Genomic DNA, 57,671 nt, shown 5'->3' with positions numbered 1-57,671 from the left:
TTGGCTACCATGGCACAATAGCGGTGAATACATACCTGTACCCTTGGATATCTGCCTCGGATTCCATGCGCGTTGAATTCGGATTAGTAGAAAGAGTACTGTTTATCTTCATCCTGCTTTACACGAATATCTCCTTAGCCGGTGCGTTCATTCATTGGCATGTCGGTTTTGAATTCTGCAAGGAATTATTTCCGCGGCTAAAGAGGAAAACGTTATTTTCCTGGGTGACGCTCGCCGTAATGGGTTTGGCCACCTTCCTGCTCGGCTTGAAATTCAACGACGAATCTTTATTCGACATGGCGACATTTTATTTAGACCTGCGTTTCGCCTCTGAAATCGTCTTGGTCCTGACGATGTTCATTCTCGCTAGGAGGAAAACGATGTGACAAGATTGCTATGTATCTTCATTGTGATCTGCTTATGCGGCGGCTGCGGATTCAAAGATATCGACAGGCGGTTCTTCGTCGTTGCGCTCGGCATTGACAAGTCGAATCAGCCTGATATGAAATACGAAATTACGCTTAAGCTGGCTATCCCGGGGAACAATCTCGATTTGGGATCAGCCAAGTACGAAGTCATCTCGCAAGATGCCAATTCGATCACGGAAGCCGTACGCTTCCTGAAATCAAAGGTCGATAAAGAGCTCGACTTCGGCCATGCCAAAGTGATTATTTTCGGGCAGTCGTTCCTGAAGGAATACGGTATCAATCAAATGGACTGGCTGAACCGGCGCAGGGATATCCAGCTTGTATCCTGGGTAGCGGCCGGGCAGCCTTCGGCCAAAGATGTGCTATCGACCCAAATCTCTCATGAGCGCCTGCCGGGTAACTCCCTGCTTCTAAGCTTCGGCAACACGGGGGTGGAGTCCGGTTACGTGGTATCCGAGTATTTATTTGATTTCTATCGCAAAAAAAAAGAATGGGGTCTCGACCCGATCCTACCCATCGTTCAATCAACGTCCAATCAATATATCATTAACAAAGCGATTGTATTTGATAAAGAGAACGCTAAGCTGACGATAAGCGCCGATGAGTCCCGGCTGTTCAATATTATGAATGCCACGATCAACAAGGTAGAATTGGAATCTGTTGGGGGCGAAGAGAATTTTTTCGTTTCGGTAGATAACATCAAATCCAAATTTCGGGTTTATACCCCTAAGGACGCACCGCCTTACGTGGATATGAACATCAGATTGAGAGGAGTTATTGAGGAATCCGCATTAGGCTCGCTCGATCCCCATCAGGTGGCGACTTACGAGAAAGAAGTCAGTGAATTCACGGAAGCGAAAATCAAGCACCTCTTGGAAAAATTCCAAAAAGCGAATCTCGATCCTATGGGTTTCGGACTGGATTATCGCGCGCATCATTTCGGCTCGGTCGATGAGGAGTGGCGGACATGGCAGGGGCTCTATCCGGAACTCGAATTTCGAGTGAACATTCAGATGAAGCTTGAAGGTGTGGGAATTGTGAAATAGTCAGAGGGGAAGACGGCATAGCCAGACAACGCTGCCATTCGTACGGCGGGATACCAAGTTGATCCAACAGGTGGTGAATATCGATTTCTCTCATAACACCTACACCTCATCCACGGTTTGTCTCTTTAAGTTAAGCTCCTCTTTACTTTATCGGTCTATCTTTCATCTGTAAATAAGTGCATATTGTCGAATCCCCTAAAGAATCAATAAAACCTATTCCCATTAAATTGGCTTTTTCCTGTGCGAATTTCGACAAAATATAAAAAGAGCTGCGATAGCGCAGCTCTTTTTGCTTTTATTGCAATTGTCCATTGGAGGAGGCTTTGGACGATACGAATTCACTGGCCCAATCCACCATGCCATTCATCAAGGTCAGAACCAAGTTGACGGCATCCTTCTCATTCAACGTCCCGTTGCTCGTTTGACTGCTGACGTATTGCGATGTTTTCTGCTCCAGCTTTTCAACGAGATCTTTGATCTTAAGCAGCTCATTCGCCAAATCCGATACTTGCTGCCCGCCTGAGCCGCTTTGACCAGCCGCCTGACCGCTTGGCCCGCTTTGGGACGGACTTTGCCTCTGACCTTGACCCTGGTCTTGGCCTTGCGCTTGGCTTTGTGAATGTGCCTGCGGCTGTTGGTCCTGCGTCTGCTGCTCCTGCTGCGACTGCTGGTTACCGGAATCCTGCTGCTGGCTCTGACCGCCTTGCGCGTGCTGCGAACCCTGAGTGCCGCTTAACAACATTTTCTTGACCTGCTCGAGCTCGATAAGCATCAAATCATTTTGCTTCGTAAGTTCATCCATCTGCAGCTTGAGATCTTGTGTTTTGATCATGTTGTGAAGAATGCTCCTTCCTTTATTTCACGACACCGCATGCAATTCGTTTTCCAGAATTACCGGACGGATCTGTCTTCAGGTCATCCGCTTTCTCATGAATGACCAGAGAAGTGCCTCCCTGTTTATACAACGAATTTATTTTGTCTGGAAGAAGCGTTACCGCTTTGGTGACCGTACTCAGTCGGCCGTTCCCCTGCTCGTCCACGATCAGATTAGGCAAATCGCCGGCATGCGCGCCTTTCGGATTCAGGAAGCCGTGCTCTCTTTTCACAGGATTGAAATGAGCTCCTGCCGTTTCGAAGGTAGGCGCTTCGCACAATGATTTCTCGTGAATATGAAAACCATGGGGGCCTGGAGCCAACCCGCTTACTTGCAGGTCGATCTGTACCCCTTCCTGAACAGAAGTCAATTGTGCTGTTCCGACATTTTGGCCATTGGATCCGATCAAAGTCACCTGAAGTGGTGCCGGAGGTGCAGCTGCTTCCGTCGTTGCCGCGCTTTTCACGCTTTGACAGCCTGTCAGCATGAACACTCCTACACTTACCGTCATTACCATCGCTAAAGATTTCATTAGGTGTAGTCCCCCCATTTACATAATCTACCCTTAGGATGCACAACTGGCCTTCACTGTAACCGCATCATTTCAACAAATTTTTCATGTACGGGACACAAACAGCAAAAAGCCTGCAATCTTCCGATCGCAGACTCTTATCGCGTTCAACCCCTCTTTATAGAATCGTCATCAATTTCGCAATGATTTGCAGATTTTCCAGCTTCCTTTTGTAAAAATGAAATTCAACTTTAGCATGCTCGACGGCGTCTTCCATCCGCAGCACTTGCTGCTGCAATTCTTTCGTATACGGCCACATTTCCGCTTGACGCTGTTGTTCGTTTTTGCCTGTGACCACACCGTCACCAATAACTTCGCATTCTTTGGCTAGCAGTTGATGCTTAGCCCAGCTAAGTTCGGATACCGCATCCACATAAATAGCCTCTGCTTGTTTGAGCAATTCAGGTACGAGCTGCAGCTCCAAAATCACATCCGACCGGTTCATTCGGATTCCTCCTAAGAGTTTCATAAGTCAAACCTGGCAAGCACAAGCTCAGCTGAGCAATCAGGAGCTTTTATGGCTTCGCCTCATGTATATTCATAGAAAAATAAAACATGCTTAGGAGAGAACTCTCGCATGAACCTGTCCTGAAAAAAAATTATTAATTGCATGCATAAATTATCTGAACATTCAAATAATACTGGTGTACCAATAAAAAGGAGATGATTTTGAATGGCTAGAAACAACACTTTAGTCGTGCAACAAGCAAAAGCAGCATTGGATCAACTGAAGTTTGAAGTCGCTCAGGAAATTGGTGTCCCTCTCTCCCCAACTGGTTACAACGGTAACTTGGCAACGCGTGATGCGGGCGCGATCGGCGGCAACATCACGAAGCGATTGGTGCAAATCGCTGAACAGCAACTTTCCAGCTTCAAACGTTAATCCTTTGATGTAGGAGCAAGCTCAAAAAGACTGAGACACTCGATCCTCCTTAGAGTGCGCATCAGTCTTTTTCTTTTCTCAAAATCGTCATCTCGCGTGAAACAAAAAAAGCGCCATTAGCGGTCTGGTAGGATCGCTAATTGGCGCTTTCTTCACTATTTCTTCTTGACCTCTTCGACAAACACATCGCTGGCATCGCGATTGCTTCCCAACTCGAGAATGGTATATTTCTTATCTCCGATCATGATCACATCTTCCACTTCCGGAAGCGGGTCCGCTAAATAGACGGTACCTAAATAGACATTGCTGCTTTTCAAACGTAAATTCCATCGATGCTGTTGTTTCGTCATTGCTCTGATCCTCCCAAACTCATATGACATCAAGTTACCATAAAACCGGATAAGAAGAAAGCCCTATATCCTCTCTGTTGATGATTATGGTATAGTAGGTTCAAGATTGAACGAGAAAGGTTGACGGCTAGCATGATATCCCAAGGTGTAACGAATGAAGAACTCGCCCTGCTGCTAGGCAAAGGGAATGAGGACGCACAATCATCTTCGAGCTTACACGATTTCATCCCCAGATCCAAGAAGAGACGCCGTTCCCCTCATTTTATTTTTAAAATTTTCCGGTTTTGGCGTCAGTAGCTCCACAAAAAGATGGCAAGCATGTGTTGACAAACATAAAAATACTTGGTATATTAAGAAACATCTTCACCAAACGACTTGTTAGCTCAGCTGGGAGAGCACCATCTTGACAGGGTGGGGGTCAGTGGTTCGAGCCCACTACAGGTCATAACACAGAGAAACCCGCAAAGCCTTGTGCTTTGCGGGTTTCTTTATGTTCAACAATACTTATAATAAATACCTCTGTTCAAACTCCATTTGGTAGGACGGTTGAGGATGGAATGGCTTTATTTTCGCTAACCCAAGAGCCAAGTGGTCCCATAGTATTCCTTCAATGCATTCCACCTGACTCTCATGGCAATTGATAATCAGGATGACTTCTGAGTTTTCACCTTTTAAAACTCTTTGCTTCTTTCTATAAACTTTATAAATGTACAAGTCAATTAGAATACCAACGACGAAGCCTGCCCCTATCAGCCCCCAATAGATAGGCCCCCATTCCAGAATAAACCCTCGCCAATTCAATGAAAGTGGAATGCTCAAAAGTCGCGAAGATCTGCACCTAATTCACCTTGTTTCCTTGATCCTAAAGTTCGTTGGTTGATAGTGCTGTCTCAAATAATTTCTTTGCTCATCTTCGTATAGCTTGTTATTTTCTACTGTGTTCGTATAAGCATCATAAACGGCAAAACAATAAAAGGACGGCGTATATAAAAGCCATTGTGCGTCTAATACACTTGTAGATTTGGAAATATCACCCAAAATTAAAATAGTGAACTCCCTCCAATAGATGCGACTGCTGGATAAATATGACGGTCATCACGAGATGAAAAGCAGCCATAATGAATCTGTTCATATACAGTTGTCCCATACTTGGGATCGTCATTGAAGTTAATAAGGCGGTCAGGGGGTTCTTTTTATCCAGGTATTATATTCTAGGGCTCCAATGCTATATGTGTTAAACGGGGCGTTTTCTCTTTTAGCCAGCAGATAAATTTTATTTGTATCCACCGCGGTGCGATAACTATCCAAAATAGCAAAGAGGTAAACAGGAATATATAAATACATTAGCTAATAGTTTAATACGGTTTTAGCTGAATCTATATCCCCATTAAAGGAATAGACCATCGCTTCGTTCAGATGTGTGGTTTGATTAATATAAAGTTCCCATAGAAATAACAGCATTCCCCGAATAAATTTGGACATCAGCAGGTGCCCGAAACCTGGGAAGGCTATTGACCAAAAAGCAACAAGATATGGGCTTTTAAAATGCAACTGAGTTGTTCCGAAAGTACTGACATGTGCTTTGTAGCGTCGATATTTATTATTGTTTGAATAATTATCCATCGATGTCACCTCTATCAACCAATAAAAATATTGTTTCCAAAATTTCCATATCTAACACAACAAATATCCCCATGAAAAAAGAACCCCTTATATATTCATTGGATTAACCAGTCGTTTTTCCAATGTCTATTCTAAGGGGTGCACGCTAACAGTCAGGCCTAGATTTTACTTCACTCTTAACGAACGAACTTTTCAAAAGCTTGTTCAAATTCTTCCTTCGACTGCGCTTGTTTATAAGTAAACACGTGATTCGCCTCTTTTATTTCATTTGCTTCAAGACCAAGGCTCTCATATAGATTCACAATATCCTGCGGCGGACCTTCTACAACGATTTCAACGCCTTTCTGCTTAGGAGAAATCAGATAACCTTTCTTATTCTTGGATGAATAAGCGGCAAACAAAATATAATTCCCTTTGCGCGTTAAATAGTCCAGCTTTTCAGGATAAAAACTTTTGGATCCGCACGGCAGCTTATAAGATGACATCTGAGGCATTAAATAATTCTCCTTACCGATAAATATAGTTTGTTGTTAATCTTCTCACAAAACAGCTATCTTACTATAAGGAATCGGATTACGACTGCTCCTCATCGGCCACCACCGAATCGCGTATTTGCTCAAACGAGATAGGCGTGTAATCCAGTTGCTCGACACTAACATTGTAATAGTGAATCCCTGCATACCGCTGGCCATGAATATGGCCGTGAACGTTGACATAAGGCATCTGTTTGTTCATGTACATCGGCTCATGGGAGAGGATGAAAAATTGGTTGTAAATCAACGGGTATTCGCTGACCTCGTCGAATCCGGCATCCAGCCACCAGGCTCGCGACCTCCCGCGGTCATGATTGCCAAGAATCAGGATTTTATATCCGTTCAGTTGGGATACGATGGCTTGCGTTCGTTCTTTGTTCAAGAAAGAAAAGTCGCCCAGATGGAACACTTTGTCCTCCGGACGAACGACGGCATTCCATTTGGCGATCATCGCAGCCGTCATCTCGTCAGCATCCCCGAACGGCCGGTTCTCAAAGTCAATGATATGCTTATGGCCAAAGTGATGATCCGAAATAAAATAAGTCGTTGCCATGTCAATCGCCCCTTCCCTATAAGATGGCCAAGCAGCTATCCTCGGCCCAACATTTGCTGTATTACACCACGCGTTTCTTGAATCGCTTGCTGAAGCGCCGAAGTTTCACCTTGAAATGGATGCACGACGCCAAAGGTATGATTTCCATCCGGAATTCGAATCCACCGGATATCGGGGTTACGCTGAACCAGTTCGGATGATCCGCGAATAAGCCGTTCTCCGTCCGCCGTCCCTTGAACAAGCGCAATCGGGAACGTTGCTCCGCTGATTCTGTTGACAATATCATAACGCTCTCCGTTATGCTCCATATCTTCAAGAATTTCCAGGTTGAGCGGCATGTTCTGCTTCGTGCGTCCATTCAGCGTGTACGTTCTTCCCGTTCTGCGCATCTCTTCCTTATTCTCTTCCGTCAGCAAATCGACATAAGCAATGCCGTTCCACGAGATGACACCTGCGATTTGTTCCGGATGGTCAAGTGCATGAATGAGACATACGCCCGCTCCCCGGCTGTGACCCAATAGCAATATTGGTTTCTCTGCGCCCGCCTCCCGGTTTCTAATTGCCTGTACGACCGTTTGCAAATCTTCAAGATCCCGGGAATACGTATCACGGGCAAACTTCTCCAGCTCCGTAAATTCGAGCAAATCAGCGCCTACGCCATTATGTGAGAAATTGATCGCTACTACATCGACGCTTTCTGCCAATGAGCGGGCCGCATGCGGGAACATCCCCCAGTTTTTAAACCCTTTGTAGCCATGACACACCACAAGGGTCCCCCGAGCCGGTTGAATGGCGGATTCGTACCAATCACCCCGGATCACTCGGTCATCTCCGATCTTCAGTTCGAATGCTTGGCCTGCACGTTCTCTCATCCCTGTCCCTCCTTCTACTTATCCTGTTATATTTTAACACAATCGTTCTTTGACGGCATGCCTCCGAATACGTTCATAAAATTATCCCAATTAGTACAAACTTGATTATGGTAAGTAAACTAACCCAAGTTGAAATTCATTCAGGAGGAAGCTCGCCTATGCCCTACAATCGATCTACCCGCTTGCTCCTTAAATTGACCGCTATCCTGGTAAGTACCCTGCTGATGACAGGGTTGTCCGCTTCCATAAGCCGATCGGTGAGAGCGGAAGCTTATCAAGAGACGGTTCCGGCAAGCACATTTCAGCTTATTGTCAAAGCCTCCCCGCATGCCGCCTATCTAACGGAAACTGCTTTTGAAGATAAAAAATTGCAGCGTGAGCTGGAGAAAGCTCAAAGAGATTCTCGCTCCGGTTATCCTTATGCCGAGCCGCTGCCGCCGGATACGACGCTGGTGTACCGGCATAAAGACCAAACGCTGCGATATGGCGTTACCGTCAACGGGGAATTGGTCGATCTTATGGCCAAGTCGCTCCTACCGCTTTCAACCGGCATGCAGGAATCGCTGCGCGCGCAAGTTCAAACGATACGAACCAAGCATTACGGTGAAATACTGCCATGGGAGGATGCGAGTCAAGTTATCCCCAAGTACAGTAAATTCACGATCACCGACGTGGAATCCGGCCTTAGCTTCGAAGGCCAGCGCCGCGCAGGCTCCTCACATGCGGATGTGCAGCCGCTGACCAAAGAAGATTCCGCGACGCTCAAAAGCATCTACGGCGGTACCTGGAGCTGGGACCGCAAGGCGGTCCTGGTGAAGATCGGCGACCGCACGCTGGCAGGATCCATGCACGGTATGCCGCATGGCGGAGACGGTATTCCCGGGAATGACTTCAAAGGTCATTTCTGCATCCATTTCCTCGGGAGCGTCACGCACGGCTCCCGCTCGTCCGATCCGGCGCACCAAGTGATGGTGCACCGGGCCGCCGGCTTGCTGATGCCTTACATCAGCAAGCTTTCGCCTTGGGCGCTGATCGACGTTTGGATCAGCGCGGCGAACCAAGGTGACCTGCAGCTGCTGCAGGTCACCACCGGGCAAGAGCAGGCGGTGCATGTGCGAAGCATGCGACGCCTGTCCAAGCTTCCGGAGCGGGACGTATCCCAGCTCCTGGAGCTCGAGACCGCGGTCGACGTGACGTCTACGCCGGCCAAGGTCAAGCGCGTGCTGTTCCGCCTTGAGCGAGCGTCGCTCGATTCACGCTGGTACATCCGCAGCGCGGTACTGCAATGACGAAAGCCCGGCAGCTCAGTGAGATGAGCTGCCGGGCTTTCTTATTGTTCCGGCTGCCCGGAATATTTGCGAAGCTCGTTGGCCAACCGGTGAAATTCCGCCCGGGCCGGAGCCGACGACGTCGCTTCGTAGCCTGCCGCCAGAAACGGAATGATCGCATTGGCATCCTTAGCGGACAATGCATAAGTCGGAGGCTCTGGCGCCGCAAGCGTATTCCACCAGCCTTCACTGCCATACGACTCATCATGATCGATTTGGATGCCGTTGACAGGGACATCATTCAAATATTGATAAAGGTTAAGGAATGTAGATTTTTTACCGCCGCTCCACGCATAGGTTTGCCAGAAGCGCGAGCATGCGCCCGCTTGCTTAACAGCTTCCATCACGGCATACGATCCGTAGACGCCGGTTGTATATTGCGGTGTCGCTTCGCTGGCCGCCTGGATATACGCGATAACGGTCGGCATCTGGGCGCTTGTAGCGTCAAAATCGACAGCGAAATAAATACAGCTGCCTTCCGGCTGGCCGACTTGTTGGGCTACCTGAACGGCCGCCGCCCCGTCCGCCAAGCCTGCGCTCCTTCCGCCCAGCGCCCTGTTCGCTGTCGTTTCGTATACCGAAACGATCTGTAATCCGGCGTTGCTGATCAATTCCGCTTCGCCTTTCGTTAAAGCCTTATACCCGCTTGGAACGAGATATCTGGCCACAAACAAGTAGCCATCCCTGACGAAAGCTGCAGCGGTTTGAGTTGTTAACGGCGTTGAGCAATCAAAACCTTTGGCCACTTTCAATCACCTAATTTCTACTAGTTTCATACATCATATGCTCATAGACAATAGAGCGCTACTGCATCCGATTAATTACTTATGTATAGTAACTAAAAAAGGCGCTTACCTAGGCAGGGAAGCGCCAATCCTCTTACGAATTTTTCTTCTGTACGGTCCCGAATCGTTTGGCGTTTCTTGCGCGCGCACGCTCGATTTCCACTTCCCGGTTGCGCGGCTCCGCATGCGTCACAAGGGAATCCATCAGCTTACTGGCAGCCTGCGTAATTTCTTGAACCGCAAGATCGAATGCTTCCTCGTTTACTTTAGACGGCGCGGTGAAACCTGAAATTTTACGCACGAACTGCAAAGAGGCTGCTTGAATCTCCTCATCGGTGACAACGGGATCGAAATTGAAAAGCGGCTTAATATTTCGGCACATTGCAAGCTCCTTTTTGGACATGTTCCAAATTTACGTTGTTATGATTTATAAGAAATCATAGCACGGAACTGTAATTGCTGGCAAACCGCATACAGTTAATTGACCTTATACACATGCGTATACATAGTATCTTTATATGCAGAGAACACCGCATCCGTCAGAGGTTCGGGGTAGCTCATGATGTTCAGCGGCAAATCCGGCTGACCGGTCTGCAGAGGCGGCTGCACATAATCAAAATGATTCAACTGAAAGCCCAATCGTTTATAAAAGTCCACTCTCCGCTGTGCCAAATCTGTATCTGGCGGCTCTACTTCCAATAGGACAGGCTTCCGCGACTCTTCGAGCAACGCTTTCATTAATTGCCCTCCTAGTCCGCTCCCCCGTACGTCCGGATCAACAGCAATATGCTCCACAAAACGAAACGCAGGAAATTCCCATACAGCCACAAAAGCAATAATCTTGTTGCTGCCGTCTTTTTCAGTAATAAGTCGATAGTAAGGTTCAGATAACAATTCCTTCTGCCCTGTATAGGTTCTACGTTCACTTTCTGGAAACGACGCCTTCATTATAGCGAATACTTGATTAAATTCGCTATCGTCCATCATCTAGTTCCTCCTTAAAACGGGCTGCAACTCATTTGCGTATCCAAATGTAGTGTACCTCGAAGCGAATACATTGAATCCCCCGCTATGGAAATCGCCCCATCATCCGCGAAAAAGCCCCTCAACAGCTCGGAATCACCGAGTCGTTGAGGGGCTTTGTTGGATTGTAAATTAAAAATAAAAAACCCTTACCTATCAAGGGTTTCAACACTATGGGCCCAGAGGGACTCGAACCCCCGACCAATCGGTTATGAGCCGACCGCTCTAACCAACTGAGCTATAGGCCCAAATAAAATTTGGTTGCGGGGGCAGGATTTGAACCTGCGGCCTTCGGGTTATGAGCCCGACGAGCTACCGGACTGCTCCACCCCGCGTCATCATTGCCGCTCAACAGCGACAAAAATAAATATACACTAGAGGCGAGCTGTAAGTCAAGCGTTAATTTTTAGTGCAGCTGCAGCTGCTTACGTGTTGTAACGAACGCCGAAACGGCCTTTTTTGGACTTGAATACTTCCACTTCCTGCGGGCATTCATAACCATAGATCCACCAATCTTCTTCCATCCTTTTCGCCAGACAGCCCGCCTGAAACTTGGAATCATATAATTTCGCCCAATATATCCATTTCACTGCCATCACTCCGTTTATATTGACATCGGTAATCCTATCTTATCCAGAATAGAACCGACTTATGAGTCATGCGCGAAAGCTAAGTAAAGAAGCCGCCTGGCCGTGCTTCTAGGCACGGGTCCAAGCGGCTTCCTTTCTTCATGGATTTATTGTTTGAACGTTGTCAGCAAGCGTTTGACGGTCTCGCCCATCTCGTTCGTGAAAGTCTCGTAGACCTTAATTTGGATCGGGTAATCCAATTGGCCGCTTCTGGCATTAAGATCGATCGTATTCGTGCCGTTGTACAATCGGCCCTCACCGGATAGATCACTCGTCGTTTTGCCGACGGGATTGCCGATGTTGTCGAACAGCTCGAAGGATAGCTTACTGTTGTACTTATCCGCCGTCACCTGCTTATCCGACTTAATATCCAGATCCAGCTTCAGCTTATAATCATAGGTCAGTGTAGCCATGTATATCGCCGAAATCGTCCAATTCTTGATCGTAATCTCATAAGGGTACACATTCAGGGTTTTGGCTGTGAAGTCGTTCGGCTGAACCGGTACTTTCGCTGTTGCCAGCAACGATCTGTACGTTGTATCTCCGCTTGCTTGCTGGCTGTACAGGTTCATTTTCAAGTCTTCTCCGGTCTCCGAAGATGGAAGCGCGTAGGAGTAACTCACGATATAAGAAGCATTGGGAACAACGGTGAGCGCTGTTGACGCCTGTCTTCTGCCTCCATACGCGTAACCGTCTTTGCTCACAAGCTCCGTTGCGATCGCCGGGATCGGGATCGGGCGGTCGCTGTTGTTCGTCAATTTAAATTTCGCAACTGCTGTGTTAAAACCGTCGTCATCGTTATTGGTGACATGCAGCTCGACCAGCGATACATCGACATTCGAAGGTACGAATTTATTCGTCGAATCGAGCTTGACCGGCGTACCCAATGTGTAATCCGGCGCCGGGATGACGCCCTGTGTTGCCGCACCTGCCGGGAGCAGAATGTTAATGCGCCCTACCCGGTAAGTATCCTCAAACAACTTGCCGTCCGGGCCTGCCGCGAAGAAGCTCTCCGGCGTTACCACATTCAAGCTGGAGAATTCCGTCTCGAGGTCGGTTGGGATGACGACATGGATGTACTTCTTCTCGCCCGGATCCAGTACAACCGATGCTTCTGCGCGGCTGCCGGAATATACGGAGCTTGCGGTTTTACCATCGATGCCGAAATTCGGAACCGTTTGACGTTCCTTGGTCGGGTTCACGACCTGAATTTGCACAACGTTGGAAACACCTTTAGCGGTAATTTCCTTGTGGATATCGACTGGAGTGAAGCCTAGTGGGGAATGCAAGGACGGCAAGCTAAATGGCTCGCCCCATTTCAGCAAGGCGGATGAGTTCGTAATTTCACTGTCGCTGCCGCTCCACACCAGTCCGGCGTCAACCGGAACGCTCAACAGCGTCGTTTCTTTCTTGGGATAAACCTCTAAATCCACATCAACGAAGCTTAGATCCGTTAATTCCGCGTCATCGGTGCGCTCAACCGTCGTCATATAGCTCAGCTCCTGCTGGCTTTTGGGCTGGATCGACTTCGGATTTTTGGCGCTTGGCTGCAAGGTGTACTCAATCCCGTCATTCATCCGAACACGCAGTTCATAATCCGGTACTCGCGTCACTTTCCCGCTCGTATTGCGAACGCGGATGACGGCCCCCAGCTTCGTCGTATCGGTTTCATGATCGTTTAGGATGCTTTTGATCTCCACTTCAACATGATTGGTCAACGAATAGCTGGGTATCGCAGCTGTTTCAGTAGAAATAACGGAACTCACATCTTCGGCGGCCCATGCCGGCATAGCGGCAGTCGTCAAAAGTGCAGCGGATAGTACAATAGTAGCCAACGATTTCTTCATCTTCTTATTCACGTCTTACGCCTCCTTGAGCTCGTGTTAGTTGCTCACCTTGATTTTGTCTTGATCTTTCAGCTGGTGCTGTCCGGATATGACGAGCATCTCGCCCTCTTTGACCCCGGAGATGACTTCCTGATTCGTTTCATTTAACCTTCCAAGCTCTACCTTACGCTTCTGAACCGTGTCGCCGTTAACAATATAAACATAGCTGTCTCCGCCTTCGCGAACGATACTAAGACTCGGAATAACCGGAACGATCTGTTCATCGTCTTTCGTAAGTTCAACTTGTGCTTTGGAGCCCGGCTTCAGCTTGCCATCCGGATTCGGTACTTCAAGCTCCAAGTCGTAAGCTTTGGATTGACCGTTGATGACATCCGATAAAAACGTAACTTTCGCGGTAGCTTTGTCCGTCATCCCAGGTATGTAGAACGTTAATTCGCTTTTGCCGCGAACCAGGCTGGCCGAAGCTTCCGTCAATTGCGATTTGATTTTCACAGGATTCGTCTGCTGGACTTCTCCTACTCGGCCGCCTGGTGCCAGCGTCTGGCCGACAGTCACATTCAAGTCGGTCAAAATGCCGGACGCCGGAGCTTTTACTTCCAAATTGCTTAACGTTCGCTCAATATTGCGGGCGCTGACTTGAGCCGACTCCAGACTCGTTTCCAATTGGGCATAAGAGTTTGTTTCCTGCAATGTTTTCAACGATCTCTGTGCACTCGCCAGGTCCTTCTTCTGATTCGTAAGCGCCGTCTCCGCTTGATCCAATTGCGATTTCGTTGCCGTACCCAGATCATACTCGTTACGCACTTTATTGTAGGCTTTCTCCAGATCGTTAACGGCCGTCTCCATTTTGGCAACGCGGTCTTTGGCATCCTCGATGCCGTTGGTCGTATTTTGTTTCGCCGTGCTGAGACCGTTTTGCGCGCCTCGAATGCTCACGTCATTCAAGTCCTTCTGAATCAGTGCGTCCGTCGGATCCAAGCGGAACAAGACGTCGCCCTTCTCTACTTTCTCCCCGCGCTTCTTGACGATTTCGATGACTTCCCCGCCTGTCTTCGGCACGATGTCCAGGAGGACGGACGATACGACATCCCCCACCTGCTCGATAGGCTCACCGATTTTTTGCTTTGCAATTTTCGCTGTTTTCACAACTTTCACGCCCTGCTCAGCGGCCGGTGTCGGCGACGGGCTGGCTGCCGGAGATGCGGTGCATCCGGTGACGATCGCCGCGCTAAGCGCGACGATCCCGATGAATTTGGCACTTTCCTTCATTGTCAACAACTGACGTTTCATATTCGATTTCTCCTTTTCCCCTGTTCAGCTTATTGAATCGCAGATGGCGTTTCCGTTTGGATGGAAGACGACTTGCCTTTTCGCTTGAACCATCGGCCTTCTCTTTTCTTGAATAAGATTTCGTACATGATAGGCACAATTACGAGCGTCAATAGAGTTGAAGTCGTAAGACCGCCGATAACAACGACCGCCAAACCTTTGGAGATAATGGTGCCTTTGGATAAGCCGAGCCCTAATGGCAATAGCGCGATGATCGTTGCGCCTGCCGTCATAATAATCGGTCGTAGACGGGTAATCCCTGCCTCGATTAACGCATCGCGGATCGAATAGTTTTGTTCCCTTAGCTGCTGCACACGGTCTACGAGTACGATCGCATTCGTTACGACGATACCGATCAGCATGAGGAAGCCGATGAGCGAGGTAACGTTGATGGATTCTCCTGTAAGTAGCAAGCCCAGCAAGCCTCCGATTGCGGCAAGCGGCAGGGAGAATAGAATGGCAAGAGGTGCTCTTGCGTTCCCGAAGGCGATAACCATGACGATGTACACGATAAAGATGGAAGCGAAGATAGCGACGAACATTTGCATGAAGCCTCTATTAATATCGTCGGAAACCCCTTTGACTTCGCGGGAAACGCCGGACGGCAATTCCAGCTTCGCCAACTCAGCTGTAACCTTTTGGCTCACGCCGCCTTTATCCGTGCTATCGATTTTGGCCCGGACGCTGACGATTTGCTCCTCGTCCTCTCGGCTGATGCTGTTCGGTGCTTCGATTTGTTGAATGCGGGCAATCTCGTTTAATTGAACGGTTTGACCTGTCGGCGTTTTGATCAGGAAGGTGCCTAATTTATCTACAGAGTTTTTGTAAATAGGGTTCAGCATCACCTTCGTGGCATAGGTCACATTGTTGAATTTCAAATCTCCCAGCTTTTCTTCGGCAATCCAGGAGTTGACGGCCTGCAAAATTTGCGCGGAGGAAAGTGCGTACAAACGCGCCTTATTTTGATCAACGGTAATCTCGACTTCGGTCTTCGAATCGCTCAAGCTGTCTTTGATATCCGTTAATTCAGGGAATTCTTTGAGCTTTTCTTTCACCATCTGCGAGGCTTGCTTCAGATAGAGCTGATCGTCGCCTTTCAAAGAGTAGGAGAAGTCCGCACCCGTTGAAGTCGGAGGTCCGCCGGTGAACAATTGTACGTTGACCTCGGAGCCGGGAGGCATTAATTTCAGCATATCTTCTTTATACGTCTTAACGGCTTCCGTCGCGTTCGTGTCCTCGGTAAGCTCGAAGAACATCATCGCTCTGTACGCGTAACGGTCACTGCTTTGGTTATATCCGACTAACGATTCAATATATTTGAACGCCGGATTTCCTTTATCATCCTTATGGGTTTTCAATTCTCTTTCGAGCTCTTTGGACTTTTCGTTCATCATTTCCAGCGATGTTTCGCGCGGCATCTTGATTTCGATAGCGCCTTGCTTTACGGATTCGCTGTTCGGCATGAACGCGACCGCTAAGTTCGGAACAGTGATAACGATAGATAGAATAAGGGCTACTGCTGCAATAAATAATGTTTTGATGCGGTTGTTTAGAGACCAAATGATCGCTTTTTTGTACCTCTCGCCCATCGGTCCGACATGATTCTCGTCGTGATGAGTTAACTTTTTGCTGGAAAGCACCATCAGCTTCGCCAACATCGGGATTACAGTTAAAGCAACAATCAAGGAGGAAAGCAGGGCAACGACAAGCGTAATGGCAAAAGGACGGAACACTTCGCCTACGACCCCGCTTACGAAACCGATCGGTCCGAATACGCCGACAGTTGTGATCGTGGAGGACGTGATCGCGCTTGAAACTTGCTTTGTCGCCAATTTGATAACCGACTCGTTGCGCTTCTGTGCGACTTGCAGTTGGCTGTATATGTTCTCGATAACGACGATACTATCGTCTACGACCCGGCCGACGGCAATCGCCATACCGCCGAGTGTCATAATGTTCAAGGAGATTCCGAGCGGCCCCATCACCAACAAGGTGACAAGGATGGATAATGGAATGGACACGAGTACGATCAACGTCATACGAATATTACGCAGGAACAGCAGGATCATGACAGATGCCAGAATGGCACCCAAACCGCCTTCTTGCACCATGCCGTGAATCGAATCTTTAATATCGTTCGCGGAATTGTAAATTTTGTGGAATTTGACGCCAGGCATCAACTGCGACCATTCGGCCATTAGCGCATCGGCGCTATCCGCGAATTCAACGGCATTTGCCGCTTTCGTTTTGTACAGCAGGACGCCGATTGCCGGTCTATCGTCCAGCCTTGCAATAAACTTCGACTCGCTGATCGCTTCCACCTTGGCAATTTGCTTGAGAAGCAGCGTGTCGCCCGTTTGTGTCGTAATTTTCAAATTGTCCAAATTATAGATAGTGTCCATTTCGCCTTTTACGCGAACCATTTGCGAGTTGCCGTTGAAATCGACCGTACCCGCAGGACTGGAGACAAGCGCAGCTTTAATCGATTGGGAGACATCGGCCGGCGACATGCCATAATTATTAATCGCAGGCGCATCCAGCTTAATCGTAAGGACTGCATCCTGATTACCTACGGAGTCGACATGGTCAACCCCTTTGAGCCCATTAAATCCCGGCAAAATTGTGTTCTTGTAGGCGTTGTCGAGCTCCGCCTGATTCATGCCTTCATCCCCGTATACGGCCAAATAATAGACCGGCTCGGAAGCGAACCCCGCCGTCAGTACCTTAGGCTTCTCAGAGCCCTGCGGGAGCTTGACGTTAGAGATCAAACTCTCTACGTCTTTCTTCACATCTTCAGGCTTCTTATCCTGCTCGAGCTCCAAAACAATTTGCGAATAGTTATCCTGGGAGCTCGAGCTTAGCGTCTTGAGACCGTCTAGACCGGCTACAGCCTTCTCTAGCGGCTTCGTAATTTCCTCCAGCACATCCTTCGGAGGCGCTACGTATGTAGTACTTACAATGACGACCGGAAAAGTAATATCTGGAAAACTTTCTACCTTGAGCGTCGTTGTGGAATACGTCCCACCCACGACTAACAGCAGCATGAGGATGAAAATTGCTGCCACATTTTTCATTGAAAAATCGGTTAACTTGGACATTCTCACTTCTCCCCTATCACCAGCTTTAATACCTTGTAACTTACTGCCCTCAACCATCATAACTGGAATTTCTTAACAAAACATAAACTAACGTTGAAAATTTTATGTATTTTCTCGGCCCTGATTCATTATATATCGGTCTGTGTATAAAAACAGGTGAATCAAGTCATATTTCAGTCATATTTTGGTCATATCGGCATCTGTTTGGTTATGACTATCTGTGACTTTACTAACAAAAAAAGCGAAGGCAGATGCCTTCGCTCGGATGTGGAATCAATCGGTTGTTATAAACCAGTCGGCCTTCTGGGAAGCAAGCAGCTTCCTCTGCCCTTGGAACTCATCGTAGATGCTTAACGTGTATTTCTCAAGGAATTTGGATTGAAAAATAAGTCCTGAATCCGAAATGGAAATTTTAAAGTTTTCTCGCTGGCCTAGCCGGATTTTCGTATCTTCGTCGGCTGTTGACTCTCCGTTATAGACGTCGAAGTCTTTGAAATCGAACTTTCTCTCGAACCGTTTGATGCCGCCGCCATCTTCGAATACCAGCAGCAAATTATGGCCCTCCGTATTGATTTCGGTCAGCTTCTCTTTGGTAAGCTCGTAGTTGAACTTGAGCGTGAACACGCCGTCCTCAATTTTGGTGCCGATTTTATCGATCGAGATCGTGTAGGGGAACAGCTCCACGTTTTTCAACGTTGTGAGCACGTTCTTGCTTTCGCTCGGCAGCCAGTAGGCGACTGGATTCACATAAGAATCTGCGACCGCCTTGTCACCTTCGGACAGCTTGCCGTCAGTGACCGCTTCGCCCAGGAGCAGATTCAAATTCTCCGTGGAAAACCCCTTCGGTACGGGAGCCCAGACGTTCAACAGCGCCTTGCCTGTCGGACTGATCTTGTTCTTCACCTCTGCAACCGTAGCCGGAAATACCGTTCCGTCTGCAGAACGGAAATTCGCGACAAGCTTGGCGGCATTCGTAAACCGCTTCTCGAGATTCGTTACCTCGACCATGGCCGAGTACATGACGCTTGTTTTGTCCTCATAAGTGGATACGCTGCGAATCGCATACTTGGCTTTACGTCCGACATCCGTGGAGGAATAGGACTGGCCGAGACCGACGAAAGGAACCGATTGGAGCTCAGCCTGTGAGGAGAACTCCAGTACGTCCGTTGCCGTCGTTCCGCTCGTTCCCGTCTCTCCGGTCGTCGGCGTTTCCCCCTCATTTTCCTGAAGGACAAGCTTCACTTCTGAAAATTCGTACGTATAGGGCACTTTGCCCGCGAGCTGCAAATTCACACTCGATCCCGCACCTAATCCGATCACCTTGGCGGTCTGAATTAGCTTGGCATCGATTTTGACCGCATCGTCCAGCAAGAAATAGCCGGACAATTTCGGAATCGGGAGCGACTCGTCACCTTTGTTGCTTAGGACCAAATCAGCGGTCAACAGATCCTGATCCTCCCAAGGCAACCGGTGCAATCCGCCAAGCTGGGCTGTGTATACCCCTGATTTGTTCGTGAAGGAGTATTCCTTCCCGATCGATCCGCCATCCTGTGACGAAACGGCCGGCAGCTGGAAGTTGGCAACAGCGACATTCAGCTTCAGATCGGCGATCGTCTCGGCGATCGCGAGCTGCCAACCATCCGCGGCAACCGCCACCGGAATAGATCCGGAGAGCTGAATCTCCTTGCTCTCCTTCGGATTGATCTTCAAATCCTTCAGCCCCTTAGCTTCCAAGGGATACAGCAATCCTTCCGGTGTTCGTATCGAGAACAAATAGGCCGGTATGGTAACCGTATGATTGCCGGCATTCTCCAGCGTGACGTACACCGTCGGAACGTGATATTTTTCATTTTTGTTGGATACGAATTTCTTAATGGATGCATGGACATCCACCCCGCCTACGGTAATGGCTGCCGCTCCGTTTACCGGCGTGACGTCGGTAAAGTCGTCCGGGACGGCAACTTCACCAAGCACTCTTTCGAAATTCGTTTGGCTGAAGTCCCATTTGATGAACTGTACCACAAGATCCTGCAGCTTCGTGTCGCCATTCAATGTTGCATAGAAGGTCAGATCTGTCGTAGAACCGGGGGCGACCCGGTTCTTGTCTTTGTCGGCAGGAAGCAGGCGTGCCGAGAATTGATTGCCCGACTTGCTTCTCAGTCTGGCCCAATAATCGATGAACTGCAATTCGCTGCTGCCTTCGTTATGAATCGTTATCGTGAACGTTGCGATTTTCCCTGTTTGATCCGGCATGACATGGATGTGCTTCAGTTCGAAATAACTGCTGCTCGTAATCGGCACTTTGCCGATCGCCTGCGTGACAGCGACCGGATTTCCGTCAGCCCAGACCGGGGTTATGGCTCCGAAAGCCAGCGTGGCGGATAAGGCAACGGTTGCTGCATATTTGTTGCGGAACTTGATGTGCATGATCTAGATTGCCTCCTTATCAATGTGACTAGCCTGGAAGTTACTGTTTAACCGGCAGGTACAGCTTCCATCATCGGTTTCGGCGGCTCGCCAGGATTTTCCTTCATTTGTTTCAGCATCGCGTCGCCCTGCGTCTGCCATTGCTTGAGCGCTTCGCGGGCCGTCGTTTTGCCTTGGAGAACATTGTTGAACTGCTGGCGGCCAATTTCTTGAACCTGATAGATGTTCGGCATATCGCGATACAGCTTGAAATTATTTTCCGGTGGTACAGGCGTAACGTTATAGAAGGCTTCCATATGGAATTCCGCGCCGTCTTTCGGCTTCAAATACTTGGACCGTGCAACCAAATTATAAGAGCTGTGTGATTTCAATTTGGCCCAATCGTCACCGTTGATGAATTTGATAAATTTCCATGCGTCTTCCGGGTTCTGCGCTTTGGCATTAATCCCCATTATCCCGTTCATATAAATGGATCCGCCAACGCCTTTGGCCTCGGGATGGGAAGGAATTGTTACGACATCCCAATCGATCGGCGTGTATCCTTTATAGCTGGCTGCGTTCTTGTTCGCGCTCGTAATTTGCTGGATTTGGCCGTAGTTAATAATTCCCATGGCCAAACGGCTGGACATGAAATCGTCATAGGCAAAAGGATTCTCTTGATCGAACTTGCGGTTCATCCCTTTTTGCGGATCGATAAGCTCCGGGAATACATTATCTTTCTGGAGCTGAGCCATCCTCGTCCAAACCTTCTCCCATTGATCCGTATCAACCGTCATCTTCTCGCCGGCATCGTCATACATTTTCAGTTGGAGCGGTGCCGTATACATCTGCATGCCATAGAACAAATCGCCTTGCGCTTGCGTGGAGAACGAGAATCCGTTAATCCGGCTGTCGCCTTCCCCCTTCGTAATCCGTTTCGACAGATCGAAAACTTCATCCCACGTCATGCCGTCCTTCGGGAAATCCACGCCTGCATCCATGAACAATTTCTTATTATAAATAAGTGCAGATGAGCTGAATGTAGGTGCCAGCGCATACAGCTTGCCGCCGCCCGCATTCTTAAGACCGTCGATAACGGCCGGAACGATGCCCGTCGTATCGAATTTATCTTTCGTAATCATGGGATCCAATTGCGTCAGCATGTTGCTTTCAATAATATCCGGCAGCTGCTCGAAACCGACCATGACGACATCCGGCGGGTTATCGCCCTGCATAACCTCTTTCAGCTTCTCCATCGGATCCGGCATCTTCTCGCCCGCCTTCATAGCGCCGTACCGGTATTTGTCATCCATCGTCGGAATCACTTCGATCTTGACGTTCGGATTCGCGAATTCGAAGATTTCCGTGAATTGCTGCCGGAAGTATTCATCGTCTCCGAACCCCATCGTGGTCGCGATCTTCAACACCCGCTCCTGTTTGTCATCCGTGTTCTCGCTTTTCGTACAAGCCACTGCCAGCGGCACAACCATCGCCAGCGTCAGGGATGATGCCAGCATTTTACGTGTGATTAATTTCATTTGGTTTTACCTCCATCAACATGTGAATTCATTTTCATTCCTTCATGCCCAGGCAGAACTTTCGGCGCTCTGATCATGATCGTCTCGCCGTCAAACTCCATCGTAGCTTTGTCTTCGATTTGCAAGGCGTTCAGGTAGGCTTTGGGTACTTGCAAACGGCCGGCCCGATCCAGAACAACGTATTCCTCATGCGCCTCTTGGGCCATTGCGCCGTCGCTGTCACCATCTCCGGCGGCCATCGGGCTTCTGGCGATGAACTCGGAACTTGTCATGCCGTCCCGGATGGCCACCACGCGGCCGACTTTGCCGGCCATCGATAAATCATGCGTAACGATGACGATCGTTACTCCTAATTCCTTGTTCAAGCGTTGGAAAATCGAGAGAATCATATCCGCTGTTTTGGAATCAACCGAACCCGTCGGTTCGTCCGCCAGGAGCAGCCTTGGCCGGTTCGCAAGCGAGATGGCGATCGCCACGCGCTGCTGCTCTCCGCCTGACAGCTCTTGAAGTTTATTATTCAGACGGTGGCCGAGTCCGACCCATTCCAGCAGCTGCTTGGCATAGGCGGGATCGTATTTCCCGCTAAGCATCATCGGCAGTTCCACGTTCTCCAGCGCCGTCAAGTAAGAGACGAGATTGCGGGCGTTATTCTGCCAGATAAAGCCTACGGTATTCCGCTTGTATTCGACCAATTGCTTATCGGTAATTTTCAGCAAATCCCAATCACCGACACGCACCTGTCCTGCGGAGGGACGATCAAGCCCCCCGAGAATATTGAGCAGCGTGGATTTGCCGCTTCCGCTATTCCCGATAATTGCCATCAGCTCACCGGCATCGACCTGAATGTTGAGACCTTGCAGAGCAACAACTTCGACTTCGTCGGATTTATAAATTTTGACCAAACCCTCGCAAGTAATCATTCTATTTCTCCTCTCCGAGCTTCACAGCTTGATGAACGCGCAGCCTTCTAATATGTAGAAAGAGCAGTAAGGCCCCGGTTGCCATCATGAACGCTACGACGAAATAGAGCTGATACGTGTCTTTGGAGTCAAATACGACCCGGAACGGCGGAACCTGCGTTTTCACATTTTGCGAGGTTTGCAGGAAAGGCAGGAAGAAGTAACTCGTCAGCTTCCCGATGACAATACCTAATACGATCGATAAGCCTGCGGTAAAGATTTGCTCCAGCAGCAGCATTCCCGTCAACTGTTTGCGGGACAGCCCCATGGCGCGCAGCACGCCGAACTGGACGACACGGCTGGATAAATTAAAGAACCAATACAGCATGTAGCCGATCAAAGAAACAAGGACCGATACGATAAAGCCCAAGCTAAGAATCCCGAACACCCCGCCCCTTGCCGGGAGCTTCTTCTGGACGATAAGCTCGTTCCGTACGTCTTTCACGGAAGCCAGCTCGATGCCTTTGGCTTGCAGAGCGGTGATGAGCGGTGCCACCTTGGCGTCCGGCTTCATTTTGAGCCATACGTCATAAGGAACCATCGGGGCTTGATCGTACACGTAATCCAGATTCGTAATGAAGAAAGGGATTTGATCGGGATACTGACTCGGCCAGTACGGCAATATGCCGACGATGACGAATTCCACCGGCTGCTGACTGATTGTAATCGACAGCAGATCTCCGGGCTTAAGCGCATACTTGCTGGCATAATTGGCCGGAATAATAACCGCTTGCTCATAGCTGCCCAGCAAATTCAAATATTGATGCGGGTGCGCCGGGAACAGATCCGGCCGGAACCAGGCCACTTGGGCAAAGTCGACATTGTCGATTCCCATCACCATGCCTTGGCCTGTGGATTTGCCGGAAACGACGACATTGCCTTTGGTTTGTAGCACTCTGGCCGCCGCCTGAACGCCTTCCAGCTCGCGGAAAATTTGGAACGGCGGCTCGACGTAGCGGATCTTCGAAGGCGGCTCTTCGCCGGGATTTCCCCCGCCTTGGCCTCCACCTTGACCGCCTTGACCGCCTTGACCGCCTTGACCACTTCCGGTTCCGCCATTCCCCCCTGCTCCGGGATTCCCTCCTCCCTGCGTACCGCCGCCTGCATTCGGATCTTTCGGCAAATCATCCGAGAAGCCCTCCCAGACAGTCTGCATGACGACATCGGTTCCGTATTGGTACAGCGTCCTTTCCGTCGAGTTCAGATCAATCGTGCGTGCGGCCGAGGAATTATAGACGCCGAGTCCGAGAGTGAGAACAAGCAGCAGCATTAAGGGATAATACGCCTTGGACGAGCGAGATAGCTGCACGAGCGTCAAGTAAAGCGGCACAGACAGGAATCTTCGGCCGAGCCACCCGAACAGACGCAGCAGCCAAGGGAAAACGCGCAGAAAAAAGAGTCCGAGCGCGAAAATCGAGAGCGCCGGCACGAAGAACAGCAGCGGATGCACTTGAAGCTGATCCGTTGTCAGACCGGTTTGCACAGACAGAATTTGACGCTGATCGAATAAATAATAGCCGTAGCCGACGATTCCCAGCAGCACAATGTCGAGAAACCACCGCTGCCAAATCGGCGACCGGTCGGAGCGCGCCAGGAGCTGCTTATAGTTAACAATCGACGACTTGGCAAACAGAATCGCCGGGATGACACTTGCCAGTATGGCAATGAGTACGGCTAGCCCGCCGTAGAGCATCGCTTCCGGTGTAAAGCCGACCGGGATCGATTGGCGGTCGACGAAGGTCAGGAAGCCGCTTGACGACCCGATACTTTTCGCCATGAACCAGCCCAAGAGCGGTCCAAGTACGAGCGCGACGATCCCCAGCAACAGACCTTCCAAGAAATAAACCCCAATGATTTGCCTCGTGCTTCCCCCCCTGCTTCGCAGCGTAGCGATGACGCCACGCTGCCGATCGAGCGATTGTCTGGCATTCATGACGATGTAGTAGAACACCATGGCGATCATCGGCGCAGCCAGCGTAAATAACAAAATCTGCATCTGCAAGCTTTGCGCCTTAAATTCCGCCAAAATGGGCTTGAAGGAAACATCGACCTTCGTATTTTTCAACTTCTGGAACAGATTGATATCCAGCCTCTCCAATTGACGGTCAAGCGGCGACAATTGGCTCGTTTGAATGTTGCGCAAATCGAAGGCATAATACCAGTTGGCGAGCTGGAGCGGAATCTTCTTCTCCGTCAACAAGGTTTTCATAAAAACATCATCAGGTACGATAAGGGCATTAATCATCCCTTCGAAGCCTTGAAACCAGTAGGCGTCCGTTTCGTCCTTCGGCTTGAAGGCGCCGACGATCCTGACCTTCAGCAGCTGGCTGCCTCCTGCGCCGGAAACGGAATAGTTGAATACATCCCCGATATGCAAATCGTTGCGGTATAGGGCTTCTTCAAGTACGACTGTATCCACGATGCCGCCTTGCACTTGATTGCCGGCCATTTGGCCGACAGTCCATTCCACATGCTCGTTCAGCCCGCTCCATGTCGTGATGGTCATCTGCCGCCGTTTGCTGGGATCCACCTTGGACGGATCGGCAGGAGACATCTGAGATCCCTTGATCGTATAGCTTTGAGCATAAGTTTGAACGGGAAAGCCGAGTTCCTTGGGAATTTCATCACCTATGTAGACATTGACGTCCTTCAACTCTTCCAACCCTGCGCGTTCGTTCCCCACTGCCTGGTACCTCATGAGCAAGGAGCCTGCCGGCAATCCGCTGCTCTTCTCTTCCAGCGACTTGGCTACGACCCGCTTCAAGGAGCCGTCCGCATACATCGGGATGCTCGTGGTGAAGGCGACCGCCATGATTAAACCAAGCAAAGTGGATAACGTCAGCCAGCGTGTATTCCACATCTTCCGAAATAGAAACCGAAGCATCGGTATTGACATCAGCGACCAACTACTTTCTGCCCGGCGGTAAGCCCCTTCACAATCTCCACATCCGTGGACGTCTGTTGGCCGATCTCCACATCGACTTCCTTCTTAACGCCTTGATTGTCGATGACTTGCACGTAATTTCTGCCGGAGTACGAACGCAGCGCCGCAAGCGGAATGGTCGTCGCATTCTCTTTGCGCTGTGTAATGATCGTCACGCTAAGCGGAGTCCCTCGATTCAGCCCCTTGGGAAACTCATCCAGCTGAACGACCAAATATTGATCGATCGAATCCTGTCTCCCGCCTTGTCCATCCCCCGGGAAACCGCCGTTATTGTTGCCGTCCGCTTGCGGGATAGGCAGCTGCTTGACCTTCCCTTTGTGCTGTCCGGCAGAATTAATATCGACGAGCGCCTCCATCCCGATGGCGACCTTCTTCGCATCGTCGGCGGAAATGCTTGCCGCTACCGTCAATTCGTTCAGGTCGGCTAATGTTGCGACGGATTCGTCCGTCTTCACCGTATCGCCCTTCTTCGCCGTCACGCTGACGATCGTTCCGCTGAACGGGGCGAGAAGCTTCGATTTGCTGACTTGCGTCTCAAGCTTCGTCAGCTCTTCCCGCTTCAGTTCAAAATCAATCTTCGCCTGCTCCACCTGTTCCGGCGTCATTTCGTCAGCTTTGCGCAGCGTCTCAATCATCGTCAGTTCATCCTTGCGCGTCTCCAGCTTCTTGCGCTTCAAATCGCTCTCCAGGTCCGAGACGTCCAGTTCCGCAATAGGCTGCCCCTTCTCAACGGCATCTCCGTTCTTGACCAGAATGGCGCTAATCCGCTTGGAACTCATATCTTCCGAGAAAAACAGCTTCTCTTCCTGCAGCGCCATCAAACGCCCGCTTCCTCTCACTTTCGTTTCCAGCGTTTCCGTTTTGACCGTATATTCGGGCTTCTTGGACAGCTTCGGCGGATTAATCGTCGGAAGCGCCTCCTCCTCCTGCTCCTTGGGCAGCAGTGAACAGCCGGTAGCGAACAATAAAGTTGTACATACTATAAGTGCAGCTGCTGGTTTCAACCAGCTAGGAGACGAATTTACCGTCCACCATTTCATAAACATGATCGGCAACCTCCAAAATTGTAGGGTCATGGGTAGTCATACAGATCGTAACCTGCTCAGTTGCGATCATACTTCGGAACACGGACATGATCTGCGCTCCCATCTGGGAGTCCAGCTCAGCCGTCGGCTCATCGGCCAGGATGAGAGCCGGCTTGTGGGCAATCGCCTTCGCGATCGCTACGCGCTGCTGCTCGCCTCCCGACAGCTCGAAAGGACGGTGATGCATGCGCTTGCTTAAACCCACGAGATCAAGGCAGTACGCGACCCGCTCTTTCCACTGGGATCTTGGAACTCCGGCCATTCGAAGCGCAAGCTCCACATTCTCCCAGGCGGACAATAGCGGCATTAACGCATAAGATTGAAAAATAAACCCGATTTCCTTGCGCCGAACAAGCGTTCTCTCATCATCGCCGTTTAGATGGAACGCATGGTTCAGGAACTGGATCTCTCCTTCGTTCGGTTGATCAAGTCCTCCGATCATATTCAACAGCGTCGTTTTCCCTGAGCCTGAACGCCCTTTGAGCATAACGAGCTGAAGCGGTCTTAGCTCCATGTTGATGCCTTTCAGCACCTCCAGCCGCTCACCGCCAACCTGGAAGGATCGATGTACGCCCTTAACGGTCAGCAGTGGCGAATCCGAGGGAAAGCGCGAAGGAAACTGCTCGGCAGCAGGCGGCTCCTCTTCGATCGTTACGCCTTCGGCAGGGCTTTGTTTGCGAAACCATTTCGCCATATGGCAAGTCTTCCTTTCATTTCCATAATGGAATGTTGTATTAATAAGACGGAGCATCTGCAAAAAAAGTTACAAGAAGCTGAAAATTTGCTGAAAGTTTTTTAGCCAGACATCTCTGCATGAATCTATTAAAATATACTATTAAATGTAAAATAGTGTCATCCAACTTATTACCTAATTTTTCCCAAAAAGAAAAGACCATCCCGGAAGCCGTTTCCGACTTTCCAAGACAGTCCTGTTCTCTTACCCTTACGATTCCATAGCCTCGTTACGAAGCACCATATGAAGGTGATCCTCCCAAACGCCGTTTATTTTCAAATATTTATAGGCCAGCCCTTCCTCGTAGAAGCCCAGCTTCTTCACAACCATAAGCGAGGCGACGTTGCGAGGCATGATGTTGGCTTCGATTCTGTGCAAATTTATGACGTCGAACGCATAGGAGATGACAGCCCTTACCCCTTCCGTCATCAGACCGCGATTCGCGAGCCGCTCGTCCATCCGATAGCCCAGATGGCAGGATTGGAACGCCCCGCGGACAATATTGCTCAGGGCAATGGAGCCGATCAGCGCCCCCTCATATTGCATCCACACCTTGAATAAATGTCCATCCACGATGAGCTTGGATTCTTTGTCCAAAAGATCCGCTTGAAACTCTTCTGTATAATAATCGTCATTCCGCTCCGGTTCCCATGCTTGCAGAAAAGCCCGATTGCGGAGCACATAGTCCAGTACGAGCCCAGCCGAGGACCGGTCGAACTTCAGCAGCGACATACGGTCCGTCTTCATTAACGCCTGCATGATAGCTTCCCTCGCTTCCTTCAATGTTCACATATAGCGTTACATCATCATACCCGCAACTACTCACTCCACGCAAATTGTTAATTTCATTGCAGGAATTTACCGGACTTTGGGGAAATTATGAATGGCAGTTTTTTTAGGATGGCTGCAAAAAAGGAGATTACAGATATGATCGATACCGTCAAAAGCTATTTGGAAAAGCAAAGGAATCAACATATAGAGGAACTCATGCAGTTTCTGCGGATTCCGAGCATTAGCGCTGTCACGCAGCACGTGCCCGATATGGAGCGCTGTGCGGAGTGGGTCGCAGCATCAATGAAAGCGGCAGGTCTGGAAAATATTGAGATCATGCCGACCGGAGGCCACCCTGTCGTCTACGGAGATTGGCTGCATGCGGAAGGAAAGCCGACCGTACTCATCTACGGGCATTATGACGTTCAGCCTCCGGAGCCTCTGGAGCTTTGGGAAACGCCGCCCTTCGAACCGACGATTCGCGACGGCAAGCTGTTCGGTCGAGGAAGCACCGACGACAAAGGGCAAGTGCTGCTTTACGTCAAAGCCGTAGAAGCATTTCTGCGTACACACGGCAGTTTGCCGGTGAATGTCAAGTTCTGCATTGAGGGCGAAGAAGAAATCGCGAGCAAGCACCTCCCCGCTTTCGTCGAGAAATATCAAGACAAGCTGAAAGCGGATGCGGTCACACTGTCCGATACCCAGATGCATGGGCCTGGCAAACCGGCGTTGATGTACGGACTGCGCGGGCTTGCCGCCTTTGAAATTACGATTGACGGAGCGAACAGCGATCTGCATTCGGGTTTGTTCGGAGGCGCTGTTCAGAATCCGATTCATGCCCTATCGAAGCTGCTGAGCTCTTTCCACGACGCCGAAGGCCGCGTTGCGGTCGAAGGCTTTTACGACCGTGTCATTGAGCTTTCCGACAAAGAGCGCGAATCGTTCAAACAGGTTGAGCCGGATGAGCAGAAAGTGCGGGCCGATCTCGACGTGCCGGTCTTATACGGGGAGAAAGGTTTCTCGTTCTATGAGCAGACGACGTCCAGACCGACATTGGAAATTACATCCGTCAGCGGCGGATTTCAAGGGGAAGGCATCAAACCGATCATTCCGAACCGGGCCTCCGCCAAAATCGCCTGCCGCCTCGTCGCAGCGCAGCAGCCCGATGAGATTATGGATGCGATCGAAGCGCATATCCATGCGCAATCGCTGCCGGGCGTCAAAATAACACTGGACCGCCAGCTCCGCGGCAATCCGTTCATTACTCCGATCGACGAGCCGGTGATGGTCGCGGCCGCAAGCGCTTATGAAGACACATATGGAGCTTGGCCCGTCTATACCCGAAGCGGTGGTTCAATCCCGATCGTTGAGGTGTTGGGCCGGGTGCTCGATGCCCCCGTCGTTCTGCTGGGCTTCGGTCTGCCGGGGGAAAACCTCCACGCGCCGAACGAGCATTTCCATCTGGACAACTGGGATAAAGGAACCGAAACGATCTGCCGCTTCTGGCTGAAGCTCGCGGAATCGAATGAACAAGCATAAGGGGATGGATTGAACGCTATGAACACAGATCGGCTCACGCTCCGCGACGCGCGCTTGGAAGACCTCGCGGAAATTGTACGCATTTATAATTCGACGATCGCCGGACGCATGGTTACCGCTGATACGGAGCCGGTGACGGCGGGAAGCCGGGAAAACTGGTTTCACGAGCATTCCGCGGATTTCAGACCGCTATGGGTGCTTGAGAATGAGAACGGAATATGCGGGTGGCTCAGCTTTCAATCGTTCTATGGCCGTCCGGCTTATAATGCCACGGCGGAAGTCAGCATTTATATCGACGAGTCCGTCCGCGGACAGGGCATCGGCCGCTATTTGATGGAGCGAGCTATTGAAGCTTGCCCTAGACTTGGGCTCAAAACGCTGTTAGGATTTATATTCGGACACAATGAACCGAGCCTGGCGTTATTCCGTAAGTTCGGCTTCGAGAGTTGGGCCCATCTGCCAGGTATCGCCGAGCTGGACGGGATCGAACGCGATCTGATCATCCTCGGCAAACGGGTCGGTTAAACTTGTTCACAACAAAAAGCGCTTTCCGCAAGTTGTAGGTCGACGTTTGTCGGCGTCCATGCGGGAAGCGCTTTTTGCTTATGATTCGCTTATCAAAGCCTCAGCCTCAATCTCGATCATCAACCTCGGGTCAATCAAAGCTTTCACCTCGACCATCGTAGCCGCAGGCTGAACCTCCCGGAAAAATTCGCCGTGTGCCCGGCCGAACTCCTCCCATAAGGCAATATCCGTGACATACATGCGCGTGCGGATAACATCCGACATGCCGGCGCCAAGCTCCCGAAGCGCCTGTTCAATCGTCTGCAGAACGAACCGCGCTTGTTCATACGGATTCCCAACCCCGACAACCTCGCCGTCTTTCATAGCTGTCGTACCGGCAACCTCAATGCGGTTCCCTACCCGAATCGCCCTGCAGTAACCGACGAGCGGTTCCCAAGGCGAGCCCGTATATACTCTTGTGCGTGTCATACTTCCTACTTCCCCCTTCTAGACAAAGTCGGCTAACTTCTCGCGTAAGCTTTGCGACACCGGCAGGAGAGGCAGCCGAAGCGCCGCGGATTCGATGACGCCTTGTTGTTCGAGCAGCCATTTCAGCGGAGCCGGATTGGGCTCTTGGAAAAGCAGCCGAACGAGTGGCAGCAATTGTTCAAATAGTTGGCGGCTCTCCTCATACTCACCGGATACAAAATGACGGTACAAGGAGACAAACCGCTCCGTCTCAACGTTGGCGGATGCGCTCATCGCGCCTTTGGCTCCGGATTGCAGCGCAGGATACAGCAGCGAGTCTTCCCCGCAAAGTACAGGTTTGGATCCCAGTCGGGTAAGCTCGGTTACCAAATGTGTGTTAGGCGTGCTGTCTTTCATCCCAATGACGCCGTCAAGCTCCAAGATCGCTCGAACCGTATCCAGCTCCAAGGTTATTCCAGTCCGATGCGGGACCTCATACAGAATAACCGGCACCCCCACACTAGCAACCTGGCGAAAATGCTCGATGACCCCCTGCTGGCTCGGCTTGTTGTAATACGGCACAACCACCAAAGCAGCATCTGCTCCCAGCTTGCCGGCCGCTTCGGTCTTCCGCACCGTCCCGCGCGTCTCATTCGTCCCCGTACCTACGACGAGCGGCACCTGCACATGTGCAGCTTCTCTGGCTGCCTGGGCAGAAGCGAACAGGATGCCTAATTCTTCATTGGATATTGTCGGCGATTCCCCAGTCGTGCCATTCACCACAATTCCATTAACTTCATCTTGAAACAATTGATAGGCATGATTATAAAAGGAAGCGGCATCCACCTCTTCATCCTCATCAAATGGTGTAATAATCGGAATATATATCCCTTGCAAATCTTGCTCTTTTAGCATATGCGCCCACTCCCCGTTAAAAATATGATGTAAACATACTTTAGCATGGAACATCACATCACAGTTAGCTATAATAAATGATAAGTCTCATCAAAAATTTTGATAATGAACGGAGGGGCTCCGGTGGATCTAACCTATTTCCGAACGTTTCGAGAGGTCGCCCGAAGAAAGAGCTTCACCAAAGCCGGCGAAGAACTCGGCTATGCACAATCCAGCGTAACGATGCAGATCCAGAAGCTGGAGCGAGAGTATGGCGTTCCGCTCTTCGAGCGGTATGGGCGCCAGCTGCGGCTGACGGCACCGGGTGAAACGCTGCTGAGGCTTGCTTCCCAAATGCTTGATTTGTATGATCAATCCCATGAAATGCTGACAAGCCAAGCGGCCGGAACATTGACAATCGGGACGATCAATTCGCTCGCAGCATACTTCCTGCCCCCTTTTCTGCAAGCTTTGAAACAAAAGTATCCCCACCTCAACATCCAGCTCTACCCAGATACGGAGTCGTCTCTCATCTCGAAAGTCAAAGAAGGCGATTACGATATCGGGCTGCTCCTTGACCGCTATCCCGCCGATCCCCTGCTGACCTGTACGAAAATCCGCGAGGAACCGCTGGTCCTCGTTGCACCCACGCAGCATCCTTTCGCCCAACTGGACCAAGTCCGCTTAAGTGACCTTCAGCAAACGGAATTTATCGTTACGGAAGAAAGCTGTATTTACCGGGGGATGTTCGAGAAGCTGCTCAAAGAGCACGGCGTGCCGCTGCACATCGGTTTCGAGCTCGGCAACCTGGAAACGATCAAGCATTGCGTGATGAACGGTCTAGGTCTCGCGCTGCTGCCGAGAATTGCCGTGCAAACCGAGCTGGAGCTGGGCAAGCTGGCTTCGCTCTCTTTTACGCATGAGCAATTGTCACTAGACATTCAGCTGCTGCTCCATCCCAAGAAATGGATGTCCCAGCCGTTACAGGCATTTATCGGCTTACTGACGGCAGGGCGTGTCTGAGATTCAGCGGCTCAAGGACAGCGTGAATAGAGCGCCGCGCTGAGGTGAGCCTAGCAGCGGGAGGCAAGAATAGCGTAGGCTTCCGCTGAAAAATAGTTCCCTTTATACGTGTGTTCCCCTTTCCGAAGCTAACAATAGCGGGATGAATTGGCAGTATCACGGAGAGGGTTGGTGCTGGTTGGTGGTGGCTGGTGGTGGTTGGTGGTATATGATGCTACTTGCCGCTACTTGCCGCTAATTGATGCTAAATGGTGATAATTGTGCTAACCAGATGCTACTAATTGGAGCTACTTGTGCTACTTGATGCTAGACGGAACGCTATTGAAACTAGTCGGTATTAGCCGGAGCTGCTTACAATCACACTCGGAACACGATATGCATCCTCCATCTCGCCATTTCCTCATTCGAATGGTTACAACACCGTTGGCAACCGACCTGAGTGATGCAGTGCCGGCTTAGGCGGTACTTTCTCCTATAAGTTGAAGTGTAACTGGAATTTCTCCTGTTATTTGCTGCGCATACGTTGAATTTCTTCGTTGTAACTGGAATTTCTCCTGTTAATTATCATCAAAAACGCTGGCCTGATGGAGAAGAACAGATATTAAAGGGAGTAATTCCCTTTATTTACATATTACCCTCTCCAATGATGAAATTAACGGGATAATTTCCAGTTAAGCTCGTCTGGGATCGGCGGGACATCGGCGGTAGTTATTGACTCGTGGTTGCTTCGTTGTTATTTCGTTGTTGGCCGGCGTAAGGTGTGTCGTCGTATCTTCGACGGGTAGCCATCGGCCGTTTGTTGCATCGTCATGGTTAACCGTGCAGCGGCGAGGCGGCATGTTTAACCACCCCGGAGGGTATTTGCCGGAGCTAGCCGGCAGCCGGCATAAGCACCGCTATGAACCAACCGGTGCACAGCTTGCTTGCGCAGCTGCGCCAAGACGCTGCTGCACAAATAAAAGAAGCCCTCCTTCTCGTAAAGGTAGGGCTTCTTTCTTTTCAACCATCTATATGCGGATGTCGATGTTGCCACCCAAATGCGGCGCCGCTGAAGCGGTAACCAGCTGCTGGGACTTGGTAAAATCCTGTACCATCGTACTGACTGCTGCAGTCTGCATATCGTTCATTTTGCTAAGCAGTTGGATGCCAACAGCTTGCTTCAAGGCATCTCCGCCGCTAATCGCGTTGAAGACGCTGCTGCTGATATTCATTCGCGTGCTCCTCCCCTCATCGTTCGGTAGCTGGCTGGCATACGGCCGAAGCCGGTTAGCCCCTGTAGCTTTGCGTCTGCCGCTTTCGCGCCATTTGCCGGTTCGCAGATGTTAGGTTTGCACCTGGCACAATACCAGTATAGGCTCATACCGCACGATTCGTCAATCTTCGACTACACCAACGAATCGACTGCTCAGTCCTATACGCCGTACTCGGCCGGATTCGCTCTCCAGGAACGAAGCAAGGCCATATCCGCTTCCTGAATAGCCCCCTTCTCCAGCGCCACTTCCAGCAATGTGGAGTAGTTCGAGAGGGTGTGCAGCGGCATGTCCGCCGCTTGAAACGCATCCGTTGCTTTATCCAGCTGATAAGAGAAAATCGCAAGTACGCCAAGCGCAGCGGCGCCGGCTTCTTTGACAGCAAGGGCTGCTTTCAAAGAGCTGCCGCCTGTCGAGATCAGATCTTCGATCACGATAACCTTCTGACCCGGCTTCACAGAGCCTTCGATCAGATTTTCTTTACCGTGGCCTTTCGCTTTGTCGCGAATGTAGATCATCGGCAGACCCAGCTTCTGAGCCACCCAAGCCGCATGAGGAATGCCTGCCGTTGCCGTGCCGGCAACGACTTCAGCATCCGGGAATTTCTCTTGAATCAGGCTGACGAAACCGTCGGCAATCGCCTCGCGGATCGCAGGGTGCGACATCGTCAGACGGTTATCGCAGTAGATCGGAGATTTCAAGCCCGATGTCCAAGTAAAAGGCTGCTGCGGTCTTAACGCAACCGCACCGATATCTAAAAGTGAAGCTGCCACATGCTTCGCAATCGTTTCAAGCTGTTGACTCATGAGACTTCCACCGTTCCTTCCTTTGATAGGTGCTACAAGACGCTACAAGACGGAATCGATAATCGATTCCAACGCCGCTCTAGGATCTGCCGCGCCTCTGATCGGTCTCCCGATCACGACGTAGTCCGTGCCCTGCGCGAACGCCTCGGGAGGCGTCATGATGCGCGACTGGTCGCCTACATCCGCTCCCGCAGGACGGATGCCCGGCGTCACGGTGACGAATGCGCCGCCGCACGCCGCCTTGATCGCCGTCACCTCAAGCGGTGACGCGACGACGCCTTGCAGCCCCGCGGCTTGCGCCAGGCGGGCATAGCGAAGGACGGCCTGCTCGACCGTTCCGGTCAGGCCGATCTCTTCGTTCAGCACCTGCTGCGACGTGCTGGTCAGCTGTGTCACGCCGATAACGATCGGGCGTTCGGCGCCTGAGGCAAGCCCCTTGTCCACACCTTCCAAGGCGGCAGCCATCATGTCCTGGCCACCGGCGGCATGGACATTGAACAGATCCACACCGAGGCGCGTGACGCTCTCCGCCCCGCCCTTGACCGTGTTCGGGATGTCATGCATCTTCACGTCCAGGAACACCTTATAGCCGCGCTCTTTCAGGGAGGAGACGAAGCCGGGACCTGCAGCATAGAACAGCTGCATGCCCACCTTCACGTAGCAAGGAATGCCCTCGAGCTGCTTGAGCAGCCCTTCGGCGCTTGCCGCATTCGCATAGTCCAGCGCGACCATGATACGGCCGGCGACATCCGTACGCGTTAATACTGTCAAGTCCGTCACCTCTTCCTTAGACATGTACTGGCATTGCACGGGAGGAGAAGTTGATCGCTTCGAGCATATTCACAAGCGCTCTTACCGTATCAAGCGATGTCATACATACCACACCGTTTTCCACCGCTTCACGGCGAATACGGAAGCCGTCGCGTTCAGGCGTTTTGCCTTTAGTCAATGTGTTCACGACGAACTGGGCTTCTCCGCTGCGGATCAGATCCAGAATGTTCGGCGAACCTTCGCTCAGCTTGTGCACCGTGGTTACCGGCAGGCCAGCTTCTTGAATCGCTGTCGCCGTACCGCCCGTTGCGATAATTTTGTACCCAAGACGGTAGAAGCCTTTGAGAATCTCAATCGCTTCTTCTTTATCTTTGTCAGCCACAGTCACGACGACGGAACCTGCAGCAGGAATTTTCATGCCTGCACCGATCAAACCTTTGTAGAGCGCCTTGGCGAAATTCGTATCGCGGCCCATAACCTCGCCCGTCGACTTCATTTCCGGTCCAAGCGTCGTATCGACGCGGCGCAGCTTCGCGAAGGAGAATACCGGCACTTTCACCGACACATAGCTGTCTTCCGGCCATAGACCGCTTTGGTAGCCCATGTCGGCAAGCTTTTGCCCCATAATGACGCGAGTCGCCACATTCGCCATCGGAATGTTCGTAACTTTGCTCAAGAACGGCACTGTACGGGAAGAACGCGGGTTAACCTCGATCACGTACACTTGATCGTTATGAATAACGAACTGAATGTTGACCAAGCCCACAACGTTCAGTTCAAGACCGATTTTCGTTGTGATTTCAACGATTTGCGCTTTGATCGCATCGGAGATCGATTGCGGCGGGTAGACGGCGATGGAGTCGCCGGAGTGAACCCCTGCACGCTCAACGTGCTCCATGATGCCCGGAATCAGCACGGTTTCTTTGTCACAGATCGCGTCAACCTCTACCTCTTTGCCCAGCATGTAACGGTCAATGAGGACCGGATGCTCCGGGTTGATTTTGACCGCATACTCCATGTAGCTAAGCAGTTCTTGGTCGGAGTAGACGATTTCCATTGCGCGTCCGCCAAGGACGTACGATGGACGAACGATAACCGGATAGCCGAATTTGGCCGCTGTTCCGACAGCATCGTTCACCGATGTTACCGTTCCGCCCGGTGGTTGAGCGATGGACAGCTTGCTGAGCAGCGCTTCGAATTTCTTGCGATCCTCGGCCGTATCGATGCTCTCCAGATCGGATCCCAGAATGCGAACACCGGCTTTGGCCAGCGGAGCTGCCAGGTTAATCGCCGTTTGTCCGCCGAACTGAACGATAACCCCAATCGGATTCTCGCGTTCGATCACGTTCATCACATCTTCGAAGAAGAGCGGCTCGAAATACAAGCGGTCGGATGTGTTGAAGTCCGTAGATACAGTTTCAGGGTTGTTGTTGATAATAACGGCTTCGTAGCCTGCCGCCTGAATCGCCCATACCGCGTGCACCGTGGAATAGTCGAATTCAATCCCTTGTCCGATCCGGATCGGGCCGGACCCGAGCACGACGACTTTCTCTTTGGTCGTTTCCGTTACTTCATCTTCTTGCTCATACGTGGAGTAGTAGTACGGCGTCGAAGCTTCGAATTCGGCTGCGCAAGTATCAACCATTTTGTAAACCGGCTTAATGTTATGTTTCAAACGGAACGCTCTGACATCCGCTTCATTAATGAAGCTGGAGCATCCGGCAAGTGTGCGGATTTCGGCAACGGCGCGGTCTGTAAAGCCTTTGCGTTTAATCTCGAAGATCAGTTCTGCAGTCAGTTCGCCAGCCGCAATCTCTTTCTCGAACTTGATGAGGCCGTCTAGCTTATTCAGGAACCACCAGTCGATCTTCGTCAAGCTCTGGAGCTGCTCTACCGTATAACCTCTGCGGTACGCTTCAGCCAGCAAGAACAGGCGCTCGTCGTCCGGCTTTTGCAGACGCAGTTCCAATGTCTCTTTATCCAGCTGATCCGTTTCTTTCAGGAAGAGACGGTGAACGCCGATCTCCAACGAACGAACCGCTTTATGAATGGACTCTTCGAACGTACGGCCGATCGCCATGACTTCTCCAGTCGCTTTCATTTGTGTACCAAGCTTGCGGTTAGCCGCTGTAAACTTATCGAACGGCCAGCGCGGAATTTTCGAAACGATATAATCAAGCGCAGGCTCGAAGCATGCATACGTTTGACCGGTTACCGGATTCATGATTTCGTCCAATGTGTAGCCGATGGCAATTTTAGCCGCCATTTTGGCAATCGGATAGCCCGTCGCTTTGGAGGCAAGCGCCGAGGAGCGGCTTACACGCGGGTTAACCTCGATGACATAGTATTGGAAGCTGTGCGGATCAAGCGCATATTGTACGTTACAACCGCCTTCGATGTTCAAGGCGCGAATGATTTTCAAGGAGGCGGAACGCAGCATTTGATACTCGCGGTCCGACAACGTTTGGCTCGGCGCTACAACGATACTGTCGCCCGTATGTACGCCAACCGGGTCAAAGTTCTCCATATTACACACGACGATACAGTTGTCGTTCGCGTCACGCATAACCTCATACTCGACTTCTTTCATGCCGGCGATGCTGCGCTCAACGAGACATTGTCCGATCGGGCTGTAGCGAAGTCCGGAAGCGACGATTTCCGTCAGCTCTTCCATAGTGTTACAAATACCGCCGCCAGTACCGCCGAGCGTGTAAGCCGGGCGAACGATAATAGGGAAGCCGATTTCGTTAGCGAATTCAACCGCTTGAGCAACCGTCGTGACGATAACGCTATCCGGCACAGGCTGTTCTAATTCTCTCATCAAATCTCTGAACAGGTCGCGGTCTTCCGCTTTCTCGATCGCGGTAAGCTGCGTTCCCAGCAGCTTCACGTTCTCCGCTTCAAGCACGCCTGCACGCGCTAGCTCAACAGCCATGTTCAGACCCGTTTGACCGCCTAGTGTCGGCAGCAAGCCGTCAGGACGTTCTTGGCGAATGATTTGTGTAACGAATTCAAGAGTGATCGGTTCGATATATACTTTGTCGGCCATGTTCGTGTCCGTCATGATCGTCGCCGGGTTGGAGTTGATCAGGATGACTTCCATGCCTTCTTCTTTCAATGCTTGGCAAGCTTGTGTTCCCGCGTAGTCGAATTCGGCGGCTTGCCCGATGACGATCGGACCGGAACCGATAACGAGGATCTTTTTGAGTGTATTATTTTTTGGCATAAAGCAGTTCCTCCTTCACAGATGTCGTTGCCGTGGACGCTTTCCACTGAGCGAGCATTTGCGCTTGGCGCGGCTGCTGCGGGTTATCGCGTTTGTGCTGACGAATCAGCTCGACGAATTCATCGAACAAGTAGCTGGAATCAAAAGGTCCAGGCGCGGCTTCCGGATGGTATTGAACCGAGAACGCAGGGAATTTCTTATGTTTCAAGCCTTCGATGGTACGGTCGTTATTATTGATGTGGGTGACTTCCAGTTCGGTACCCACGATGGACTCTTCCTTCACCGTGTAACCATGGTTCTGAGAGGTAATGTAGCAGCGGCCCGTAGCCAGTTCTTTCACAGGGTGATTGCCGCCGCGGTGGCCGAACTTCAATTTGTCGGTGTCAGCGCCGCAAGCAAGTGCGAACAGCTGGTGACCCAAGCAAATCCCGAACAACGGGATGTCTCCAAGCAGGCCTTTGATCATCTCAACTGCGTGAGGCACGTCTTTCGGATCCCCAGGGCCGTTGGACAGCAGCACGCCGTCCGGTGCCAAGCGGCGGATTTGCTCCGCAGTCGCATCTTGAGGCACAACGACGACGTCGCAGTCGCGTTTGCTCAGATCGCGGATAATACCGCTTTTCGCGCCGAAATCGACGAGCACGATGCGCTCTTTATGTCCAGGCGCGCCGTACACGCTTTTGGTGGATACGCGGCTAACTTGGTCTGTCATAAGCGGCGTGCCGCGCAAAATTTCCGTCAATTCCGCAACGGATTTATTGGAAGTCGTCAGCAAGCTTTTCATGACGCCGTGGTGGCGGATTTTGCGAGTCAGCATCCGCGTGTCAATCCCGGAGATACCTACGATGCCGTATTCTTTCAGCAAGGAGCCCAGCGTATATTGCGCTCTCCAGTTACTTGGGATTTCTTCATGCTCGCGCACGACGAAGCCATGAATGAATGGGCGTACGGATTCAAAATCGTCCCGAATCACACCGTAGTTACCCACCAACGGGTACGTCATCGTAACGATTTGGCCGCAGTAGGATGGATCCGAGAGAACCTCCTGATAGCCTGTAATCCCCGTGTTGAATACGACCTCGCCGACGGACTCTCCTTCACTACCGAACGATTTTCCTGTAAAAAGCGTACCGTCTTCCAGCAACAATCTTGCCTGCATGTATGTTCAGCTCCTTCACTATTGTCAAACGATTCTCACGAACCGCAGGTGTCATGTCCTCAATTTGTAGACTTGCACTGCATAAAAAATTATCTTTTTGTATAAATATACACGAAAATTCACTCGCCGTATAGAGACTGGATTTGCCGATTTTATGAATAAACGATCTTGCCCGAAGCGATCGTGACAACCGGCCAGCCTTTCAGCTTCCAACCGATGAACGGCGTATTTTTGCTGCGGGATACGATCTCTTCTTTCCGAACCTCTTGCTCCGTCTCCAAATCGACGATCGTGATGTCCGCAACGCTGCCAACCTCCAAAGTTCCGTATGGAAGTCCGAATACGTCAGCCGGCTTCTTCGTCATGCGGTCAACGAGGAATCCGAGCGTCCACTTGCCTGTCAGCACGAATTGCGTGTACAGCAAGGAGAAAGCCGTCTCGAAGCCGAGAATGCCGAATGGCGCAAGCATCATGCCTTTGGCCTTCTCTTCTTCCGAATGCGGGGCATGGTCCGTAACGATGATGTCGATCGTGCCGTCTTCCAGTCCTTCGATGACCGCTTGCACATCGCGCGGCGTGCGCAGCGGCGGGTTCATCTTCCAGTTCGCGTCCAGTCCTGGAATATCTTCGTCCGAGAGCACCAGATGGTGCGGACATACCTCGGCGGTCACTTTAATTCCGAACTGCTTCGCGTGACGGATCAGACGCACCGATTGCTCTGTGGAGACGTGGCATACATGGTAATGAACGCCCGTCGCTTCCGCAAGCAGCACGTCGCGGCCAACATGAATCGCCTCCGACTCGTTCGGGATCCCCTTCAAGCCATGCTTCTTGGAGAAGGAGCCTTCCGTTACCGGCGCTCCGACGACAAGCGTATCATCCTCGCAGTGCGCGATGATCGGCATGCCGATCGATGCAGCCAGCGCCATCGCATCCTTCATCATTTGCGCACTTTGTACGCCGACGCCGTCATCCGTGTAGCCGATGACGCCCGCTTCTTTCAGGGCGGCGAAGTCCGTCAATTCCCGGCCCAGCTCGTTCTTCGTGATCGTGCCGTAAGGCAGTACGCGGATCACGCCTTCTGTGGCCGCTTTATCCAATATGTAATTCACTGTATCAACCGTATCGATTACCGGTCTCGTATTCGGCATGCAGGCGATTGTCGTGAAACCGCCTCTTGCCGCGGAGCGAGTCCCCGTCGCGATATTTTCTTTATGTTCGAAGCCAGGCTCCCGCAAATGGACATGCATATCGATGAAGCCCGGAGCTACCAATTTGCCTGCCGCATCGATCACTTCATGGCCTTCGGTTTGCGGCGCCGCAACTTCGGCAGCATCCAGAACCTGTGCGATTTTATCGTTCTCAACTAGAATGTGTTTTGTGGCCTGTACGTTATTTGCATCAACGGTAAGTCCGTTTAGAATCCAAATGCCCATTGTGGTGAAATCCCCCTGTTCTATGATAGAGCTCGTTCGATGACGGCCATTCGAATCGGCACACCGTGAGCGATTTGCGTGAAAATTTTCGATTTCTCATGTTCAACCAGCTCGTCATCGAGCTCGACATTGCGGTTAACCGGCGCCGGGTGCATGATGATCGCGTGAGGCGCCATCCGGCTTGCCCGCTCCGCCGTCAGACCGTACTGCTCGCGGTATTCTTCCGCTGAGCGAAGCAGGCCTGTGTCGTGCCGTTCAAGCTGCACGCGCAGCATCATGACGACATCCGCTTTCAGCGCTTCGTCGAAGGAGACATACGGCGCGAACTCCGCCAGTTCCGGAGCCTGCATGCTGGCTGGCGCGCAGAACTGCACTTTCGCTCCCAATGTGAGCAGTCCCCACAGGTTGGAGCGCGCCACGCGGCTGTGCAGGATGTCTCCGACGATGGAGACTGTCAGCCCTTTGATGCTGCCGAATTGCTTGCGCATCGTATAGAAGTCGAGCAGCGCTTGCGTCGGATGCTCGTTGTTGCCGTCGCCCGCGTTGATGAGCGGGATGCGGATCTTCTCGGCGAGCTCCTGGAGAACGCCGTTCGGCTTCAGGCGGATGACCCCTGCGTCGATGCCCATCGATTCCAGCGTCCGCACCGTGTCGTAGATGGACTCGCCTTTCTGGACGCTGGACTCCGCAGCGGAGAAGTTAAGCACATCCGCTCCCAAACGCTTTTGCGCCAGTTCGAAGGAAAACCGGGTTCTTGTACTATTCTCAAAAAACAGGTTGGACACGAATTTGCCATGGAACTGGTTCGTCACCTTCGTCGGAAACTGCTCCCAGTGGGCCGCCCGATCCAAAATGCTTGTGATCTCCCCTGCGCTGACACCTTTCAATCCCAGAAAATGCTTCGTTTGTGTACTCACTGTGCTCACTCCTGTTTCCCCCTCTGTTGAAGTATAATGACGCCGTCCTTGTTGTCGATTTCCGTTAGCAGCACTTCAATGCTTTCGCTCTTGGAGGTAGGCACGTTCTTGCCTACATAGTCGGGGCGGATCGGCAGCTCGCGATGCCCTCTGTCTACGAGTACGGCCAGCTGGATCATTTGCGGTCTGCCCAGATCGATCAGAGCGTCCATCGCAGCCCGCACGGTGCGCCCTGTGTACAGCACATCATCGAAAAGAATGATTTTGCGGTCTTGAATCTGAATGTGTCCGCCTTCCTGAACGTTCAGCGCGGATTTCACCTTTACCCTGTCATCCCGGTAAGAGGTAATGTCGATCTCGCCGACCGGAACCGGCACGCCCTCGATCTCCTTGATGCGTTCGGCGACACGTTTCGCCAAATAAATACCGCGGGTCCGAATCCCAATTAGGGTACAATTTTCTACCCCCTTATTCTTTTCCAGTATCTCATGCGCAATCCGCGTTAGCGCCCGACGAATTCCCATTTCGTCGATAATCGTGTGTTCGGCTGTTTCGTTCAATTGGTTCGCCTCCTAACAATTGTTCGTAGGAAAACTTGCAGCGTGAGCATCGGCTGGTCGTATGAAGCCAAAAAACTCCTTGCCCAAATTCGGCAAGGAGTTAAGTGTGCATGAAGATACAAAGCGGGGCATAAGGATGCACGCACCCCTATACTTGTACATACACTGAATCCGCGATCCTGTGTATCCCGTCTTTACTCATCGACTACCTTGCCAGCCTCTCTGGACTGTTTTTAAAGGTACATATGTAATTAAAAGAATTATGCCATTTTCGACACGATAAGTCAATATCAGTTCCAACATTTTTTGAGTATAAACTTTTCCATGTGTTATAATTTACATATAAATAGAATAAGCAGCCTGTTGCCCAACAATCGCTAAGGAGGAACTCATGTTTAAACTTTTCAGGCTATTGAAACCTTACAGAGTCTCAGTCGCAGCCATCATCGTTCTAATGCTAGCACAGTCTCTGGCTCAGCTGTACCTCCCTACGCTGCTCTCAGACATCGTCGATGTCGGTGTCTTGAAAGGAGATGTCCCCTACATCCTCCTATATGGAGCATACATGCTGCTCGTAGCGATGGGCGCTATGGCCTGCGTCATTGTCGCCAGCTATTTGCTGGCCAAGACAGCGACAGGATTCGGCAGGGATCTGCGCCGCAAGCTGTTCAGCCATGTCGAAAGCTTCTCGCTCCACGAGTTTGACAAGCTCGGCACCTCCTCCCTCATCACGAGGACAACGAACGATATCGCGCAAGTCCAGCAGGTGATCGTCATGATGCGGATGTTCATCGGCGCACCGACGATGCTGATCGGCGGCGTCATCATGGCGACCTATAAGGACACCCATCTGGCGCTTGTGCTGATCGCCGTCATTCCTATCCTTATTCTTGCGATCATCGGCATTATGCGCAAAGGCCTTCCTTTATTTAAAGTTTTGCAGGTGAAAATCGACGGCATCAATCTCGTGCTTCGCGAGCACTTGACCGGCATTCGCGTCATTCGGGCATTCAACCGCTCAGGTCATGAGAAAAGCAAGTTCGAGAAAGCGAATCTGGATTACACGCAGACGGCGATCAAAGTGAATACGCTGATGGCGACGATGATGCCCATTATGATGCTCGTTTTCAATCTGGGGATCGTCGTCATTCTATGGTACGGCGGGTTACGGATCGATCAGAATCAGATGCAGATCGGCGACCTGATGGCCTTCATCCAGTATGCGATGCAGATTATGTTTTCTATGTTCATGATGACGATGATTTTCATGATGATTCCGAGAGCGTCGGCTTCTTCGGTTCGTATTCTGGAGATTCTGGGCTTACAATCTACGATCCTTGAAGCGGAAGCCGCGCCAAGTCCTGCTCTCCATCAACCGGCAGCCATTGAGTTTCATCATGTTACTTTCCGCTACCCCGGCGCCGAGCAGCCGGCGATCCGCGACATTTCGTTCCGCGCCGAGCCTGGCGAGGTGACGGCCATTATCGGCGGCACAGGCTCCGGCAAATCGACGCTGATTCATCTGCTGCTTCGCTTCTACGATGTCGATACAGGTGCGATCACGATCGACGGGCAGCCGCTGCCGCAGCTGCCGCTCGAAAGCTTGCGGCAGCGCATCGGGTATGTGCCGCAGAAGGCGGCGCTATTCTCCGGCACGGTTGCCGACAACATCCGTTTCGGCTGCGAGTCGGCGACGGACGCCGAAATCGCGCAAGCCGCCGAGACCGCACAAGCCGCCGGCTTCATCGCCGAATTGAAAGACGGCTATCAATCCGTGCTCAGCCAAGGGGGAGCGAATTTATCCGGCGGCCAGAAGCAGCGGTTGGCGATAGCCCGGGCGCTCGCACGGAAACCGGATATCTATGTCTTCGACGACAGCTTCTCCGCGCTTGATTTCAAAACAGACGCCAAGCTGCGTGCGGCGTTGAAAGCCGAAACGGAACAAGCTACGAAGATCATCGTAGCGCAGCGCGTCAGTACAATTCTTGATGCCAACCGCATCATTGTGCTCGAGGATGGCCGCATTGCCGGCATCGGCACACATGAGGAGCTGCTTCAATCTTGCAGCGTTTATCAAGAAATCGTAGCTTCCCAGCTGTCAGAGGAGGAAATCGCATGAGCAACCAATCCAGAAACCAGCGGCCTTCCTCCCCAGGGGTAAACCCCGGGCACTTCGGACGCGGAGGCATGGGCGCTATGGGCATGCCCGTCCAGAAAGCCAAAGATTTCAAAGGAACACTGCGCCGCCTCTCCGGTTACATGAAGCCTTACAAATTTTCCATTACGTCGGTATTTATCGCCGCCGTGTTAAGCACCGTATTCAGTATCATCAGCCCGAAGCTCATGGGCAATGCAACGACCATGCTCTATGAAGGCTCCATGGCCAAGCTGAAAGGAATCCCCGGCGCCAAGATCGATTTCGACGCTTTGCTTCACATCGTTCTGATCCTGGCTGCGCTCTATGTGTTCAGCTCCATCTTAACGTTCATCCAGCAGCGCATCATGGTCGGCGTAACCCAGCAAATCGTCTTCCATCTGCGCAAAGATATTAGCGAGAAGTTGACCCGGGTACCCTTATCTTTCTTCGACGCCCGCAGTCACGGCGACACGATGAGCCGGGCTACGAACGACGTAGACACGATCTCCTCCACCATGCAGCAGAGCTTGACGCAGCTGATTACCTCCATCGTGACTCTGGTAGGGATCATTATCATGATGCTGACGATCTCGCCTTTGCTAACGCTGGTTACGATTATCACTCTCCCGCTAAGCATCATGGGGACGAAGCTGATCGCTTCCAAGTCGCAGAAATTTTTCATCGGCCAACAAAGAACGTTAGGTGAATTGAACGGCCACGTAGAGGAAATGTACACCGGGCACACGATTGTGAAGGCATTCGGCCGGGAGCAGCAATCCATCGAGAAATTCAACGAAATCAACGATCGGCTGTATCATTCCGGCTGGAAAGCGCAGTTCATCTCAGGCATGATCTTCCCCCTCATGTCCTTCATCGGGAATATCGGGTATGTGCTGGTCAGTGTGATCGGCGGGGTCATGGTCACGCATAACGCAATCAAAATCGGCGATATATTGGCTTTCATCCAATATTCCGGACAGTTCGGCATGCCGATTACCCAGGTGGCCAACATTGCGAACGTCATTCAATCGACCATCGCGGCGGCGGAACGTATTTTCGAGCTGCTCGATGAGCCTGAAGAAGTACCGGAGGAGCCGCATGCGAAACCCGCCGCAATGGTTCGCGGACATGTGCGGTTCGACCATGTCGCCTTCTCCTATAAGCCGGACGCACCGCTGATTGAGGATATGAACATCGATGTGAAGCCGGGGCAGACGGTAGCCATCGTCGGTCCGACCGGCGCAGGCAAAACAACGATCGTCAACCTGCTGATGCGCTTCTATGAATTGAATGGAGGCACCATTTCCATTGACGGTATTGATTCGCGCCTCATGGCCCGGAGTCAACTCCGCGGGCTGTTCGGCATGGTGCTTCAAGATACGTGGCTGTTCAATGGCACGATTCGCGACAATATTGCTTACGGTCGTGCTGGAGCCACGGAAGATGAGATCGTGAACGCGGCACGCGCCGCTTATGCGGACCATTTTATTCGCACACTGCCGGATGGTTACAATACGATTTTGAATGAAGAAGCTTCCAACCTATCCCACGGCCAAAAGCAGCTGCTCACTATCGCGAGGGCGATTCTGGCGGATCCGGCCATCCTCATTCTGGATGAAGCGACCTCATCCGTCGATACGCGGACCGAGGTATCCATTCAGCGGGCAATGAATCATTTGATGGAGAATCGCACAAGCTTCGTCATTGCGCACCGCCTCTCGACGATCCGGGAAGCCGATCTGATTCTGGTGATGAATCACGGGAGCGTCATCGAACAGGGCACGCATGAGCAGCTTCTGGAGCAGCGAGGCTTCTACGCCGATCTGTATAACAGCCAATTTGCGACGAAAGCTGTCTAAACTTGTAGTGAATATATTGGCTCTCCTGCTGGCTTTCTGCTAATATAGGAGAGTCAATCAAATTTTTGAAGGAGATGTCACCATGTCTGAAATGAACACGATGGAAATTATTCAATTTATCCGCGACAGCAAAAAGAAAACCCCTGTCAAAGTATACGTAAAAGGAAACCTGGACGGCCTTGCGTTCGGCGAAGGCAGCCAAGCGTTCATCTCCGGCGGAAGCGGCGTCGTTTTCGGCGAGTGGAGCGAAATTGCGCCTGTATTGGAAGCGAATAAAGATAAAGTGGTTGATTATGTCGTTGAATCCGACCGCCGTAACTCCGCAATCCCTACGCTGGATCTGAAACCGATCAACGCGCGTATCGAACCGGGCGCCGTTATTCGTGATAAAGTACATATCGGCGATAACGCCGTCATCATGATGGGTGCCCTCATCAACATCGGTGCTTCCGTCGGCGACGGCACGATGATCGATATGAACGCCGTTCTTGGCGGCCGCGCCCAAATCGGCAAAATGTGCCACATCGGCGCAGGCGCAGTTGTTGCCGGCGTTATCGAGCCTCCGTCAGCTCAACCTTGCGTGGTTGAAGATGACGTGCTTATCGGCGCGAATGCAGTTGTTCTCGAAGGCGTACGCATCGGACAAGGTTCCGTCGTTGCCGCAGGCGCTGTCGTAACGCAAGACGTTGAGCCTTTCACAGTCGTTGCAGGCGCTCCTGCCCGTGTAATTAAGAAAGTCGACGACAAAACAAAATCCAAAACGGAAATCCTGGCGGATCTGCGTAAGCTGTAAGAGGCGCAGGAGGAGATCGTGATGCTGAGCCCTTTTGCCCTACTGCGGCGCAAGCTGCATCAAATCCCGGAGCCGGGCTTTCAGGAGTTCAAAACGCAGAAGCTGCTGCTTGACGAGTTAAGCAAGTTGCCTCAAGATAGAATGTCGATACGCACATGGCGTACCGGCATTCTTGTCTATATCCGCGGTTTGAATCCTTCGCAGCGCTTCGGTTACCGCGCTGATATGGACGGGCTGCCGATTCCGGAGGATACGGGACTCCCGTTTCCTTCCGAGCATCCCGGCTATATGCATGCCTGCGGGCATGATTTTCATATGGCGATCGGCATGGGCGTCGTATCGCACTTTGTTCATCACCCGATGAAGGATGATCTGGTTGTGTTGTTTCAGCCTGCGGAGGAAGGTCCCGGCGGCGCGCTGCCGATGCTCGGGGCCGAGGAATTCCAGGACTGGAAGCCCGATCAGATGGTGGCGCTGCACATCGCCCCGGAATACCCGGTCGGCACCATTGCGACACGGCCTGAGATTCTATTCGCGAACACGTCCGAACTATTCATCGATCTGCACGGCAAGGGTGGCCACGCGGCGTATCCGCACCGCGCGAACGATATGATCATCGCGGCGGCGCAAATGGTCGGCCAGCTGCAGACGATAGTCTCGCGCAATGTGAATCCGCTTGACGCTGCCGTCGTCACGATCGGCAAGCTGGAAGCCGGCACGAAGCAGAACATCATCGCGGAGAATGCGCGGCTGGAAGGCACGATCCGCACCTTGTCCGCAGACTCCATGCGGCAGGTGAAGCAGCGGATCGAAGCGATCACAGCCGGCATCGAGGCTTCATTTGACTGCAAGGCCACGATTGATTACGGCTCGAATTACATGCAGGTCTTCAATACGCCTGCATTGACCCGCGAATTCATGGACTGGCTGCAGGATCGGGATCAGGTAACGCTCGTCGAGTGCACGGAAGCAATGACCGGCGAAGACTTCGGCTACTTCTTGGAGCAGATTCCGGGCTTCATGTTCTGGCTTGGCGTCGATACGCCTCACGGCCTGCACCACGCGAAGCTGAACCCGGATGAACGTGCCATTGACGTCGCTATCGATACCATAACTGATTACCTGACGTTTAAATCGAATCAATAACAAAAAAACCTCCAATCCCACGTTCCACGTGGATTCGGAGGTTTTTTACCATTTATGCCAGTTTGCCGATAAAACGTTCTAACCGGTTCAGCGACTCTTCCAGCACTTCTTGCGAATACGCATAGGAAATTCGAATGTACCCTTCGCCATAGGACGTGAAGGCGTCCCCTGGCACTACGGCAACATGTTCTTCCTCCAGCAGCCTCATGGCGAACTCCTGTGACGGAAGGCCGAATTTGGCGATCGACGGGAATAAATAGAATGCGCCGTCAGGCTTTTCCAACTCCAAGCCCATAGCCGTCAATCGGTTATAGACGTAGTCGCGGCGCTCCTCATATTCTTTACGCATCGGCAGCGCATCATCGATCCCGGCCGTCAAAGCTTCCAAGGCTGCATACTGGCTCACAGAGCTGGCACAGGTCACATTGTATTGGTGGACCTTGACCATATGCTGCGTAATACTCGCAGGCGCCATAGTGAAGCCGATCCGCCACCCTGTCATGGCATGAGATTTGGATAATCCGTTGATGACGATCGTTTGCTCCCGCAGCTTGCCCATGTTCGCAATGGAGTGATGTTTGACGCCATAGACCAGCTCACTGTAGATTTCATCGGATAGCACGAACAGCTCCCGATCTTCCAACAAGCGAGCCAGATCCGTGAGCTCCTCCTGCGTCAGAACTTGTCCTGTAGGATTCGATGGATAACATAAGATGACACAACGCGTCTTATCCGTTAAATAGGGTGCCAGCAAATCTGCGGTTAATTTCAGACCGTTCGCTCTTGTGTCCACGTAGACAGGAACTCCGCCCGCCAACCGGATCAATGGCTCATAACCCGGATAGATCGGAGCCGGCAGTATCACTTCCGCCCCCGGCGTTAGAATCGTACGGAGCGTGATGTCGACAGCCTGGCTGGCTCCGGCAGTCACGATAATTTCGTCCGCCGCCCGGTACGTTTGCCCATATTTCACATTGACAAAATGAGAAACGGCCTCCCGCAGCTCCAACAAGCCCGGATTTTGCGTGTAGACGGTTTTGTTTTGATCCAGCGCCTTCTGCCCCGCTTCAATGATATGCCGCGGCGTCGGGAAGTCCGGCTGCCCGATCGTCAAAGTTAACGCCCCTGGAATGGCGGCAACCAGATTGGAAATTTTCCGGATGCCCGAAATCTGTATATCTTTCACTTGTGGATTGATTAAATGTTCCAAGTGATTCACTCCTCTCCCTCTCAAATGAATCCTAGGATGTTCGAATCGTCTGCAGCAAATTGGCCATATCTTCAGGAATCGGCGCTTCGAACTGCAGCCACTCTCCGGTGCGCGGATGCTCGAAGCCCAGAATGGCGGCATGCAGTGCCTGGCCTTCCATCAGATTGCCTTTGCTCTTGCCGTACATCGGGTCGCCGACCAAGGGGTGTCCGATGAATTTCATATGCACGCGAATTTGATGCGTTCTCCCCGTTTCCAGCTTGAGCTCGACCAGCGTGAAATCGCCGAACCGTTCGAGTACGACGAAATGCGTCACGGCATGCTTGCTGTTTTTCTCCGTTACGGTGTACATCTTGCGGTCATGCGAGTCCCGGCCGATCGGTGCGTCGATCGTTCCTTGGTCATGCTGGAGCTTCCCGTGGACCAAAGCGATATATTTGCGGTTCACCGTATGAGCTTTCAACTGCTCGGCCAAGCCGGCATGCGCTTTATCATTCTTGGCAGACATAATGAGTCCCGATGTATCCTTATCGATCCGGTGCACGATTCCGGGCCGAAGCTCCCCGTTGATTCCCGACAAATCGCGGCAATGGTACATCAGCGCATTCACCAGCGTGCCCGAATAATGTCCGGGAGCCGGATGCACGACCAAGCCCCGCGGCTTGTTGATGACGATGACGTCCGCATCCTCATAAACGACGTTCAGCGGGATGTTCTCTGCGAGAAGTTCAACGCCTTGCGGATCGGGAATCTGCAGCGTGATGACGTCCTGCTCGGCAAGCTTGTAGTTCGGCTTGATCCCTTTCCCGTTCACCTGAACATGCCCGTCTTTGACCCACTGCTGCACCAAGGTTCGGGATACGTCCTCCTCCAAGGCTTCCGTGATGAATTTATCGATGCGTTCTCCCGCGTACGTCTTCTCAACTGTCCATTCGACAGGTTCATTGGATGATAGCTCAGACGAGGTCTGATTTAGGCTCATGGGCGCCTCCCTTTTTCTCTTGTCTCCAAGCTAAGAGCGAATCCAGGAAAATCAGGATAACCCCGACCACGATCGCGGAATCAGCAATATTGAAAATCGGATAGATGTAATAAATATCTTTGCCGAAAAAGCTGAAATCGAAAGTAAATTGAAGGAAATCCACAACTTCCCCGAATAATGCCCGGTCAACGAAATTGCCGATGGCACCGCCAAGCAGCAAGCTGAGCGCAAAAGTCAATAATTTTTTATTATCACGTACCGTACGGCGCATATACCAGACAATGCCAATCAGAACGAACGTTGTGATAATGATGAAGAACCAGCGCTGGTTTTGCAAAATGCCAAAGGCAGCACCTTTGTTCCTGTGCGATGTGATCATGAAAAATTCCCCGATGACGGAACGTTCCTCGCCTAGCGGAATCCGTTTGACAATCGTCCATTTGGACACTTGATCCAAGATAAAAACGATAAGCGCATAGAAGTAGTATTTCAAATATTTCATTAATCTTTTCCCCCTAAAAGTTATGCGTACCTGATTTTCAAGGAATTACCTCACTAAAAAATGCAGCCTCACGGCATTATAACGGTATGGATCAGCTGTTAGAAGGGAGCTGTTGAGCTGATGAGTCATTTAACCGAGCAACAATTGAAACAATTATACTTGCAGCTGTTGGAGGAAAAGGTTGATCTCGAGAAACATTTTGCCACGAATGACAACTATGGCTTGGCCAATTCGTTCAGGGACGGTACAGGCGAACTTTCGATGTACGATAATCATCCCGGGGATGTGGCGACCGAAATTTATGAACGTGAGAAAGATATCTCTCTGAATGAACATGCCGAATTTCATTTGCAGCAAGTAGACGAAGCATTGGTCCATATGGAAAATGGGGATTACGGCCACTGTGTATTCTGCCAGACCCCGATTCCGTTCGAGCGGCTGCAGGCTATACCGACGACCCTTTATTGCCTGGAGCATGTCCCGGATCCGGAGCGCTCCATCCGCCGACCTGTGGAGGAACGAGTCCTTTATCCGCCGTTTGGTCGCACGAGCTTGGACGAACGTCAGGACGAGACTGAATTTGACGGTGAAGATGCATGGCAGATCGTCGAAAGCTGGGGCACATCCAATACGCCGGCCTTCGCCGAAGATCCCAACGTTGAGAATTACAACGAGATGTACATCGAAGCCGATGAGCATGAAGGCTATGTGGAGTCCTTTGAAAGCTTCGTTGCCACCGATTTATACGGCGAGCATGTGACGATCGTACGCAGCAAAGCCTACCGGAACTATATGCATAGCGATGAAGGCGAACCGCTCCTCGAACCGGATGACCGTTCCCATCTTGATGATGAGCCTCTCTAAAATAAACAGGGCAAACGAGCTCCGCTGTAAAGCGAAAGCCCGTTTGCTCTTTCTTTATTCGTGGTAGTGAGCCGTAACCACGTCATTACATCTGACGCACAGAGTTGGATGTTCTTTACTTTGCCCAACCTCTGGAGTGACTATCCAGCAGCGCTCGCACTTCTCGCCTTCCGCCACGGAGATGGCAATCGCCGTATCCTTGGATTGGAAAGCTCCTTCCGGTGCGCTTGTTCCAGGCTGATGGACGGTGACTTGGGACACAATGAACAACTGATCCAGCTGATCCAGCTGCGACAGCAAGCTGTATGCGGCTTCGTTCGGATACAGATGCACGGCCGCCCCTAGCGAGTTACCGATGACCTTCTCCTTACGCGCCTCTTCAAGGGCTTTCAGCACCTCGTCACGAATATCCAGGAAGCTGTTCCATTTGGTTTCCAACTGCTCATTATACAAGCTCGTATTGGCTTCAGGAAGCTCGGCAAGTTGAACGCTGCTCAGCTCTACGCCTGGAATGTATTTCCATACTTCATCAGCGGTATGCGCGAGAATCGGTGAAATCAATTTCGTCACGGCGACTAACGTTGCGTACAGAACGGTTTGCGAAGCTTTGCGAGCGGCATCATGCGGCGCATTCGCATACAGCCGGTCTTTGATGATATCCAAATAGAACGAACTCATCTCGACCGCACAGAAGTGGTGAATCGTCTGGTACACGACGTGGAACTCATACGCATCGTACGCTTTAACGACCTTCTCGATCATGCGGTTCAAACGAATCAGCGCGTAACGGTCAAGCTCGGACATATTCGCTGCGGCAACTTGATCGGCAGCCGGATCGAAATGACTTAAGTTGCCGAGCAGGAAGCGCAGCGTGTTACGAATCTTGCGGTACACTTCCGTTGTCTGATTCAAAATATTGTCCGAAATCCGGTGATCGGACTGATAATCCACAGAGGAAACCCACAAACGAAGAATATCCGCTCCCAGTTTCCCGGAAACTGCATTCGGATCAATCGTATTCCCGATCGACTTGGACATTTTCCGTCCTTCGCCGTCGAGTGTGAAGCCGTGACTGAGAATGCCTTTGTATGGCGATTGCTCTCTTGTGGCGACACCTGTAATCAAGGAGGAGTTAAACCAGCCGCGGTATTGGTCGGAGCCTTCCAGATACAGATCAGCCGGCCACTGCAGCTCGGGACGGGATTCCAGTACCGCCACATGGCTGGAGCCGGAATCGAACCACACGTCCATAATATCCGTCTCTTTGCGGAACTCACCGTGACCGCATTTGGAGCACGAAGTTCCCGCCGGCAGTAAGTCCTTCTCATCTTGGATGAACCATACATTGGAGCCTTCGCGCTCGAACAATTGGGCGACGTGCTCAATGGTTTGTTCATTGACCAGCGGCTCATTGCAGCTTCGGCAGTAGAAGATCGGAATCGGCACGCCCCATGAGCGCTGTCTCGAAATGCACCAATCCCCGCGATCGGCGATCATGTTGTGCAAACGGATTTCGCCCCACTCCGGCGTCCATTTGACCTTCTTGATTTCATCCAGCATCTCTTGTCTGAATTTATCGATCGAAGCGAACCATTGCTCCGTTGCCCGATAAATGACAGGCTTCTTCGTCCGCCAATCGTGCGCGTATTGGTGCTGGATCTCGCCCGCTTTCAGCAGCAAGCCTAATTCCTGCAGCTTCTCGATGACGAGCTTGCCGCCTTTCTCATAGAACAAGCCTTCGAAGCCCGGAGCTTCCGCTGTAAAATGACCTTGATCGTCCACCGGGCACAGCACGCCGATATTGTAGCGCTGGCCGATGGCGAAGTCGTCTTCCCCGTGTCCAGGCGCGGTGTGTACGCAGCCCGTACCGGCTTCGAGCGTAACATGCTCGCCTACCATAACGAGCGACTCGCGGTCATAGAACGGATGCTGGCACGTTGCGTACTCCAGCTCACTGCCTTTCACGGTGGAGAGCACTTCGTAATCCGTCCACCCGATTTCTTTGGCAGCCGCAGCCAGCAGGCCTTGGGCAAGCACATATTTCTTGCCTCCGGCTTGTACGACGACATAGTCGAACTCCGGATGCAAGGAGATGCCCAGGTTGGCGGGAAGCGTCCACGGCGTTGTCGTCCAGATGACGATGGCAGCATCTTGCGGAAGCTTGCCTTTGCCGTCTTTGACCGGGAAAGCGACATAGATGGACGAGGATGTTTTCTCCTTATACTCGATCTCCGCTTCGGCAAGCGCGCTCTCGGAAGACGGAGACCAATAAACCGGCTTCAGCCCTTTGTAGACGTAGCCCTTCTGCACCATTTTCCCGAAGACGCGAATTTGCCCGGCTTCATATTCCGGCTGCAGGGTAATGTACGGGTTTTTCCAGTCGCCGCGAATACCGAGACGCTTGAACTGGCTTTTTTGCTTCTCGACCGATTGCAGCGCATACTCTTTGCAATACTCACGGAATTCCGGCACCGTCATTTTCTTTCGGTCGACCTTCCCGCTGTTGGTGATCACTTGCTCGATCGGCAGCCCGTGCGTATCCCAGCCCGGCACATACGGGGCATCATAGCCTTGCAGCGTTTTGAAGCGTACGATGATATCTTTCAGTACTTTATTCAGCGCATGTCCAATATGGATATCTCCGTTGGCGTAAGGAGGACCGTCATGCAGAATGAACTTTGTTCTGCCTTTGCGGCTCTCCTGCACTTGGGCATAGATGTCCTCGGCTTCCCAACGCTCTTGAATTTTCGGCTCCGCCTGAGGAAGATTCCCTCGCATCGGAAAATCGGTTTGCAATAAATTTAATGTTTTGCCATAATCCATTCCAACCACTCCATTCTTACCTTCAATGACTTTAACTTTGGATATAAGAGGCCGAAAACAAAAAAAGCTTCTCATCCCCACAAAGGGACGAGAAACTATGCTCGCGGTACCACCCTCGTTATTAAACAATCGGACGGACGCTGCCCGCGGCGGCGCAATCCTCTTCGCTTAATCACTCGATCATGTGTAACGGCATGACCCGTTGCTCTCTACTTCATTCAAGAGACGCTCCTGGGGGATATTCGGTACGCTGCAGAGATTAGGCTCACACCACAACCCTAATTCGCTGACACTGCTCACACGTCCTACTCGTTCCAGTCATAGCTTTATTGAGATACATTTAACAGGAGTATAACGAATTCAGTAGGCATAGTCAATACGACAGCCGCCCGGACCGCCATCTTCTTATGCTTCTTCCTTCTGTTGGTCGAACTGCATGCTCTGCCAACCTTCGTTGTTCAGTAGCTCCAGCTGAGCCTCCAGCAGCGTCCGGAAGCGAGTCCGGTAGATCGACGCTTGCTTCTTCAGCTCCTCGATCTCCAGTGCGACCTTACGGGAACGCGTCAGCGATTCGTTAATGATCCGGTCGGCATTCTTCTCAGCTTCTTTCAAGATCAGCTGAGCTTCCTTCTTCGCGTTGTTGCGAACTTCGTCCGCCGCTTCCTGCGCGACAATGATCGTCTTGCTTAACGAGTCCTCGATATTCGTGAAATGATCCAGCCGCTCCTGCAGAGCCAAAGCTTGATTTTGTATGTCTTTATTCTCACGAATCAATGCCTCATAATCTTTAATGACTTGATCGAGGAATTCATTCACTTGATCTTCATCATAACCGCGGAAAGAACGGGAGAACTCCTTGTTATGTATATCTAGCGGTGTTAATGGCATCAGTGCCCCTCCTTAGCGTTTTGCCTAGCAAAACTCACATCTATAAAGAACACTTCGACAGAAACTAAGCAATTCCTGCAAAGTTCGTGGATAATTTATCCACGATCAGGCAAACTTGCCGATCTTCACACGCATTCGCCCTTTTTTCGTGACGCCCTCAACCTCGAGCACCTTGAATCTGCCGAACCCTTGCATAGATACCATATCGCCTTCTTTCAGCGGCTTGCTCGGATCTTCCTCCAGCTTCCAATTCACGCGGCAGCGTCCGGCTTGGATCGGCATCAGCACTTTGGCGCGGCTAAGCCTGAATACATCGCTTACAATTCCGTCCAACCGCATGGATGCTACGGATAGCGTCAGTTCCTCCAGCTTGGCGGAGGACGTCACCAGCTTGTCCGGCGGAAGCAGCTCCGTTAAGACGTGCACACGGTGAACCTGCGACAAGTTCAGGTGCAAATAATCGGCGGCATCGCGCGTAACCAAGCAGTGGCAGCCACCTTCTATAACATGAATATCGCCAACCTTGTCCCGCTTCATGCCGAGTCCAAGAATGGCGCCCATGTAATCTCCATGTTCTAATGTCAGAAACTTACCGTCCCCGGATGAAACGGAGAGAACCGCCATCTCCATGTCGTCATCATCCAATGAACGGTAATCAGGTGCAATGAGCGCCCGTTTGCGCTCAGCGGCCTCATAGCCGCCGTCCAAGCGGCAATGGACGTCAGGATGCCGGTTCACCAAGGAGGTGAGAATGAAAGCTTGTCTGGGATCCAGAAAGTCCGTCAGCTTCACAGCGTGCTGCTGTGCCGCCCGCTCCACCCAATCCCAGGCTTTATCTACAAAGTAATGTTCATCCGAATGAAAATGCCGATAAAGTTCTTTTTGCAAGATTAAAACATCCCTACGATGAAATCTAGAACAGCTGCAATCCCCATAACGACGAAGCGCAATGCGATCAACGCCACGATCGGCGAAAGATCGATGAAGCCGATGCTAGGAATGATTTTGCGGAAAGGACTCAGGTAAGGTTCAACCAATTTCCCAAGCAGCCCCCCGATAAAGCTATCACGTGCATTCGGGAACCAGGAGAGAATGAGATACCCGATAATCATGAAATAATAAATTTCCATCAAAATGCTTAAATAATAGTGAACGTATTCCACGTACGCATCCACCTCTGTGTTAGGATATGCGTCTATTCCTCACTTGCCATTTCGGAGATGTGGCCATGAATATCAACTGTATCCGGCGTGCAGAGGAAGATATTCGGTCCCAGTTTGGAAATAGACCCATTCAAAGCATATACCGTACCGCTTAAAAAATCTACGATGCGTACGGCCTGATCGCTGCGAACTCGTTGAAGATTGACAACCACCGCTCTGCGGGAGCGAAGATGATCGGCGATGTCTTGCGTTTCTTCATACGTTCTCGGCTCGCTCAGTACGACGCGCGCGTTCTTCTGTGAGTGAATGCTGACGACATTCGCCTTATTTTTATTACGCAATTCATAAGGATTGGTTTCAGGTTCTTCCGGCGTTTCCACGATTCGTTCACGCTCTACAACTTCTTCCTCTTCCTGAAGCCCCAGAAAATTCATAAACCTGTTATAAACTCCCATTATCGTTCCCTCCTGTCCTCATCTTCAATCCTATGTAACCATTATTCTTCTTTTCCAACCAAGACGGTCCCCAAACGTATCCAGGTGG

53 protein-coding genes, 3 tRNA genes, 1 riboswitch and 1 other annotated feature (2 of these 58 cut by a window edge) are annotated in these 57,671 nt (G+C 51.3%); of the genes, 13 read left to right on the top strand and 43 right to left on the bottom strand.

The window, feature by feature from the left end:
* Both PUT07_RS23675 and PUT07_RS23670 read left to right on the top strand, forming a co-directional pair.
* Positions 1-386 carry the final stretch of a GerAB/ArcD/ProY family transporter gene (locus PUT07_RS23675; RefSeq protein WP_274471077.1) on the top strand. The gene continues 691 nt to the left of window position 1, outside the view, so only the last 386 of its 1,077 coding nucleotides appear in the window; its start codon lies beyond the left edge, outside the window; the stop codon is at positions 384-386.
* Positions 383-1,474, top strand: a complete 1,092-nt coding sequence (locus PUT07_RS23670; RefSeq protein WP_274471076.1) for a Ger(x)C family spore germination protein — start codon at positions 383-385, stop codon at positions 1,472-1,474. The genes PUT07_RS23675 and PUT07_RS23670 overlap by 4 nt, the downstream gene beginning before the upstream one ends.
* A 295-nt stretch (positions 1,475-1,769) precedes the next feature.
* Here the strand turns inward: PUT07_RS23670 and PUT07_RS23665 are convergent, their stop codons facing one another.
* The 3 genes from PUT07_RS23665 to PUT07_RS23655 all read right to left on the bottom strand — a co-directional run bounded on the left by PUT07_RS23665 (position 1,770) and on the right by PUT07_RS23655 (position 3,364).
* On the bottom strand, positions 1,770-2,306 hold the full coding sequence (locus PUT07_RS23665) for a hypothetical protein (RefSeq protein WP_274471074.1): 537 nt from the start codon (positions 2,304-2,306) through the stop codon (positions 1,770-1,772).
* A gap of 22 nt (positions 2,307-2,328) precedes the next feature.
* Positions 2,329-2,880, bottom strand: coding sequence for a superoxide dismutase family protein (locus PUT07_RS23660; RefSeq protein ID WP_274471072.1), 552 nt, complete (start codon positions 2,878-2,880; stop codon positions 2,329-2,331).
* A 157-nt stretch (positions 2,881-3,037) separates the two neighbouring features.
* Positions 3,038-3,364, bottom strand: a complete 327-nt coding sequence (locus PUT07_RS23655; RefSeq protein WP_274471071.1) for a hypothetical protein — start codon at positions 3,362-3,364, stop codon at positions 3,038-3,040.
* A 228-nt stretch (positions 3,365-3,592) separates the two neighbouring features.
* Between PUT07_RS23655 and PUT07_RS23650 the strand changes: the two genes are divergently transcribed.
* Positions 3,593-3,802 carry an alpha/beta-type small acid-soluble spore protein gene (locus PUT07_RS23650; protein ID WP_167063890.1) on the top strand — a complete coding sequence of 70 codons (210 nt, stop codon included), beginning with the start codon at positions 3,593-3,595 and terminating at the stop codon, positions 3,800-3,802.
* 155 nt (positions 3,803-3,957) lie between these two features.
* Here the strand turns inward: PUT07_RS23650 and PUT07_RS23645 are convergent, their stop codons facing one another.
* Complete coding sequence (locus tag PUT07_RS23645) at positions 3,958-4,152, bottom strand: hypothetical protein (RefSeq protein ID WP_274471068.1); 195 nt, start codon at positions 4,150-4,152, stop codon at positions 3,958-3,960.
* A gap of 372 nt (positions 4,153-4,524) precedes the next feature.
* Here PUT07_RS23645 and PUT07_RS23640 point away from each other — a divergent pair.
* A tRNA-Val gene (locus PUT07_RS23640) sits at positions 4,525-4,597 on the top strand.
* A gap of 902 nt (positions 4,598-5,499) precedes the next feature.
* Here the strand turns inward: PUT07_RS23640 and PUT07_RS35470 are convergent.
* The 4 genes from PUT07_RS35470 to PUT07_RS23620 form a co-directional block, all read right to left on the bottom strand.
* The gene (locus PUT07_RS35470; RefSeq protein ID WP_310187561.1) at positions 5,500-5,775 is read right to left on the bottom strand and encodes a hypothetical protein; all 276 of its coding nucleotides are present in this window, start codon (positions 5,773-5,775) and stop codon (positions 5,500-5,502) included.
* A 176-nt stretch (positions 5,776-5,951) separates the two neighbouring features.
* Entirely contained in the window at positions 5,952-6,269 is a 318-nt protein-coding gene (locus PUT07_RS23630; protein WP_274471067.1) for a hypothetical protein, read from the bottom strand.
* A 79-nt stretch (positions 6,270-6,348) separates the two neighbouring features.
* Entirely contained in the window at positions 6,349-6,861 is a 513-nt protein-coding gene (locus PUT07_RS23625; protein WP_274471066.1) for a metallophosphoesterase, read from the bottom strand.
* Positions 6,862-6,896: 35 nt separating this feature from the next.
* On the bottom strand, positions 6,897-7,733 hold the full coding sequence (locus PUT07_RS23620; RefSeq protein ID WP_274471065.1) for an alpha/beta hydrolase family protein: 837 nt from the start codon (positions 7,731-7,733) through the stop codon (positions 6,897-6,899).
* A 158-nt stretch (positions 7,734-7,891) separates the two neighbouring features.
* Here PUT07_RS23620 and PUT07_RS23615 point away from each other — a divergent pair, with 158 nt between their 5' ends.
* Positions 7,892-9,022, top strand: coding sequence for a hypothetical protein (locus PUT07_RS23615; RefSeq protein ID WP_274471064.1), 1,131 nt, complete (start codon positions 7,892-7,894; stop codon positions 9,020-9,022).
* A 41-nt stretch (positions 9,023-9,063) separates the two neighbouring features.
* Here PUT07_RS23615 and PUT07_RS23610 read toward each other — a convergent pair whose 3' ends face one another.
* The 16 genes from PUT07_RS23610 to PUT07_RS23535 all read right to left on the bottom strand — a co-directional run bounded on the left by PUT07_RS23610 (position 9,064) and on the right by PUT07_RS23535 (position 28,196).
* Positions 9,064-9,807, bottom strand: coding sequence for a glycoside hydrolase domain-containing protein (locus tag PUT07_RS23610; protein WP_274471063.1), 744 nt, complete (start codon positions 9,805-9,807; stop codon positions 9,064-9,066).
* 133 nt (positions 9,808-9,940) lie between these two features.
* On the bottom strand, positions 9,941-10,228 hold the full coding sequence (locus PUT07_RS23605) for a DUF2277 domain-containing protein (RefSeq protein ID WP_274471062.1): 288 nt from the start codon (positions 10,226-10,228) through the stop codon (positions 9,941-9,943).
* A gap of 95 nt (positions 10,229-10,323) precedes the next feature.
* Complete coding sequence (locus PUT07_RS23600) at positions 10,324-10,833, bottom strand: GNAT family N-acetyltransferase (protein WP_338000773.1); 510 nt, start codon at positions 10,831-10,833, stop codon at positions 10,324-10,326.
* Between the two features lie 210 nt (positions 10,834-11,043).
* Positions 11,044-11,117, bottom strand: a tRNA-Ile gene (locus PUT07_RS23595).
* A gap of 10 nt (positions 11,118-11,127) precedes the next feature.
* Positions 11,128-11,204, bottom strand: a tRNA-Met gene (locus PUT07_RS23590).
* A 90-nt stretch (positions 11,205-11,294) separates the two neighbouring features.
* On the bottom strand, positions 11,295-11,459 hold the full coding sequence (locus PUT07_RS23585; protein ID WP_274471061.1) for a hypothetical protein: 165 nt from the start codon (positions 11,457-11,459) through the stop codon (positions 11,295-11,297).
* Between the two features lie 146 nt (positions 11,460-11,605).
* Positions 11,606-13,357 carry a hypothetical protein gene (locus PUT07_RS23580; RefSeq protein WP_274471060.1) on the bottom strand — a complete coding sequence of 584 codons (1,752 nt, stop codon included), beginning with the start codon at positions 13,355-13,357 and terminating at the stop codon, positions 11,606-11,608.
* Between the two features lie 24 nt (positions 13,358-13,381).
* On the bottom strand, positions 13,382-14,635 hold the full coding sequence (locus PUT07_RS23575) for an efflux RND transporter periplasmic adaptor subunit (protein WP_274471059.1): 1,254 nt from the start codon (positions 14,633-14,635) through the stop codon (positions 13,382-13,384).
* Positions 14,636-14,664: 29 nt separating this feature from the next.
* A complete protein-coding gene (locus PUT07_RS23570) occupies positions 14,665-17,772 on the bottom strand; it encodes an efflux RND transporter permease subunit (RefSeq protein WP_274471058.1) in 3,108 nt (1,035 codons plus the stop codon).
* A gap of 273 nt (positions 17,773-18,045) precedes the next feature.
* Positions 18,046-20,199, bottom strand: coding sequence for a COG1470 family protein (locus PUT07_RS23565; protein ID WP_274471057.1), 2,154 nt, complete (start codon positions 20,197-20,199; stop codon positions 18,046-18,048).
* Positions 20,200-20,246: 47 nt separating this feature from the next.
* Positions 20,247-21,716, bottom strand: a complete 1,470-nt coding sequence (locus PUT07_RS23560) for an ABC transporter substrate-binding protein (RefSeq protein ID WP_274471055.1) — start codon at positions 21,714-21,716, stop codon at positions 20,247-20,249.
* Entirely contained in the window at positions 21,713-22,636 is a 924-nt protein-coding gene (locus PUT07_RS23555; RefSeq protein ID WP_274471054.1) for an ABC transporter ATP-binding protein, read from the bottom strand. The genes PUT07_RS23560 and PUT07_RS23555 overlap by 4 nt, the downstream gene beginning before the upstream one ends.
* Before the next feature lies 1 nt (position 22,637).
* Positions 22,638-25,571, bottom strand: coding sequence for an ABC transporter permease (locus tag PUT07_RS23550; protein ID WP_274471053.1), 2,934 nt, complete (start codon positions 25,569-25,571; stop codon positions 22,638-22,640).
* Positions 25,571-26,665: an efflux RND transporter periplasmic adaptor subunit gene (locus tag PUT07_RS23545; protein ID WP_274471052.1), complete on the bottom strand. Its 1,095-nt coding sequence runs from the start codon at positions 26,663-26,665 to the stop codon at positions 25,571-25,573. Before PUT07_RS23545 ends, PUT07_RS23550 begins: the two co-directional genes overlap by 1 nt.
* Positions 26,628-27,398: an ABC transporter ATP-binding protein gene (locus PUT07_RS23540; protein ID WP_274471051.1), complete on the bottom strand. Its 771-nt coding sequence runs from the start codon at positions 27,396-27,398 to the stop codon at positions 26,628-26,630. Before PUT07_RS23540 ends, PUT07_RS23545 begins: the two co-directional genes overlap by 38 nt.
* A gap of 249 nt (positions 27,399-27,647) precedes the next feature.
* Positions 27,648-28,196: a GNAT family N-acetyltransferase gene (locus PUT07_RS23535; protein WP_274471050.1), complete on the bottom strand. Its 549-nt coding sequence runs from the start codon at positions 28,194-28,196 to the stop codon at positions 27,648-27,650.
* Between the two features lie 168 nt (positions 28,197-28,364).
* On the opposite strand from PUT07_RS23535, the gene PUT07_RS23530 reads away from it, so the two are divergent.
* Together PUT07_RS23530 and PUT07_RS23525 are read left to right on the top strand one after the other, a co-directional pair.
* Complete coding sequence (locus tag PUT07_RS23530) at positions 28,365-29,747, top strand: dipeptidase (RefSeq protein WP_274471049.1); 1,383 nt, start codon at positions 28,365-28,367, stop codon at positions 29,745-29,747.
* An 18-nt stretch (positions 29,748-29,765) separates the two neighbouring features.
* A complete protein-coding gene (locus PUT07_RS23525; RefSeq protein ID WP_274471047.1) occupies positions 29,766-30,272 on the top strand; it encodes a GNAT family N-acetyltransferase in 507 nt (168 codons plus the stop codon).
* A gap of 78 nt (positions 30,273-30,350) precedes the next feature.
* Here the strand turns inward: PUT07_RS23525 and PUT07_RS23520 are convergent, their stop codons facing one another.
* Together PUT07_RS23520 and dapA are read right to left on the bottom strand one after the other, a co-directional pair.
* Positions 30,351-30,740 (bottom strand): RidA family protein, encoded by a 390-nt coding sequence (locus tag PUT07_RS23520; RefSeq protein WP_274471046.1) that lies wholly within the window; start codon positions 30,738-30,740, stop codon positions 30,351-30,353.
* An 18-nt stretch (positions 30,741-30,758) separates the two neighbouring features.
* Entirely contained in the window at positions 30,759-31,634 is an 876-nt protein-coding gene (gene dapA / locus PUT07_RS23515; RefSeq protein WP_274471045.1) for a 4-hydroxy-tetrahydrodipicolinate synthase, read from the bottom strand.
* A 123-nt stretch (positions 31,635-31,757) separates the two neighbouring features.
* On the opposite strand from dapA, the gene PUT07_RS23510 reads away from it, so the two are divergent.
* Positions 31,758-32,636, top strand: a complete 879-nt coding sequence (locus PUT07_RS23510) for a LysR family transcriptional regulator (protein WP_274471043.1) — start codon at positions 31,758-31,760, stop codon at positions 32,634-32,636.
* Positions 32,637-33,643: 1,007 nt separating this feature from the next.
* On the opposite strand, the gene PUT07_RS23505 is transcribed toward PUT07_RS23510, so the two are convergent.
* The 8 genes from PUT07_RS23505 to pyrR form a co-directional block, all read right to left on the bottom strand.
* Complete coding sequence (locus PUT07_RS23505) at positions 33,644-33,847, bottom strand: putative motility protein (RefSeq protein ID WP_274471042.1); 204 nt, start codon at positions 33,845-33,847, stop codon at positions 33,644-33,646.
* Positions 33,848-33,869: 22 nt separating this feature from the next.
* A riboswitch (cyclic di-GMP riboswitch) is annotated at positions 33,870-33,956 on the bottom strand.
* Between the two features lie 91 nt (positions 33,957-34,047).
* Complete coding sequence (gene pyrE / locus PUT07_RS23500; RefSeq protein WP_274471041.1) at positions 34,048-34,692, bottom strand: orotate phosphoribosyltransferase; 645 nt, start codon at positions 34,690-34,692, stop codon at positions 34,048-34,050.
* Positions 34,693-34,734: 42 nt separating this feature from the next.
* Positions 34,735-35,424 carry an orotidine-5'-phosphate decarboxylase gene (gene pyrF, locus PUT07_RS23495; protein ID WP_274471656.1) on the bottom strand — a complete coding sequence of 230 codons (690 nt, stop codon included), beginning with the start codon at positions 35,422-35,424 and terminating at the stop codon, positions 34,735-34,737.
* A 55-nt stretch (positions 35,425-35,479) separates the two neighbouring features.
* Positions 35,480-38,689, bottom strand: coding sequence for a carbamoyl-phosphate synthase large subunit (gene carB / locus PUT07_RS23490; protein ID WP_274471040.1), 3,210 nt, complete (start codon positions 38,687-38,689; stop codon positions 35,480-35,482).
* Entirely contained in the window at positions 38,676-39,848 is a 1,173-nt protein-coding gene (gene carA, locus PUT07_RS23485; RefSeq protein WP_274471039.1) for a glutamine-hydrolyzing carbamoyl-phosphate synthase small subunit, read from the bottom strand. The genes carB and carA overlap by 14 nt, the downstream gene beginning before the upstream one ends.
* Positions 39,849-40,000: 152 nt before the next feature.
* Complete coding sequence (locus tag PUT07_RS23480) at positions 40,001-41,284, bottom strand: dihydroorotase (RefSeq protein WP_274471036.1); 1,284 nt, start codon at positions 41,282-41,284, stop codon at positions 40,001-40,003.
* Between the two features lie 20 nt (positions 41,285-41,304).
* Positions 41,305-42,201 (bottom strand): aspartate carbamoyltransferase catalytic subunit, encoded by an 897-nt coding sequence (locus PUT07_RS23475; protein ID WP_379240444.1) that lies wholly within the window; start codon positions 42,199-42,201, stop codon positions 41,305-41,307.
* Between the two features lie 5 nt (positions 42,202-42,206).
* Positions 42,207-42,725: a bifunctional pyr operon transcriptional regulator/uracil phosphoribosyltransferase PyrR gene (pyrR, locus tag PUT07_RS23470; RefSeq protein ID WP_379240623.1), complete on the bottom strand. Its 519-nt coding sequence runs from the start codon at positions 42,723-42,725 to the stop codon at positions 42,207-42,209.
* 427 nt (positions 42,726-43,152) lie between these two features.
* On the opposite strand from pyrR, the gene PUT07_RS23465 reads away from it, so the two are divergent.
* From PUT07_RS23465 to PUT07_RS23450, 4 genes are all read left to right on the top strand, one after another.
* Complete coding sequence (locus PUT07_RS23465) at positions 43,153-44,880, top strand: ABC transporter ATP-binding protein (RefSeq protein ID WP_274471029.1); 1,728 nt, start codon at positions 43,153-43,155, stop codon at positions 44,878-44,880.
* Positions 44,877-46,757, top strand: a complete 1,881-nt coding sequence (locus PUT07_RS23460) for an ABC transporter ATP-binding protein (protein WP_274471027.1) — start codon at positions 44,877-44,879, stop codon at positions 46,755-46,757. Before PUT07_RS23465 ends, PUT07_RS23460 begins: the two co-directional genes overlap by 4 nt.
* Positions 46,758-46,839: 82 nt before the next feature.
* Positions 46,840-47,550, top strand: a complete 711-nt coding sequence (gene dapD, locus PUT07_RS23455; protein WP_274471026.1) for a 2,3,4,5-tetrahydropyridine-2,6-dicarboxylate N-acetyltransferase — start codon at positions 46,840-46,842, stop codon at positions 47,548-47,550.
* A 21-nt stretch (positions 47,551-47,571) separates the two neighbouring features.
* Complete coding sequence (locus PUT07_RS23450; protein ID WP_274471024.1) at positions 47,572-48,696, top strand: N-acetyldiaminopimelate deacetylase; 1,125 nt, start codon at positions 47,572-47,574, stop codon at positions 48,694-48,696.
* A gap of 52 nt (positions 48,697-48,748) precedes the next feature.
* Here PUT07_RS23450 and PUT07_RS23445 read toward each other — a convergent pair whose 3' ends face one another.
* Genes PUT07_RS23445 through lspA form a run of 3 tightly spaced genes read right to left on the bottom strand, consistent with a single transcriptional unit; the run spans position 48,749 to position 51,390 of the window.
* Positions 48,749-49,906: an aminotransferase A gene (locus PUT07_RS23445; protein ID WP_274471022.1), complete on the bottom strand. Its 1,158-nt coding sequence runs from the start codon at positions 49,904-49,906 to the stop codon at positions 48,749-48,751.
* A 31-nt stretch (positions 49,907-49,937) separates the two neighbouring features.
* Entirely contained in the window at positions 49,938-50,888 is a 951-nt protein-coding gene (locus PUT07_RS23440) for an RluA family pseudouridine synthase (RefSeq protein ID WP_274471021.1), read from the bottom strand.
* Positions 50,863-51,390, bottom strand: coding sequence for a signal peptidase II (lspA, locus tag PUT07_RS23435; RefSeq protein ID WP_379240440.1), 528 nt, complete (start codon positions 51,388-51,390; stop codon positions 50,863-50,865). Before lspA ends, PUT07_RS23440 begins: the two co-directional genes overlap by 26 nt.
* 120 nt (positions 51,391-51,510) lie before the next feature.
* On the opposite strand from lspA, the gene PUT07_RS23430 reads away from it, so the two are divergent.
* Positions 51,511-52,254, top strand: coding sequence for a TraR/DksA C4-type zinc finger protein (locus PUT07_RS23430; protein WP_274471019.1), 744 nt, complete (start codon positions 51,511-51,513; stop codon positions 52,252-52,254).
* Positions 52,255-52,308: 54 nt separating this feature from the next.
* Here PUT07_RS23430 and ileS read toward each other — a convergent pair whose 3' ends face one another.
* The 6 genes from ileS to PUT07_RS23400 all read right to left on the bottom strand — a co-directional run.
* Positions 52,309-55,077 carry an isoleucine--tRNA ligase gene (gene ileS / locus PUT07_RS23425; protein WP_274471018.1) on the bottom strand — a complete coding sequence of 923 codons (2,769 nt, stop codon included), beginning with the start codon at positions 55,075-55,077 and terminating at the stop codon, positions 52,309-52,311.
* Positions 55,078-55,157: 80 nt separating this feature from the next.
* Positions 55,158-55,408, bottom strand: a binding site (T-box leader).
* 74 nt (positions 55,409-55,482) lie between these two features.
* Complete coding sequence (locus PUT07_RS23420; protein ID WP_274471016.1) at positions 55,483-55,965, bottom strand: DivIVA domain-containing protein; 483 nt, start codon at positions 55,963-55,965, stop codon at positions 55,483-55,485.
* A gap of 105 nt (positions 55,966-56,070) precedes the next feature.
* The gene (locus PUT07_RS23415) at positions 56,071-56,853 is read right to left on the bottom strand and encodes a YlmH family RNA-binding protein (RefSeq protein WP_379240437.1); all 783 of its coding nucleotides are present in this window, start codon (positions 56,851-56,853) and stop codon (positions 56,071-56,073) included.
* A gap of 2 nt (positions 56,854-56,855) precedes the next feature.
* On the bottom strand, positions 56,856-57,095 hold the full coding sequence (locus PUT07_RS23410) for a YggT family protein (RefSeq protein ID WP_379240621.1): 240 nt from the start codon (positions 57,093-57,095) through the stop codon (positions 56,856-56,858).
* A 65-nt stretch (positions 57,096-57,160) separates the two neighbouring features.
* Positions 57,161-57,583 (bottom strand): cell division protein SepF, encoded by a 423-nt coding sequence (locus tag PUT07_RS23405; RefSeq protein ID WP_274471012.1) that lies wholly within the window; start codon positions 57,581-57,583, stop codon positions 57,161-57,163.
* 41 nt (positions 57,584-57,624) lie between these two features.
* Positions 57,625-57,671 carry the 3' portion of a YggS family pyridoxal phosphate-dependent enzyme gene (locus tag PUT07_RS23400; protein WP_274471009.1) on the bottom strand. It continues 640 nt past the right edge of the window, so 47 of the gene's 687 nt are visible here — the last part of the coding sequence; the start codon falls outside the window, past its right edge; the stop codon is at positions 57,625-57,627.

The sequence above is a fragment of the Paenibacillus sp. MAHUQ-63 genome (assembly GCF_028765165.1).
Taxonomy (GTDB): domain Bacteria; phylum Bacillota; class Bacilli; order Paenibacillales; family NBRC-103111; genus Paenibacillus_E.
The sequence above is the reverse complement of the archived record's forward strand: the minus strand, read 5'-3'. Positions and strand labels throughout refer to the sequence as shown.

Bases quoted from the DNA above. Each gene is read 5' to 3' on its own strand.
- PUT07_RS23665 (WP_274471074.1), bottom strand. From the start codon at position 2,306: ATGATCAAAACACAAGATCTCAAGCTGCAGATGGATGAACTTACGAAG.
- PUT07_RS23660 (WP_274471072.1), bottom strand. From the start codon at position 2,880: ATGAAATCTTTAGCGATGGTAATGACGGTAAGTGTAGGAGTGTTCATG.
- PUT07_RS23655 (WP_274471071.1), bottom strand. From the start codon at position 3,364: ATGAACCGGTCGGATGTGATTTTGGAGCTGCAGCTCGTACCTGAATTG.
- PUT07_RS23650 (WP_167063890.1), top strand. From the start codon at position 3,593: ATGGCTAGAAACAACACTTTAGTCGTGCAACAAGCAAAAGCAGCATTG.
- PUT07_RS23645 (WP_274471068.1), bottom strand. From the start codon at position 4,152: ATGACGAAACAACAGCATCGATGGAATTTACGTTTGAAAAGCAGCAAT.
- PUT07_RS35470 (WP_310187561.1), bottom strand. From the start codon at position 5,775: ATGGATAATTATTCAAACAATAATAAATATCGACGCTACAAAGCACAT.
- PUT07_RS23630 (WP_274471067.1), bottom strand. From the start codon at position 6,269: ATGCCTCAGATGTCATCTTATAAGCTGCCGTGCGGATCCAAAAGTTTT.
- PUT07_RS23625 (WP_274471066.1), bottom strand. From the start codon at position 6,861: ATGGCAACGACTTATTTTATTTCGGATCATCACTTTGGCCATAAGCAT.
- PUT07_RS23620 (WP_274471065.1), bottom strand. From the start codon at position 7,733: ATGAGAGAACGTGCAGGCCAAGCATTCGAACTGAAGATCGGAGATGAC.
- PUT07_RS23615 (WP_274471064.1), top strand. From the start codon at position 7,892: ATGCCCTACAATCGATCTACCCGCTTGCTCCTTAAATTGACCGCTATC.
- PUT07_RS23605 (WP_274471062.1), bottom strand. From the start codon at position 10,228: ATGTGCCGAAATATTAAGCCGCTTTTCAATTTCGATCCCGTTGTCACC.
- PUT07_RS23600 (WP_338000773.1), bottom strand. From the start codon at position 10,833: ATGATGGACGATAGCGAATTTAATCAAGTATTCGCTATAATGAAGGCG.
- PUT07_RS23575 (WP_274471059.1), bottom strand. From the start codon at position 14,635: ATGAAACGTCAGTTGTTGACAATGAAGGAAAGTGCCAAATTCATCGGG.
- PUT07_RS23570 (WP_274471058.1), bottom strand. From the start codon at position 17,772: ATGTCCAAGTTAACCGATTTTTCAATGAAAAATGTGGCAGCAATTTTC.
- PUT07_RS23565 (WP_274471057.1), bottom strand. From the start codon at position 20,199: ATGCACATCAAGTTCCGCAACAAATATGCAGCAACCGTTGCCTTATCC.
- PUT07_RS23560 (WP_274471055.1), bottom strand. From the start codon at position 21,716: ATGAAATTAATCACACGTAAAATGCTGGCATCATCCCTGACGCTGGCG.
- PUT07_RS23555 (WP_274471054.1), bottom strand. From the start codon at position 22,636: ATGATTACTTGCGAGGGTTTGGTCAAAATTTATAAATCCGACGAAGTC.
- PUT07_RS23550 (WP_274471053.1), bottom strand. From the start codon at position 25,571: ATGTCAATACCGATGCTTCGGTTTCTATTTCGGAAGATGTGGAATACA.
- PUT07_RS23545 (WP_274471052.1), bottom strand. From the start codon at position 26,665: ATGTTTATGAAATGGTGGACGGTAAATTCGTCTCCTAGCTGGTTGAAA.
- PUT07_RS23540 (WP_274471051.1), bottom strand. From the start codon at position 27,398: ATGGCGAAATGGTTTCGCAAACAAAGCCCTGCCGAAGGCGTAACGATC.
- PUT07_RS23535 (WP_274471050.1), bottom strand. From the start codon at position 28,196: ATGCAGGCGTTAATGAAGACGGACCGTATGTCGCTGCTGAAGTTCGAC.
- PUT07_RS23530 (WP_274471049.1), top strand. From the start codon at position 28,365: ATGATCGATACCGTCAAAAGCTATTTGGAAAAGCAAAGGAATCAACAT.
- PUT07_RS23525 (WP_274471047.1), top strand. From the start codon at position 29,766: ATGAACACAGATCGGCTCACGCTCCGCGACGCGCGCTTGGAAGACCTC.
- PUT07_RS23520 (WP_274471046.1), bottom strand. From the start codon at position 30,740: ATGACACGCACAAGAGTATATACGGGCTCGCCTTGGGAACCGCTCGTC.
- dapA (WP_274471045.1), bottom strand. From the start codon at position 31,634: ATGCTAAAAGAGCAAGATTTGCAAGGGATATATATTCCGATTATTACA.
- PUT07_RS23505 (WP_274471042.1), bottom strand. From the start codon at position 33,847: ATGAATATCAGCAGCAGCGTCTTCAACGCGATTAGCGGCGGAGATGCC.
- pyrE (WP_274471041.1), bottom strand. From the start codon at position 34,692: ATGAGTCAACAGCTTGAAACGATTGCGAAGCATGTGGCAGCTTCACTT.
- pyrF (WP_274471656.1), bottom strand. From the start codon at position 35,424: ATGGTCGCGCTGGACTATGCGAATGCGGCAAGCGCCGAAGGGCTGCTC.
- carB (WP_274471040.1), bottom strand. From the start codon at position 38,689: ATGCCAAAAAATAATACACTCAAAAAGATCCTCGTTATCGGTTCCGGT.
- carA (WP_274471039.1), bottom strand. From the start codon at position 39,848: ATGCAGGCAAGATTGTTGCTGGAAGACGGTACGCTTTTTACAGGAAAA.
- PUT07_RS23480 (WP_274471036.1), bottom strand. From the start codon at position 41,284: ATGGGCATTTGGATTCTAAACGGACTTACCGTTGATGCAAATAACGTA.
- pyrR (WP_379240623.1), bottom strand. From the start codon at position 42,725: ATGGGAATTCGTCGGGCGCTAACGCGGATTGCGCATGAGATACTGGAA.
- PUT07_RS23465 (WP_274471029.1), top strand. From the start codon at position 43,153: ATGTTTAAACTTTTCAGGCTATTGAAACCTTACAGAGTCTCAGTCGCA.
- PUT07_RS23460 (WP_274471027.1), top strand. From the start codon at position 44,877: ATGAGCAACCAATCCAGAAACCAGCGGCCTTCCTCCCCAGGGGTAAAC.
- dapD (WP_274471026.1), top strand. From the start codon at position 46,840: ATGTCTGAAATGAACACGATGGAAATTATTCAATTTATCCGCGACAGC.
- PUT07_RS23450 (WP_274471024.1), top strand. From the start codon at position 47,572: ATGCTGAGCCCTTTTGCCCTACTGCGGCGCAAGCTGCATCAAATCCCG.
- PUT07_RS23440 (WP_274471021.1), bottom strand. From the start codon at position 50,888: ATGAGCCTAAATCAGACCTCGTCTGAGCTATCATCCAATGAACCTGTC.
- lspA (WP_379240440.1), bottom strand. From the start codon at position 51,390: ATGAAATATTTGAAATACTACTTCTATGCGCTTATCGTTTTTATCTTG.
- PUT07_RS23430 (WP_274471019.1), top strand. From the start codon at position 51,511: ATGAGTCATTTAACCGAGCAACAATTGAAACAATTATACTTGCAGCTG.
- ileS (WP_274471018.1), bottom strand. From the start codon at position 55,077: ATGGATTATGGCAAAACATTAAATTTATTGCAAACCGATTTTCCGATG.
- PUT07_RS23420 (WP_274471016.1), bottom strand. From the start codon at position 55,965: ATGCCATTAACACCGCTAGATATACATAACAAGGAGTTCTCCCGTTCT.
- PUT07_RS23410 (WP_379240621.1), bottom strand. From the start codon at position 57,095: ATGGAAATTTATTATTTCATGATTATCGGGTATCTCATTCTCTCCTGG.
- PUT07_RS23405 (WP_274471012.1), bottom strand. From the start codon at position 57,583: ATGGGAGTTTATAACAGGTTTATGAATTTTCTGGGGCTTCAGGAAGAG.